The 55,016-nt window shown below is 47.5% G+C and carries 63 protein-coding genes and 1 pseudogene (2 of these 64 running past the window's edge); 36 read left to right on the top strand and 28 right to left on the bottom strand.

The window, feature by feature from the left end:
* The 3 genes from urtB to urtD all read left to right on the top strand — a co-directional run.
* Positions 1-1,416, top strand: partial view of an urea ABC transporter permease subunit UrtB gene (gene urtB / locus ACYQ1O_RS08755; protein WP_459991284.1) — the 3' portion only. The gene continues 231 nt to the left of window position 1, outside the view; only the last 1,416 of its 1,647 coding nucleotides appear in the window; its start codon lies off the left edge, out of view; it ends in the stop codon at positions 1,414-1,416.
* 219 nt (positions 1,417-1,635) lie between these two features.
* Complete coding sequence (gene urtC, locus ACYQ1O_RS08750; RefSeq protein ID WP_459991283.1) at positions 1,636-2,730, top strand: urea ABC transporter permease subunit UrtC; 1,095 nt, start codon at positions 1,636-1,638, stop codon at positions 2,728-2,730.
* Positions 2,727-3,551 carry an urea ABC transporter ATP-binding protein UrtD gene (urtD, locus tag ACYQ1O_RS08745; RefSeq protein ID WP_459991282.1) on the top strand — a complete coding sequence of 275 codons (825 nt, stop codon included), beginning with the start codon at positions 2,727-2,729 and terminating at the stop codon, positions 3,549-3,551. Before urtC ends, urtD begins: the two co-directional genes overlap by 4 nt.
* On the opposite strand, the gene ACYQ1O_RS08740 is transcribed toward urtD, so the two are convergent.
* Positions 3,548-4,042 (bottom strand): hypothetical protein, encoded by a 495-nt coding sequence (locus ACYQ1O_RS08740; RefSeq protein WP_459991281.1) that lies wholly within the window; start codon positions 4,040-4,042, stop codon positions 3,548-3,550. The genes urtD and ACYQ1O_RS08740 overlap by 4 nt on opposite strands.
* Before the next feature lie 141 nt (positions 4,043-4,183).
* Between ACYQ1O_RS08740 and ACYQ1O_RS08735 the strand changes: the two genes are divergently transcribed.
* The 20 genes from ACYQ1O_RS08735 to ACYQ1O_RS08640 all read left to right on the top strand — a co-directional run bounded on the left by ACYQ1O_RS08735 (position 4,184) and on the right by ACYQ1O_RS08640 (position 16,152).
* The gene (locus tag ACYQ1O_RS08735; protein ID WP_459991280.1) at positions 4,184-4,966 is read left to right on the top strand and encodes an ABC transporter ATP-binding protein; all 783 of its coding nucleotides are present in this window, start codon (positions 4,184-4,186) and stop codon (positions 4,964-4,966) included.
* 380 nt (positions 4,967-5,346) lie between these two features.
* A complete protein-coding gene (locus ACYQ1O_RS08730) occupies positions 5,347-5,928 on the top strand; it encodes a HupE/UreJ family protein (protein WP_459991279.1) in 582 nt (193 codons plus the stop codon).
* A 61-nt stretch (positions 5,929-5,989) separates the two neighbouring features.
* The gene (locus ACYQ1O_RS08725; RefSeq protein WP_459991278.1) at positions 5,990-6,214 is read left to right on the top strand and encodes a hypothetical protein; all 225 of its coding nucleotides are present in this window, start codon (positions 5,990-5,992) and stop codon (positions 6,212-6,214) included.
* Positions 6,204-6,620: a putative toxin-antitoxin system toxin component, PIN family gene (locus ACYQ1O_RS08720; protein ID WP_459991277.1), complete on the top strand. Its 417-nt coding sequence runs from the start codon at positions 6,204-6,206 to the stop codon at positions 6,618-6,620. Before ACYQ1O_RS08725 ends, ACYQ1O_RS08720 begins: the two co-directional genes overlap by 11 nt.
* Before the next feature lie 3 nt (positions 6,621-6,623).
* Entirely contained in the window at positions 6,624-7,427 is an 804-nt protein-coding gene (locus ACYQ1O_RS08715; protein ID WP_459991276.1) for an urease accessory protein UreD, read from the top strand.
* Positions 7,428-7,502: 75 nt separating this feature from the next.
* Positions 7,503-7,841 (top strand): GIY-YIG nuclease family protein, encoded by a 339-nt coding sequence (locus ACYQ1O_RS08710; protein ID WP_459991275.1) that lies wholly within the window; start codon positions 7,503-7,505, stop codon positions 7,839-7,841.
* Between the two features lie 47 nt (positions 7,842-7,888).
* Positions 7,889-8,191 carry an urease subunit gamma gene (ureA, locus tag ACYQ1O_RS08705; protein WP_459991274.1) on the top strand — a complete coding sequence of 101 codons (303 nt, stop codon included), beginning with the start codon at positions 7,889-7,891 and terminating at the stop codon, positions 8,189-8,191.
* On the top strand, positions 8,188-9,231 hold the full coding sequence (locus ACYQ1O_RS08700; RefSeq protein ID WP_459991273.1) for a transglutaminase domain-containing protein: 1,044 nt from the start codon (positions 8,188-8,190) through the stop codon (positions 9,229-9,231). The genes ureA and ACYQ1O_RS08700 overlap by 4 nt, the downstream gene beginning before the upstream one ends.
* Before the next feature lie 93 nt (positions 9,232-9,324).
* Positions 9,325-9,573: a type II toxin-antitoxin system HicA family toxin gene (locus tag ACYQ1O_RS08695; RefSeq protein WP_459991272.1), complete on the top strand. Its 249-nt coding sequence runs from the start codon at positions 9,325-9,327 to the stop codon at positions 9,571-9,573.
* Positions 9,570-9,908, top strand: coding sequence for a type II toxin-antitoxin system HicB family antitoxin (locus tag ACYQ1O_RS08690; RefSeq protein ID WP_459991271.1), 339 nt, complete (start codon positions 9,570-9,572; stop codon positions 9,906-9,908). Before ACYQ1O_RS08695 ends, ACYQ1O_RS08690 begins: the two co-directional genes overlap by 4 nt.
* A 154-nt stretch (positions 9,909-10,062) precedes the next feature.
* Complete coding sequence (locus tag ACYQ1O_RS08685) at positions 10,063-10,395, top strand: urease subunit beta (protein ID WP_459991270.1); 333 nt, start codon at positions 10,063-10,065, stop codon at positions 10,393-10,395.
* Positions 10,392-12,122, top strand: a complete 1,731-nt coding sequence (ureC, locus tag ACYQ1O_RS08680; RefSeq protein ID WP_459991269.1) for an urease subunit alpha — start codon at positions 10,392-10,394, stop codon at positions 12,120-12,122. Before ACYQ1O_RS08685 ends, ureC begins: the two co-directional genes overlap by 4 nt.
* Before the next feature lie 109 nt (positions 12,123-12,231).
* Positions 12,232-13,239: a hypothetical protein gene (locus ACYQ1O_RS08675; protein ID WP_459991268.1), complete on the top strand. Its 1,008-nt coding sequence runs from the start codon at positions 12,232-12,234 to the stop codon at positions 13,237-13,239.
* Between the two features lie 223 nt (positions 13,240-13,462).
* Entirely contained in the window at positions 13,463-13,732 is a 270-nt protein-coding gene (locus tag ACYQ1O_RS08670; protein WP_459991267.1) for a hypothetical protein, read from the top strand.
* Complete coding sequence (locus ACYQ1O_RS08665) at positions 13,717-14,007, top strand: type II toxin-antitoxin system RelE/ParE family toxin (RefSeq protein ID WP_459991266.1); 291 nt, start codon at positions 13,717-13,719, stop codon at positions 14,005-14,007. Before ACYQ1O_RS08670 ends, ACYQ1O_RS08665 begins: the two co-directional genes overlap by 16 nt.
* An 80-nt stretch (positions 14,008-14,087) precedes the next feature.
* Positions 14,088-14,354 carry a hypothetical protein gene (locus ACYQ1O_RS08660; RefSeq protein ID WP_459991265.1) on the top strand — a complete coding sequence of 89 codons (267 nt, stop codon included), beginning with the start codon at positions 14,088-14,090 and terminating at the stop codon, positions 14,352-14,354.
* Positions 14,351-14,716 (top strand): type II toxin-antitoxin system VapC family toxin, encoded by a 366-nt coding sequence (locus tag ACYQ1O_RS08655; protein ID WP_459991264.1) that lies wholly within the window; start codon positions 14,351-14,353, stop codon positions 14,714-14,716. Before ACYQ1O_RS08660 ends, ACYQ1O_RS08655 begins: the two co-directional genes overlap by 4 nt.
* Before the next feature lie 221 nt (positions 14,717-14,937).
* Positions 14,938-15,132 (top strand): type II toxin-antitoxin system HicA family toxin, encoded by a 195-nt coding sequence (locus ACYQ1O_RS08650; RefSeq protein ID WP_459991263.1) that lies wholly within the window; start codon positions 14,938-14,940, stop codon positions 15,130-15,132.
* Positions 15,129-15,368, top strand: coding sequence for a hypothetical protein (locus tag ACYQ1O_RS08645; protein ID WP_459991262.1), 240 nt, complete (start codon positions 15,129-15,131; stop codon positions 15,366-15,368). The genes ACYQ1O_RS08650 and ACYQ1O_RS08645 overlap by 4 nt, the downstream gene beginning before the upstream one ends.
* A gap of 133 nt (positions 15,369-15,501) precedes the next feature.
* Positions 15,502-16,152 (top strand): MarC family protein, encoded by a 651-nt coding sequence (locus ACYQ1O_RS08640; RefSeq protein ID WP_459991261.1) that lies wholly within the window; start codon positions 15,502-15,504, stop codon positions 16,150-16,152.
* A 111-nt stretch (positions 16,153-16,263) separates the two neighbouring features.
* Here the strand turns inward: ACYQ1O_RS08640 and ACYQ1O_RS08635 are convergent, their stop codons facing one another.
* On the bottom strand, positions 16,264-16,722 hold the full coding sequence (locus ACYQ1O_RS08635) for a hypothetical protein (RefSeq protein WP_459991260.1): 459 nt from the start codon (positions 16,720-16,722) through the stop codon (positions 16,264-16,266).
* Between the two features lie 236 nt (positions 16,723-16,958).
* Here ACYQ1O_RS08635 and ureE point away from each other — a divergent pair, with 236 nt between their 5' ends.
* The 9 genes from ureE to ACYQ1O_RS08590 all read left to right on the top strand — a co-directional run bounded on the left by ureE (position 16,959) and on the right by ACYQ1O_RS08590 (position 27,161).
* The gene (gene ureE / locus ACYQ1O_RS08630; protein ID WP_459991259.1) at positions 16,959-17,390 is read left to right on the top strand and encodes an urease accessory protein UreE; all 432 of its coding nucleotides are present in this window, start codon (positions 16,959-16,961) and stop codon (positions 17,388-17,390) included.
* On the top strand, positions 17,380-18,054 hold the full coding sequence (locus ACYQ1O_RS08625; RefSeq protein ID WP_459991452.1) for an urease accessory protein UreF: 675 nt from the start codon (positions 17,380-17,382) through the stop codon (positions 18,052-18,054). The genes ureE and ACYQ1O_RS08625 overlap by 11 nt, the downstream gene beginning before the upstream one ends.
* A gap of 88 nt (positions 18,055-18,142) precedes the next feature.
* Positions 18,143-18,757, top strand: a complete 615-nt coding sequence (ureG, locus tag ACYQ1O_RS08620; RefSeq protein WP_459991258.1) for an urease accessory protein UreG — start codon at positions 18,143-18,145, stop codon at positions 18,755-18,757.
* Between the two features lie 397 nt (positions 18,758-19,154).
* Positions 19,155-19,550: a peptide-methionine (R)-S-oxide reductase MsrB gene (gene msrB, locus ACYQ1O_RS08615; RefSeq protein WP_459991257.1), complete on the top strand. Its 396-nt coding sequence runs from the start codon at positions 19,155-19,157 to the stop codon at positions 19,548-19,550.
* Positions 19,547-20,851 carry a M18 family aminopeptidase gene (locus ACYQ1O_RS08610; RefSeq protein WP_459991256.1) on the top strand — a complete coding sequence of 435 codons (1,305 nt, stop codon included), beginning with the start codon at positions 19,547-19,549 and terminating at the stop codon, positions 20,849-20,851. Before msrB ends, ACYQ1O_RS08610 begins: the two co-directional genes overlap by 4 nt.
* Positions 20,852-20,957: 106 nt before the next feature.
* The gene (locus tag ACYQ1O_RS08605) at positions 20,958-21,479 is read left to right on the top strand and encodes a YfiR family protein (RefSeq protein WP_459991255.1); all 522 of its coding nucleotides are present in this window, start codon (positions 20,958-20,960) and stop codon (positions 21,477-21,479) included.
* Positions 21,472-23,877 carry an EAL domain-containing protein gene (locus ACYQ1O_RS08600; RefSeq protein WP_459991254.1) on the top strand — a complete coding sequence of 802 codons (2,406 nt, stop codon included), beginning with the start codon at positions 21,472-21,474 and terminating at the stop codon, positions 23,875-23,877. The genes ACYQ1O_RS08605 and ACYQ1O_RS08600 overlap by 8 nt, the downstream gene beginning before the upstream one ends.
* Complete coding sequence (locus tag ACYQ1O_RS08595) at positions 23,874-25,997, top strand: TonB-dependent receptor plug domain-containing protein (protein ID WP_459991253.1); 2,124 nt, start codon at positions 23,874-23,876, stop codon at positions 25,995-25,997. Before ACYQ1O_RS08600 ends, ACYQ1O_RS08595 begins: the two co-directional genes overlap by 4 nt.
* A gap of 147 nt (positions 25,998-26,144) precedes the next feature.
* The gene (locus ACYQ1O_RS08590) at positions 26,145-27,161 is read left to right on the top strand and encodes a glycosyltransferase family 4 protein (RefSeq protein ID WP_459991252.1); all 1,017 of its coding nucleotides are present in this window, start codon (positions 26,145-26,147) and stop codon (positions 27,159-27,161) included.
* A 15-nt stretch (positions 27,162-27,176) separates the two neighbouring features.
* Here the strand turns inward: ACYQ1O_RS08590 and ACYQ1O_RS08585 are convergent.
* From ACYQ1O_RS08585 to ACYQ1O_RS08500, 18 genes and pseudogenes are all read right to left on the bottom strand, one after another.
* Positions 27,177-27,718 (bottom strand): annotated as a pseudogene (locus tag ACYQ1O_RS08585) (DUF924 family protein).
* An 80-nt stretch (positions 27,719-27,798) separates the two neighbouring features.
* Positions 27,799-29,073 carry a phosphoribosylamine--glycine ligase gene (gene purD / locus ACYQ1O_RS08580; RefSeq protein ID WP_459991251.1) on the bottom strand — a complete coding sequence of 425 codons (1,275 nt, stop codon included), beginning with the start codon at positions 29,071-29,073 and terminating at the stop codon, positions 27,799-27,801.
* Between the two features lie 110 nt (positions 29,074-29,183).
* Complete coding sequence (locus ACYQ1O_RS08575) at positions 29,184-29,375, bottom strand: type II toxin-antitoxin system HicA family toxin (protein WP_459991250.1); 192 nt, start codon at positions 29,373-29,375, stop codon at positions 29,184-29,186.
* Positions 29,372-29,644: a DUF1902 domain-containing protein gene (locus tag ACYQ1O_RS08570; RefSeq protein ID WP_459991249.1), complete on the bottom strand. Its 273-nt coding sequence runs from the start codon at positions 29,642-29,644 to the stop codon at positions 29,372-29,374. Before ACYQ1O_RS08570 ends, ACYQ1O_RS08575 begins: the two co-directional genes overlap by 4 nt.
* A gap of 124 nt (positions 29,645-29,768) precedes the next feature.
* Positions 29,769-31,337: a hypothetical protein gene (locus ACYQ1O_RS08565; protein WP_459991248.1), complete on the bottom strand. Its 1,569-nt coding sequence runs from the start codon at positions 31,335-31,337 to the stop codon at positions 29,769-29,771.
* A 142-nt stretch (positions 31,338-31,479) separates the two neighbouring features.
* Positions 31,480-33,039, bottom strand: coding sequence for a bifunctional phosphoribosylaminoimidazolecarboxamide formyltransferase/IMP cyclohydrolase (purH, locus tag ACYQ1O_RS08560; protein ID WP_459991247.1), 1,560 nt, complete (start codon positions 33,037-33,039; stop codon positions 31,480-31,482).
* Positions 33,040-33,093: 54 nt separating this feature from the next.
* Complete coding sequence (locus ACYQ1O_RS08555) at positions 33,094-33,378, bottom strand: helix-turn-helix domain-containing protein (RefSeq protein ID WP_459991246.1); 285 nt, start codon at positions 33,376-33,378, stop codon at positions 33,094-33,096.
* On the bottom strand, positions 33,379-34,365 hold the full coding sequence (gene dusB, locus ACYQ1O_RS08550) for a tRNA dihydrouridine synthase DusB (RefSeq protein WP_459991245.1): 987 nt from the start codon (positions 34,363-34,365) through the stop codon (positions 33,379-33,381).
* Between the two features lie 75 nt (positions 34,366-34,440).
* Positions 34,441-34,989 carry a hypothetical protein gene (locus ACYQ1O_RS08545; protein ID WP_459991244.1) on the bottom strand — a complete coding sequence of 183 codons (549 nt, stop codon included), beginning with the start codon at positions 34,987-34,989 and terminating at the stop codon, positions 34,441-34,443.
* Complete coding sequence (locus ACYQ1O_RS08540) at positions 34,986-35,177, bottom strand: hypothetical protein (protein ID WP_459991243.1); 192 nt, start codon at positions 35,175-35,177, stop codon at positions 34,986-34,988. The genes ACYQ1O_RS08545 and ACYQ1O_RS08540 overlap by 4 nt, the downstream gene beginning before the upstream one ends.
* 15 nt (positions 35,178-35,192) lie before the next feature.
* On the bottom strand, positions 35,193-36,389 hold the full coding sequence (locus tag ACYQ1O_RS08535; RefSeq protein WP_459991242.1) for a class I SAM-dependent rRNA methyltransferase: 1,197 nt from the start codon (positions 36,387-36,389) through the stop codon (positions 35,193-35,195).
* A 1-nt stretch (position 36,390) separates the two neighbouring features.
* Positions 36,391-37,035 carry a zinc-ribbon and DUF3426 domain-containing protein gene (locus tag ACYQ1O_RS08530; RefSeq protein WP_459991241.1) on the bottom strand — a complete coding sequence of 215 codons (645 nt, stop codon included), beginning with the start codon at positions 37,033-37,035 and terminating at the stop codon, positions 36,391-36,393.
* A gap of 4 nt (positions 37,036-37,039) precedes the next feature.
* The gene (prmA, locus tag ACYQ1O_RS08525; RefSeq protein ID WP_459991240.1) at positions 37,040-37,921 is read right to left on the bottom strand and encodes a 50S ribosomal protein L11 methyltransferase; all 882 of its coding nucleotides are present in this window, start codon (positions 37,919-37,921) and stop codon (positions 37,040-37,042) included.
* A 162-nt stretch (positions 37,922-38,083) separates the two neighbouring features.
* Positions 38,084-39,427 (bottom strand): acetyl-CoA carboxylase biotin carboxylase subunit, encoded by a 1,344-nt coding sequence (accC, locus tag ACYQ1O_RS08520; RefSeq protein ID WP_459991239.1) that lies wholly within the window; start codon positions 39,425-39,427, stop codon positions 38,084-38,086.
* A gap of 18 nt (positions 39,428-39,445) precedes the next feature.
* Entirely contained in the window at positions 39,446-39,880 is a 435-nt protein-coding gene (gene accB, locus ACYQ1O_RS08515; RefSeq protein WP_459991451.1) for an acetyl-CoA carboxylase biotin carboxyl carrier protein, read from the bottom strand.
* Positions 39,870-40,328 carry a type II 3-dehydroquinate dehydratase gene (gene aroQ / locus ACYQ1O_RS08510; protein ID WP_459991238.1) on the bottom strand — a complete coding sequence of 153 codons (459 nt, stop codon included), beginning with the start codon at positions 40,326-40,328 and terminating at the stop codon, positions 39,870-39,872. The genes accB and aroQ overlap by 11 nt, the downstream gene beginning before the upstream one ends.
* 102 nt (positions 40,329-40,430) lie before the next feature.
* A complete protein-coding gene (locus ACYQ1O_RS08505; RefSeq protein ID WP_459991237.1) occupies positions 40,431-41,096 on the bottom strand; it encodes an ABC transporter ATP-binding protein in 666 nt (221 codons plus the stop codon).
* A complete protein-coding gene (locus ACYQ1O_RS08500) occupies positions 41,096-41,887 on the bottom strand; it encodes an ABC transporter permease (RefSeq protein ID WP_459991236.1) in 792 nt (263 codons plus the stop codon). The genes ACYQ1O_RS08505 and ACYQ1O_RS08500 overlap by 1 nt, the downstream gene beginning before the upstream one ends.
* A gap of 381 nt (positions 41,888-42,268) precedes the next feature.
* Here ACYQ1O_RS08500 and ACYQ1O_RS08495 point away from each other — a divergent pair, with 381 nt between their 5' ends.
* On the top strand, positions 42,269-43,075 hold the full coding sequence (locus ACYQ1O_RS08495) for an AIM24 family protein (protein ID WP_459991235.1): 807 nt from the start codon (positions 42,269-42,271) through the stop codon (positions 43,073-43,075).
* 12 nt (positions 43,076-43,087) lie between these two features.
* Positions 43,088-44,185: a M48 family metallopeptidase gene (locus ACYQ1O_RS08490; RefSeq protein WP_459991234.1), complete on the top strand. Its 1,098-nt coding sequence runs from the start codon at positions 43,088-43,090 to the stop codon at positions 44,183-44,185.
* A 50-nt stretch (positions 44,186-44,235) separates the two neighbouring features.
* On the opposite strand, the gene ACYQ1O_RS08485 is transcribed toward ACYQ1O_RS08490, so the two are convergent.
* Positions 44,236-44,562, bottom strand: a complete 327-nt coding sequence (locus ACYQ1O_RS08485) for a hypothetical protein (RefSeq protein WP_459991233.1) — start codon at positions 44,560-44,562, stop codon at positions 44,236-44,238.
* The gene (gene creD, locus ACYQ1O_RS08480; protein WP_459991232.1) at positions 44,559-45,932 is read right to left on the bottom strand and encodes a cell envelope integrity protein CreD; all 1,374 of its coding nucleotides are present in this window, start codon (positions 45,930-45,932) and stop codon (positions 44,559-44,561) included. The genes ACYQ1O_RS08485 and creD overlap by 4 nt, the downstream gene beginning before the upstream one ends.
* Before the next feature lie 232 nt (positions 45,933-46,164).
* On the opposite strand from creD, the gene ACYQ1O_RS08475 reads away from it, so the two are divergent.
* Positions 46,165-46,353 (top strand): DUF6726 family protein, encoded by a 189-nt coding sequence (locus tag ACYQ1O_RS08475; RefSeq protein ID WP_459991231.1) that lies wholly within the window; start codon positions 46,165-46,167, stop codon positions 46,351-46,353.
* A gap of 121 nt (positions 46,354-46,474) precedes the next feature.
* Complete coding sequence (locus ACYQ1O_RS08470) at positions 46,475-47,407, top strand: hypothetical protein (protein ID WP_459991230.1); 933 nt, start codon at positions 46,475-46,477, stop codon at positions 47,405-47,407.
* Between the two features lie 196 nt (positions 47,408-47,603).
* Here the strand turns inward: ACYQ1O_RS08470 and ACYQ1O_RS08465 are convergent, their stop codons facing one another.
* The 6 genes from ACYQ1O_RS08465 to zapE all read right to left on the bottom strand — a co-directional run.
* Entirely contained in the window at positions 47,604-48,044 is a 441-nt protein-coding gene (locus tag ACYQ1O_RS08465; RefSeq protein WP_459991229.1) for a hypothetical protein, read from the bottom strand.
* Positions 48,045-48,472: 428 nt separating this feature from the next.
* Positions 48,473-49,423: a hypothetical protein gene (locus ACYQ1O_RS08460; RefSeq protein ID WP_459991228.1), complete on the bottom strand. Its 951-nt coding sequence runs from the start codon at positions 49,421-49,423 to the stop codon at positions 48,473-48,475.
* A gap of 16 nt (positions 49,424-49,439) precedes the next feature.
* Positions 49,440-50,608 (bottom strand): IS3 family transposase gene (locus tag ACYQ1O_RS08455; protein ID WP_459990705.1). Its coding sequence is split into 2 segments (ribosomal slippage): positions 49,440-50,335 and positions 50,335-50,608, totalling 1,170 coding nucleotides; the frame shifts between segments, so codons are not numbered across the junction.
* 30 nt (positions 50,609-50,638) lie between these two features.
* Positions 50,639-50,797, bottom strand: a complete 159-nt coding sequence (locus ACYQ1O_RS08450) for an SEC-C metal-binding domain-containing protein (RefSeq protein ID WP_459991227.1) — start codon at positions 50,795-50,797, stop codon at positions 50,639-50,641.
* Positions 50,798-51,435: 638 nt separating this feature from the next.
* On the bottom strand, positions 51,436-54,930 hold the full coding sequence (dnaE, locus tag ACYQ1O_RS08445; protein ID WP_459991226.1) for a DNA polymerase III subunit alpha: 3,495 nt from the start codon (positions 54,928-54,930) through the stop codon (positions 51,436-51,438).
* A 67-nt stretch (positions 54,931-54,997) separates the two neighbouring features.
* A protein-coding gene (gene zapE / locus ACYQ1O_RS08440) for a cell division protein ZapE (RefSeq protein WP_459991225.1) crosses the window boundary here: on the bottom strand, positions 54,998-55,016 show its end. It continues 1,151 nt past the right edge of the window; the window shows 19 of its 1,170 coding nt (coding positions 1,152-1,170); the start codon falls outside the window, past its right edge — the gene reads right to left on this strand; the stop codon is at positions 54,998-55,000.

Genomic DNA, 55,016 nt, shown 5'->3' with positions numbered 1-55,016 from the left:
TTGGTAGTCAAAGACCAAGACAAATTGGTCATAGGCGATGCCATCGACCAGGATTACACCATTGTTGATGCCGTCAGCAACGAAAAACTCGGCATTATCAGCGCCGAACAAGTCGGCAAAATCAACCTCACCAACAAACTCCGCAGCAATCTACGCAAAATTATTGGCGAACTGGAATTAAATGCCGACGACGATGCCGTGCGTTTGGCTGCCGTTAAAGCGATGGACAAGGAAGTGGACGATAGATTGCTGGGCTTATTCAAACAACGCTTGGCTGTCGAGCAAAATGCTGATGTAAAAGAAGCCATCGAAAATATTTTATTGTTGCAGCAAATGGACAGTGCTGACAAAAACGAACGCATGGCGGCGATAGCACAATTAAAAAGCCACGACAGCTTGGACGTGGTCAACAAACTGAAAGCCATCACCGAAAAAGACGCGGAGGGCAATTATGCGGAAGCAGACAGCGACATCCGCAATATCGCCGGTGCCGCCTTAGCTGAAATCAATACCCGTTTGCAGTTTTACAGCTCCATAGAAACGGTGTTTTTTGGCCTGAGCTTAGGCGCGGTGTTGGTGTTGTCCGCCATCGGTTTGGCGATTACTTTCGGCGTGATGGGCGTCATCAATATGGCACATGGCGAGTTGATGATGATCGGCGCGTACACCACTTACGTCATCCAACAGCTGATGCCCAACCATTTGGGCTTGTCGATTTTGCTGGCGATTCCCGCTGCTTTCATGATTTCCGCATTGGTCGGTATCGCCATCGAACGCGGCATTATTCGTTTCTTGTACGGCAGACCGTTGGAGACCTTGCTGGCAACCTTTGGTGTTAGCCTGTTTTTGCAGCAAACCGTGCGTTCTATTTTTTCCCCGCTCAACCGCAGCGTAGCAACGCCGGAATGGATGAGCGGTTCGTGGCAAATCAACGACTTTCTGTCACTGACTTGGAACCGTTTTTACATCTTGATCTTCTGCTTAATCGTGTTCGTGTTGCTGATGCAAATCTTAAAACACACCAAACTGGGGCTAGAAGTACGCGCCGTGGCGCAAAACCGCCGCATGGCGAAAGCGATGGGTATTCCGACTGCACAAGTCGATGCTATGACTTTTGGTTTAGGTTCGGGTATTGCCGGCGTAGCGGGTGTGGCCTTAAGCCAAATCACCAATGTTGGCCCCAATTTAGGCCAGTCTTACATCGTCGATTCCTTCATGGTGGTGGTGTTTGGTGGTGTGGGCAATTTGTTAGGTACCTTGGTTGCTGGCTTTTCATTAGGTATCGCCAACAAGTTCTTAGAACCGTTTGCCGGTGCGGTGCTGGCGAAGATTTTAGTGCTGGTCTTTATCATCTTGTTTATCCAAAAACGCCCGCGCGGTTTGTTTCCGCAAAAGGGTAGGGCAGCGGATTCTTGATTTTTTTTGTCCACGAAAATCACGAAAGGCACGAAAAATATAAAAATGTGGAATGGGCAATCTTGATTTGGTTGTAGGTTAAATCTGTATTTCTGGTAGGTAACGTGGAGTGCAAACCTCGGTTTGCGCTTTTACAAGCCCAGGCTTGTACTCCAACCACCCGCATTTTTTCGTGCAGTTCCTGGGCATTCTCTAGTAGAAATTAACAAGGCTTTAAAAATGAAACTTTTAACTCTCGCAAGCCAAGACAAAACCCGCGCCACCGTGTTATCGGTGCTGGCGGCAATTACCATTATCATCCCTTTATGCAACGTGCTGACGCCTGTCGATTCGGCCTTGCACTTCTCTGCCTACACGGTTTCGGTTATCGGCAAATACCTGACCTTTGCCTTGCTGGGCTTATCTTTGGATTTGGTTTGGGGCTATTGCGGTATTCTCGCCTTAGGCCACGGGGCGTTTTTTGCGCTGGGCGGCTACGCGATGGGCATGTATCTGATGCGCCAAATTGGCACACGCGGTGTGTACGGCGATCCGCTGCTGCCGGATTTTATGGTGTTCCTCAATTGGAAAGAACTGCCGTGGTTTTGGTACGGCTTCGATAACTTTGCCTTTGCCATGCTGATGGTATTGCTGGTGCCAGGCACCTTGGCGTTTGTGTTCGGTTGGTTGGCGTTCCGCTCACGAGTGACGGGCGTGTACTTGTCGATTATCACTCAAGCGCTCACTTATGCCTTATTACTGGCGTTTTTCCGTAACGAAATGGGCTTTGGTGGCAACAACGGCCTGACCGATTTTAAAGACATCTTAGGCTTTAACATCCAATCCGAAGGCGTGCGCTCCATGCTGTTTTTCTTGTCTGGTGTGGCCTTGATTGGCGCATTTTTGCTATGCAGCTGGATTACCAGCACCAAACTAGGCCGCGTAGTTACCGCCATTCGCGATCAAGAATCACGTGTGCGATTTTTGGGCTACCGCGTAGAAATGTTCAAACTTTGGGTGTTCACCTTTGCGGCGATGTTGGCGGGCGTGGCTGGGGCGTTGTATGTGCCGCAAGTGGGCATCATCAACCCTAGCGAATTCTCGCCGCTCAATTCCTTAGAAATCGTCATCTGGGTAGCAATGGGTGGGCGCGGCACTTTATACGGCGCAATCATCGGCGCGGTGGTGGTCAACTACAGCAAAACGGTGTTGACAGGTTTGTTGCCGGATGCCTGGCTGTATATTCTGGGCGGCTTGTTCATCGTGGTCACGCTGCTGCTGCCGGATGGCATCGTCGGCCTGTTGCAACGTAAATTGAAGGAGCAAGCGGCATGAAGCAATTTGAAGAAGATTTGTTCAGCGAAAAAGACAAAATCGCCGCCAGTTCGCTGGTGGTGGAAGGCTCGGTGGACACCCGCCACGGGCCGATTTTGTACATGGAAGATGTCAGCGTCAGTTTTGACGGCTTTAAGGCGCTCAACCAATTGTCGCTGTACATTGATGCGGGCGAACTGCGCTGCATGATCGGCCCAAACGGTGCGGGTAAAACCACCATGATGGACGTGATTACCGGCAAAACTAAACCTGATATCGGTTCGGTATTTTTCGGGCAAACCATCGACTTGTTAAAAATGGACGAACCCGCCATCGCCCAAGCAGGCATCTGTCGGAAATTCCAAAAACCCAGCGTTTTCGATGCCTTAACGGTTTTTGAAAACTTGGAGCTGGCCTTAAAAGCCAACAAAAGCACTTGGAACACGCTGTTTTTCCGCTTAAACGGCGAACAACGCGACAAAATTGAAGAAGTGTTAGCCACCATCGGCCTGACCGACTGCATCCAGCAACGCGCGGGCATTCTCTCGCACGGGCAAAAACAATGGCTGGAAATCGGCATGTTGTTGATGCAAGAACCGAAAGTCATGTTGGTGGATGAGCCAATTGCCGGGATGACCCATCAAGAAGTCGAACGCACCGCCGAATTGCTGCTGTCGCTGCAAGGCAAGCATTCTATTGTCGTGGTTGAACATGATATGGAATTCGTCCGATCCATTGCCAGAAAAGTCACCGTACTGCACGAAGGCTCGGTGCTGACCGAAGGCACGATGGACGAAGTGCAAAATGACCCGCGTGTTATACAAGTTTATTTAGGCGGCTAGCTTGGAATAAGTTTTATAAGACTTTGGTAGCTTGTTTTTAGGTCATGTAAGAAATTTTCGGATAATTCTGAAAATTCTTTTGTATACATATCTTTGTACTTAATACGGAATAGTTTGTAACTAGGAATAGTTCCAGATTTACCTATATAAACTGAATCAAATGGTCTTTTGTTGATGATGGCTTTGTTTAATTCACTATCATTGATCGTGTTGTACTGGTCGGATGTTATATCTATTGCAATATCATTAATTTCGAGCCAGTAATGGGAGATGGTTTCTTCCTTATTTTTGTTTTTAGCAACGCCACAAACACCATAAATAGTAATGTCAGGGTAATCATTAAGAAAGTGATAAGCCAGCAACAGTGAAGCAAGCTTGCAGTGCATGATAGGGAAATTATCATTTATTAAACCAATAGATTCCCCTTTGTGTTTATCAAAAATTATTCGAAGTTTTCTCGCTTCATATTGGATTTTTTGTTGGGTTAACATTGTTTTATTACCAAGTTTTGAGATTTTAAAAAAATCGTTCCAGCTTTGGAACAATTAATTATATTCAGTCATTCCGGTAGGGATTGCCGGAATCCAGAACACATGGACGTGAGTTACGGTGGCCCAGTAAGGAGAAATTAGGTGCTAAAAATCAATTCATTAGACCAATACTACGGCGAAAGCCACACACTCTGGGATGTCAATCTCGACATCCCACAAGGCGGCTGCATTTGCCTGATGGGGCGTAACGGCGTGGGCAAAACCACCTTGCTGAAAACCATCATGGGCTTGATCCCCGCCAAAAGCGGCAGCATCCATTTTGACGGCGACCTGTTAGCCAACGGCAAAGCCGAGCAACGCGCCGCTTTAGGCATCGGTTATGTGCCGCAGGGCAGGGAGATTTTTCCGTTGATGACCGTGGAAGAAAACCTGAAAACAGGCTTACGCGCCGCCAACAAACACGGCATTAAAAAAGTGCCGGAGTCGATTTATGAAATTTTTCCGGTGTTAAAGCAAATGCTTAAACGCCGTGGCGGTGATTTGTCGGGCGGTCAGCAACAGCAATTAGCCATCGGCCGCGCCTTGGTGCTTAACCCACGTTTGCTGATCTTGGACGAACCCACCGAAGGTATCCAACCGAACATCGTCAGCGAAATTGGAGACGTTATCATCCGCTTAAACCGCTCGCGCGGCACGCCCTTAAATTTGCCGAAAGCCAATCCCAACGCCACTGGCGAAGTCCACGAAGCCATCCATAAAATTACCCGCGATTTAGGCGTTACCGTCTTGCTGGTCGAGCAAAAACTGCCGTTCGCCCGAAAAGTCGCCGACCATTTTTGCATTATGGACAGAGGCCGCATCGTCGCCACGGGCGCGATGGAAGGCTTAAGCGAAGGCATGATTAAACAGTATTTGACGGTTTAAGGGCAGTCGTAGGGTACGCTGTGCGTACCTTGCTTAGTAAGGAATGCGCCTAGCTTCAAGACCTTTCAGGTTTTTAAAACCTGAAAGGTCTGGCTTCAAGCACCAAAAATACTTTGCTAATAAATTAACTGGTTGCGCGGAAGAGGAGTCAAAAAACAAGTTTTTTGGTGTCATCTTTGAAAAAACATCAGCTTGATTTTTACCACCACCAAATATTTCATGCCCACTTTCAATTTCTCTGATTGATGGCAGACACGCCGCCCGTTACGACATCCTTGGCGATTTAAGAAAAATTCAACCAGTTCTTAGCCGTGATTTCGTGGTAAATTCCCACCATCAGCCAACCTACGTTAATCCAAATATTTTCAAGAGGACTCATCATGAAAACCCAATCATCGCTGTTATCCGTTCTGTTATTAAGCCTCGCCGCCTTGCCCGCCCACGCCCATACAGGTATCGGTACCGTCCACGGCTTGCTCGATGGTGTCATCCACCCCTTAATCGGTATCGACCACTTGCTGGTCATGCTCGCCGTCGGCTTATGGGCCGCCATGCGTGGCGGTAAATCTTTATGGCTATTACCGCTGGCTTTCGTTAGCTCCATGGGCGTGGGCGCAGGTTTATCGATGTCAGGCATCACCATCAACGCTGCCGAAACTTGGGTAGCAGCTTCCGTTGTCGCTGCGGGTGTATTAGTCTGGCGCAACAGTAAAATGTCATCCGTTTTAGCAGTGGCCTTGGTATCCGTTTTCGCCCTCGCCCACGGTTATGTCCACGCCTTAGAATTGACTGACAGCGCCAATGCTTTGGCGTATTCAGCAGGATTTTTATTGACCACAGCTGTTTTACATGGCTTAGGTTTGGCGATTGGCTTATTGGCGGCTGCTAGGATGAGAATGCTGGGTGCTGGGTTGGGATTGGTTTGTGGTTTAGTTGGATTGGGGTTGTTGGCTGGGGTTTGAAGATTAGAACCGATTGCAAACAACATTAGAATTCCAGCTTTAATTTGGAGCTACGTATTTTATGACTACCATTTCAATTGAAGTTGATACAGAGATTGCAAAAAACTACCAAACGGCATCGACAAGCGAAAAAAATAAATTGCAGTTGTTGCTGAATCTGCGTTTAAAAGAATTGCTGGCAAATCCTCATCGGCCTTTGCCGGACATACTGGATGAAATGGGGGCTTTTGCACAAAACCAAGGCATGACCCCGGCGCTTTTAGAATCATTGCTAAATGAAAAATAAGCTTAGGATTGTCATCGATACCAATGTTGTGGTTTCGGCAGTTTTATTACCCCATTCCATTTCGCGTAAAGCATTTGATTCAGCATTGCAAAAAGGGCAGTTGTTGCAATCCGAGGCCACGCTTGCCGAGTTAAATGAAGTTTTATCCCGTCCAAAATTTAGCAAATATATTGCAGAGGCCAAACGTTTGGAATTTTTTGACGCACTGGTTCATGAGGCGGAAATTATCCCTATCACACAAACAATAACCGAATGCCGCGACATAAAAGACAATCAGTTTTTAGAGTTGGCGATAGGTGGAAATGCAAGCTGCATTATTAGCGGCGATAACGATTTGCTGGTTTTAAATCCATTTCGTGAGATTGCCATTATGCCGCCTTCGGTTTTTCTGGTTATGGCGGGTTAATAGATGCAAGATTGGCAAGCCCAATTAGACCTAGGCTTCGAACACCAACACGGTAAAACCGTACTGGCGCACCGTCGCCATCTCGGCCCGTTAACCGTGCAACGCCCTTTTTACCCAGAAGGCGAGGTCTGCCATGTGTATGTCTTGCATCCGCCTGGCGGTGTAGTAGCGGGTGATCGGCTGGCGATTAACATCAACGCCGCCAGCCACAGTGCAGCTTTAGTAACCACCCCAGCGGCGGGTAAGTTTTACCGAAGTGAAGGCAAACAGGCGCGGCAAAGTGTGGCGTTAAATGTAGCGGCAAACGCATCATTAGAATGGTTGCCGCAAGAAACCATTGTTTACGAAGGTGCACAAGTCGCTTCTGAAGTGCGATTGGATTTGGTGGCAGGTGCGCGGTTTCTCGGTTGGGAAGTGTTGGCATTAGGCCGACCTGCCGCGCAAGAAGGTTTCACCGTAGGCGAAGTCGGCATGAATTGGCGCATTTTCCGCGCGGGCGAGTTGTTTTACCGCGAACGCTTGTTGATAGACGCACAAGCTTTTGCCGCCAACTGGGGCTTAAACGGACATTCCGCCTGCGGCACATTGTTCGCCTATCCCGCCAACGCCGCGCAATTGGCGGCTGTGCAGGCTTTGATTGGCGAAAATACAGGGCAGGGCGTGACTTTATTGGATGATTTGCTGATCTGCCGCGCTTTAGATGCTCGCGCCGACCGCTTACGGGATTTTTTCCAAGACGTTTGGCGGTTGTTACGGCCTGAGGTAATCGGGCGCGAAGCGTGTGCGCCACGTATTTGGGCGACTTGATTAATTTCTAAGTCGTCATTCCGGCAGGGATTGCCGGAATCCAGAATACAGGGATGTAAATATTCGAGAATGTAGATGTCCATCGAAAAACAACCTTGTGTTTATATACTGGCAAGTGGTGTCAACGGGACTCTTTACGTTGGTGTTACCTCCAATCTAATTGGGCGCGTTTATCAGCATCGTGAGAACTTAGTTGAAGGTTTCACCAGTCGTTACGGTGTCCATAATTTAGTTTGGTATGAAGTGCACGAGCAAATGGAAAGTGCAATTTTGCGGGAAAAACAGATAAAAAAGTGGTCTCGGGTGGCAAAAAAACGACTGATAGAGTTAGGCAATCCGACTTGGCAAGATTTGTGGAATAGTTTGACATCACCATCCTTGGCATCTGGATTCCGGCAATCCCTGCCGGAATGACGATCTAAAACTAAACGAAACTAGAGAATCTACGAGGAAATAACACCATGCAACTCACCGCACACGAAAAAGACAAACTCCTAATCTTCACCGCCGCCTTATTAGCAGAACGGCGCAAAGCCCGTGGCCTGAAGCTGAATTACCCCGAAGCTGTCGCCTATATCACCGCCGCCATTATGGAAGGCGCGCGCGATGGGCGCACGGTTGCCGAGCTGATGGAATACGGGCGCACCTTATTAAACCGCGATGACGTGATGGAAGGCATCAGCGAAATGTTGCCGGATGTGCAGATAGAAGCGACCTTTCCCGATGGCACCAAATTAGTCACCGTGCATAACCCGATAGATTGAACCCCACAAACGGCGCAGCCATGCTAAGCAACGGTTATCGCTATTATTACAGTCAGCTCGATGCGCCTATGCAAAGCGCATACGAGGCCATGCTGGCAGGGGTAAAAAATTATGCCGATACCATCTTGCTGAATCCCCATTTTACGCTGTACGAATCGGCAATCAGCGAATTGGTTCGCGCCGTCAAGCTAGATAATCCATCGGTTTTTTATCTGGCTTCACAATACCAATACAGCATTGACGGCAACGCGATTTGGTACAAACCGCAATATCTGTTCGACCGCGCTGCACTGCAAATGATGGAAGTCCAGTTGTTGGATACGGTGGATAACATCGTAAACAATGCGATTGGCTGGGGCATGAGTGATTATGACAAAGAGCTGGCTTTACATGATTATCTCATCCGAAACGTGGCGTATGCCGCCGACAGCCAGTGGCAACAAAACCCGCCGGAAATCATTTACACCGCTTACGGCGCATTGGTTAACAGGCAAGCGGTTTGCTCAGGTTTTGCTCATGCGCTGAAATTGCTGTTAGACCGTTGCGGTATTGATTGTTTGGTGGTGACGGGAAATTCATTCATGCCCGATAGTACGATTTTGATTTCCCACGCCTGGAATATCGTCAACATCAACCAGCATTTTTACCATGTCGATGCAACTTGGGATGCGCCGACCAACAAAAATCCGGCGGAATTGTTTCACCATTACTTTAACCTCACTGACCAAGAAATCGCCATTGACCATCAATGGCAACAGGACGTGCCCAGCTGTTATGCCACGGAATACAATTATTTTGTTCACCAAGGGCTGAATGTTGCCGATGAATCGACGTTGATGCAGTGGTTACAATATGCTATCGGCAATAGAAATCCGAGCTTGGTGTTTAAATATTCGGGTGGCAATTCCACGATGGATAACGAAAATCTCAACGCGATGATCGCCGATTCTTGGCAACAGTTTGGCTATAACTCGCTGAGCTGGAGTTTGTCGTTTAATGATCGGCAGAAGATATTTAATGTGGAGTTTAGTTATGGTTAAGTGTTGATTATGCCGTTTAGTGTTGACTTTTAAGACGCAATTTTTCGTTCCTTAATGATATATTTGCAACTAAATTTTAGTTGCCACTAAACTATGAGCCAATTAGAAAAACTGCTGGAACAATTTATCAACACCCCCTTCCCAAAATGGACGGAGGTAATAAGCTTGATGAAAAAATTAGGGTATAAAAAGCTTGAAGGCGATGGCTCCAGAATAAAATTTGTCAACTTGGAAAAGAACAGCATCATTAACTTACACCAGCCGCATCCACAGAATACGATCAAAGCCTACACCAAAAAAGACATTATTAAGGAATTGAAAGATAAGGGTTTTATAAAATGACACACTTCAATTACAAAAATTACCAAGGTAGCGTTAAAGTCAGTATCGAAGACCATTGTTTACATGGAAAAATTGAATTCATCAGCGATCTGGTCAATTACGAAGCCGACACCGTAGAACAATTGGAATTGGAATTTAGAAAAGCCGTAGACAGTTACCTTGAAACCTGCGAGCAAGTTGGCATAGAACCTAAGAAGCCATTTAAAGGTTCGTTTAACATCAGAATCGGTCAAGAACTGCACGAAAAAGCGGCAAAACGAGCCAACGATATTGGTAAATCGTTAAACGATTACATCAAAGAAATTGTAAAAAAAGATACCGAATCACATGTTTAAGCGCGGTGAGCTTCAGTCGATTCGCTAGTTCCCAAGCTCCAGCTTGGGAACTCAAGTCCGAGAAGCTCTAGCTTCGAGACCACAGGAAGCCAGAGCTTCCAAAACTGCATTCCCAAGCCAGAGCTTGGGAACTAGCTAACTTAAGGAGTCCCCCATGATCCCCGGAGAAATCATCCCCGCCGCTGGCGAGATTGAATTAAACGCTGGTTGCGAAACCCTCACGATAGTGGTCGCTAACAGCGGCGACCGCCCGATTCAAGTCGGCTCGCATTACCATTTTTATGAAACCAATCCCGCCTTGGAATTTGACCGCGAAGCCGCACGGGGTTTTCGTTTGGACATTCCCGCAGGCACGGCAGTGCGCTTCGAGCCAGGCCAACAACGGCAAATCCAGTTGGTGCCATTTGGTGGATTGCGCCGCGTATATGGCTTTCGCAATGCCGTCATGGGCGATTTGGATGCCACTTCAGTGGAGACAAAATTATGAGCAAAATCAGCAGACAAGCCTACGCCGACATGTTCGGCCCGACCACTGGCGATAAAGTCCGTTTGGGCGATAGCGAATTGTTTTTACAAGTCGAAGCCGACCGCACGATTTACGGCGAAGAAGTTAAATTCGGTGGCGGCAAAGTCATCCGCGACGGCATGGGGCAAAGCCAAGTCGATTCCAGAATCGCGATGGACATGGTGATTACCAACGCCTTGATTATCGACTATTGGGGCATCATCAAAGCCGATGTCGGCGTGAAAAACGGGCGCATCGCCGCGATAGGCAAAGCAGGCAACCCCGACATCCAATCCGGCGTAGACATGATTATCGGCCCTGGCACGGAAATCATCGCGGGCGAGGGTAATATCCTCACCGCAGGCGGCATCGACGCGCACATCCATTTCATCTGCCCACAACAAATCGAAGAAGCCTTAAATTCCGGCGTAACGACCATGATCGGCGGCGGCACAGGGCCAGCAACAGGTACCAACGCCACCACCTGCACCCCAGGCCCTTGGCATTTGCAACAAATGTTGCTGGCTTTGGACGGCTTCCCGATGAATTTTGGTTTGCTTGGTAAAGGCAACGCCAGCTTGCCGGGCGGTTTGGAAGAACAAATCCTGGCCGGAGCGATGGGGATGAAGCTCCACGAAGATTGGGGCACAACACCCGCCGCCATCGACTGCTGCCTAAGCGTTGCCGAAAAATACGATGTGCAAGTGGCGATCCACACCGACACGCTCAATGAATCCGGTTTTGTCGAAGACACCATCGCCGCCTTTCAAGGCCGCACCATCCACACTTATCACACCGAAGGCGCGGGCGGCGGTCATGCGCCGGACATCATCAAAGCCTGCGGCTTGCCGAATGTATTGCCGTCGTCTACCAACCCGACGCGGCCTTACACCATCAACACCGTGGACGAACATCTGGACATGCTGATGGTCTGCCACCACCTCGACCCTAGCATCCCCGAAGACGTCGCTTTCGCCGAATCACGCATCCGCCGCGAAACCATCGCCGCCGAGGACATCCTGCACGATTTGGGCGCGTTTTCGATGATCTCGTCTGACTCGCAAGCCATGGGCCGCGTCGGCGAAGTCATCCTTCGCACCTGGCAAACCGCGCATAAAATGAAAATCCAGCGCGGTCACCTACCATCCCCCTCCCCAGTGGGTGCTGGAAGTGTGGGCGATTCCGGCAACGACAACTTCCGCATCAAACGCTACATCGCCAAATACACCATCAACCCCGCCATCAGCCACGGCATCGCCCATGAAGTCGGCTCGATAGAAGTCGGCAAACTCGCCGATTTGGTGTTGTGGAATCCGGCGTTTTTCGGCGTAAAACCCAGCCTGATCTTAAAAGGCGGCCTCATTGCCGCCGCCGCGATGGGCGACCCCAACGCCTCCATCCCCACCCCGCAACCCGTGCATTACCGCCCCATGTTCGGCGCGTTCGGTGTCACCGCTGCAGCCACCTCCATGATCTTCCTGCCGCAAGCAGCGGTAGAAGGCGGCGTACCAGCCAATTTGGGTTTGCGTAAACGCATCGGCATAGTCAAAAACACCCGCAACATCGGCAAGAAAGATTTAATCCACAACGCCTACCAACCCGTGATGGAAGTTGACCCGCAAACCTATGCGGTACGGGCAGATGGGCAGTTGTTGACGTGTGAACCAGTGGCGGTGCTGCCGTTTGCTCAGCGGTATTTTTTGTTTTGAGTGATTGGGTACAATACAGTAGGAGTTTTGTCGGGTTACGCTTTCGTTAACCCGACCTACGAACTATTCCAACGACTAGATTTAACCCACTACCCCATTTTTAGCAGAGATGAGAATATCAAAGTTAACTGAATTCAATAGTGCCTACTGGTCTGCGCTTCGGGGGCAGGACACCGGGTTTCCGTTCAAGAATCTTCTCCCATGTTCTGGCGCAGTACTGGATCCTGTTTGGAACAAGAGGCTTCAGAATGCAAGAACAAAATTCGCGCAATTTGACTCAAAAACTGAGCATTTACTGTTGTTTTACGACTCATCTATGTTCCATAACGGGAATTTAGGATTTGTTCTCACTGATCACTTTCTTTATTGCGGCGAATGGGGTCTCTTCTCACCAGAATGCACGAAAATTTCGATTGATAATGTCTCAGAGATTGAATTCACCAACGGGGGGATGCAATATCAAGGGAATAAAATTCTTTCTATACCTCATCTCAGTGACTTCGATTCTAATTTATTAGAAAATCTAATATTACGAGATTACTTTGTAGCTATTCAAAGTCTAAAATTCGATCCATCCATACTTCGTGCCTTTATTGACCCGTCTTGTGGATCAGAGCTTATGAAGTTCGCCGAAAAAAAAGGAGCAAGCATGAATGTGATGATCGTTATCAACAATGATCAAATACAAAATGAAAGTGTCGTTAAATGCATTGATGATTTCATCGTAACTACTCACCGAATTATTAAGCTCCCTAACAGTCAAATTCGTCTAACAAAAGACACATGTTTGATAATTAAGAAGAAATTTTCTGAGCCACATCTCTTACATCATCATCCCTCTCATTCTCCTCAAGACCCATTAACTACGGCTGCAATTCTTGCGGCCAAAATCGTCTTCAATGAACTGTCAAAAGGTAATCATAAGAGAAAATTACTGCGTTACGAGGGGCAGTTTAAAAAGTACGATCCCGTATTTCCGAGAGAAGAAGAATTAGACTATTCCGTAAATCTCAGTTGGGTACCAAGTGATGAATCTAAGATGCTTCAGTTTGCTAAAGACTTTTCGTCTGCGGGTATTCAGGTGCTGTACGATGGAAGCCCTATTGAAACGCGATAAGATGCTCTAACCCGTAAAGTGGATTCGCGTTAGCAATCCACCATTTCGAAAGCTGATGGTTGCGTTGAATATGGCGGTTTGCTAACGCGAAACCACCCTACGAACTGTCGAGGACAAACGCGAATGATGCGCCTCCTGTCGTCGGCACATCCTATTTTGGTTTATTGCCAATCTCCGTTTTGGAACAAATAATAAAACCCCATTGATTTACCGGAGTAATCCCATGTCCATAATTAGCGAAGAAATCGCCCAAAACCTGCCCGATTTGCCGCTTGAAATGCAGCAAGAAACGCTGGATTTTGTCTTGTTTTTAAAAGCAAAGCTGGCAAGCCGAGCTGATAACTTGATAGAACCCTTTGAAACCCGCAACCAACAAGCTGATGCCGCGTGGGCTGACTATCAGCTTAGCGGCAAAAGTGTCGGTAACGAGGCGGTCATGGCTTGGCTGGACACTTGGGGGACAGACCAAGAAAGTTCATGTCCTCAAATCTGACGCTAATCTGGACAAGCACCGCGTTAGCGGATTTGCAACGCTTGCGGTCATTTATTGCACAACATAATCCTCATGCCGCCAGACGCGCCGCCCAAACCATTAAGCAAGCGGCAATCCGTTTACTTGACCATCCTGAACTCGGCAAACTTTTGGACGGGCGCGAAGACAGGGAATTATTCATCCCATTCGGTCAGCGCGGTTATGTGCTGCGTTATCGGTTACATGGCAATGCAATTATTGTCTTAAAATTGTGGCATGGTCTTGAGGATAGATGAGGCTGGTTTATCTGTTTTCCCGCCGGAACTTGGTATTGAGATAAAATAAAAATCCGTTTAAATCCATAAGGAGTTTTGCCATGTCTACCCTGACTGAAGAAATCATCCATGATTTGGCTGAGTTGCCGACTGAAATGCAAATGGAAGCGCTGGATTTTATTCGGTTTCTAAAAACTAAATGGGTAAACCAACATGTGTTGCAAACAGGGGCTGAAAATAATGGCGTTGGGCTTGCCGAGCTATTAGATAAGGTGGCAACAAGCGATTTGTTTGCAGATATTGCCGATCCTGTTGCTTGGCAACGCGAAATTCGCCAGGACCGTCCGTTATCGGGTAGGGAAGAATGATGCTGTTGGACAGCAATATCATTATTTACGCCCACCAGTCTGACTATCAGCACATCCGTGATTTTATCCGCAATAAATCCATTCATGTTTCGGCAATCAGCTATCTTGAAACTTTGGGATACCATCGGATTTCTCCTCAAGAAAAGCTGGCTTTGCAGAGTTTCTTTGCGATGATTACGCCGTTGCCGATTTCTCATCTCGTCATCCAAAAAGCCACCGAGTTACGTCAACAAAAGAAATTATCAGTCGGTGATGCTGTGATTGCGGCAACGGCATTGATTTACAATGAAACCTTAGTGACACGGAATGTTGTAGATTTTGATTGGATAACGGGTTTGGAATTGACCAACCCCTTTGAGTAATGACATTAACTAACGCGGTAAGTCGCATTCCGTAACCCGTAAGGAGGATTCGCGTTAGCAATCCACCATTTCCAAGGCTGGGTGTTGCGTTGAATATGGCGGTTTGCTAACGCGAAACCACCCTACGAACTAACAAAAGAGCAAAACTTAGAATCCATTTTCACAATTTCCCTGTACAAACGTGGGAGTGAAAACATAAAAGCCCGTTATTGGTTTTTAATATGCAACCAAAAATTAAAGAATTAATCCGCTCTTTGGAAGAGGCTGGTTTTGTCAACAGAGGCGGCAAAGGTATCCATAGAAATTTTGAGCATCCACAGGGTTGCCGTATTACCCTATCTGGGCAAGTCGGCGATGATGCCAAGCCTTATCAGGTGCGCGAAGCCAGGAAAAAAATTGAGGAATCAAAATCATGAAAGAGAGTGACCGCTACGTGAAAATTGTCGAATGGTCTGAGGAAGATGGCTGTTTCGTGGGCTTTTGCCCTGGTGTTATCGGCGCTTGTTGTCACGGCGACAATGAAGTCGAAGTGTATGCCGATCTGTGCCAGATTGTGGATGAATGGCTTACTACGCTGAAAAATGACGGCAAACCTTTACCTTTGCCTACCGTGGGCAAGGGTTTTGTCGATCAGATTTTGAATGTTGCTTAAGCCAACCCGTAAGGTGGATTCGCGTCAGCAATCCACCATTTCGAAGGCAGGGTGTTGCATTAATGATGGCGGTTTGCTATCGCGAAACCGCCCTACGTATAAACTTCATTCATTACCGAATATTCACCTTATCATGCAAGACATAATCAATTGGACAGAGCTTTTCAAAGATTTTATAGGTATTTTTGCCATACTGAATCCACTTGGCGCAATACCCGTTTATCTTGGTATGACGGCTAACAAATCACGTTCTGAAACCAAGCGTATAGCCATTAAAACCTCAATGGCGGTGGCTATCATTCTGGTGATTTCAATTTGGGCAGGCGGTGTCGTTTTACAATTTTTTGGTATCACCATGCCTGCTTTTCGCATTGCCAGCGGCTTATTGGTGTTGTTGGTCGCTATTTCCATGTTCCATGCCAAATCCAGCGGCGCAAGCCACACCGATCAAGAAACGCTGGAAGCTGCACAAAAAGACGATATTGCCATCGTGCCCTTAGCCATGCCTTTATTGGCGGGGCCGGGTGCAATCAGCTTGGTTATTGTCAATGCCAATCAAATGACGCAATGGTTCGAAAAAGTTTTCTTAAGCCTAAGCATCCTGATTATGGCGGTCGTTATTTGGTTTACATTGCATATCGCCAATAACCTGGGATCGTTAATGGGTACGGCGGGGATCAATACTGCAACGCGGGTGATGGGGTTACTGCTCGCTGCGATGGCGGTGCAATTTATGATTATGGGATTGGTAGAGGCGTTTCCGGGCTTGTCTTCTAAAAATTAACGCGGTAAAAACGGGATAGGGTGGGCAAGGCTGTTCTGCCCACCTTTGATAACGGCAAACGATAAAGCTGTTCATTCCCAAGCCAGTGCTTGGGAATGAGAAAAATTTATTTTATTGATTCCAATTTAAAGTATTGCTTTTAGTCTTGCCGGAAAGCGCCCGTTGGCAGGTTAAAATGGCATCGCGCCAATCTGAGCCGCTACTCACGCCGCTGTTAAAGCAAGCAACGGTTTTTTCTGCATCGCTGGTGCCAGAGCATAGGTTAATGATGTTTTTCCAATCCCAATCGGTGCTGCTGTTGGCGGTTCCCCATTTTACCCGCCCCGTCCTAACCATCGTAAAGCATTTGCCGGGTTCGGCGGGTTTTGCTGTGCCTTCGCAGAGTTGTTTGATATTTTCGGCATCCCAATTCATATTGCCCTCATCATTCCAGGGCGTTTTTGCTTGTATATCGTTAAAACATTGGGTTTCGTGATCGCTAGCGTATGCCGCTGAATTTATTAAAAATCCGGTAGTAGCTAATGACAGGATTAAAACGAGACGGCTGGCATTTTTTATTATGGTTTTCATGTTGACCTCTTGTGACTGAATTTAATTGACCGCAAGATTAATTTATCTGCGATTAGCAATTGCACAAGCCTAAATTTTTTGGCAATCATCGCCAAAGACGATAAAGTGCCTTACCGCAACAAAACCAGCAAAGCCCATAGGATTCTGTTATCTGACAGTGTTGCGATGGCAATCGCTGGATTATCAAAATTTACTTTCATAAACATCAACCGAGTGGCCTTTCAAATTCAAACACTATGCTAAAACTAACCGAACTAGCCCCCGCCGATACCCAAGCTGACGACAGCTTGACCTTACCCTTCGAATCCCGCCAAAAAAGCCGCTTACCCGCCCTGACCGATGGCGGCGTGAAAGTCGGTTTGTTTTTGCAGCGCGGCAATTATTTGCGCTCCGGCACGGTGCTGACGGGTAACGAAAAATTTCGAGTGCTGATAAAAGCCGCGCCGGAAACCTTGTCGATTGTCCGCACCGATGATCCTTTGCTGTTCGCCCGCGTCTGTTATCACCTCGGCAACCGCCACATCGCTTTGCAAATTTTGCCTGGCGAATTGCGGTTTTTGAGCGACCATGTCCTCGATCACATGGTCGAAGGCTTAGGTTTAAGCGTCAGCCATGAAGACTTGCCGTTCGAACCCGAAGCAGGGGCGTACCAACATCATGGTCACTGATCTTAGCCTTTTACGCTTGCTGCAATTGGTTAGCCCTGGCTTGCCGATTGGCATGTACAGCTATTCGCAAGGGCTGGAGCGGGCGGTGGACGATGGCTGGGTCAGCACGCCTGATACCGCCCGCGAATGGATAGGCGGCGTGTTGCAAACCAGCATGACCCGCGTGGATGTGCCTGTGTTGTTGCGTTTGTGTAGCGCATGGCAAAACCAAGACCACGCGGAGGTAACACACTGGAGCAAAACCCTAACCGCCTGCCGAGAAACCAGCGAACTCCGCGCCGAAGACCGCCAAACCGGACAAGCCTTGGCGAAATTGCTGATTAAATTGGATATGCCCGAAGCCGAAGCTTGGCAACGCCAATCGGAAGCAACCTTGGCAACCGTGTTCAGCCTAGCCGCCGTGCGTTGGGGTATTGATCCACGCCACGCCGCGATGGGCTATGTTTGGGGCTGGTTAGAAAACCAAGTCTTATGTGCCGTCAAACTCGTGCCGCTAGGACAAGTCGCCGGACAGCAATTATTACAAGCCTTGGCAGCGCAAATCCCCGAGCAGGTTGATGCAGCGGTTTTGTTGGATGATGAGGATATTGGCGGTAGTGCCTTTGGTTTGGCGTTGGCGAGTAGCCGTCATGAGATGCAGTATTCGAGGTTGTTTAGGTCTTAAAAAAGTTAATGGGCGTGCTGTTCTGCCTATCTTGTACATCACAAACGGTGGGCAGAACAGCGTACCCACCCTACAAAAGGAAAATACTATGAATGACAAACCTGTATTAAGAGTTGGTATCGGCGGCCCGGTTGGGTCAGGTAAAACCGCGTTGGTGGATGCGTTGTGCAAACGCATGCGTGACAATTTTGAAATCGCGGTGGTGACGAATGATATTTACACCCGCGAAGACCAGCAGTTTTTAATCCGTAGCCAAGCCTTGCCGGAGGAGCGGATTTTGGGCGTGGAAACGGGCGGTTGTCCGCATACCGCCATCCGCGAAGATGCGTCGATGAACCTCGCCGCTGTCGATGAGTTGATCGAGCGTTGGGATAATCTGGATTTCATCATGGTGGAAAGCGGTGGCGATAACCTGAGCGCGACGTTTAGCCCGGAATTGGCGGATTTGACCATTTACGTGATCGACGTATCGGCGGGTGACAAAATCCCACGCAAAGGCGGCCCTGGGATTACCCGTTCGGATTTGTTGGTGATTAATAAGATTGATCTTGCGCCTTATGTGGGCGCGTCTTTAGAAGTGATGGATCGGGATGCCAAGAAAATGCGCGGCGAGCGTCCGTTTGTGTTCAGTAATTTAAAAACGGGAACGGGGCTCGGTGATATTGAATCTTTTATCATCCAAGCAGGTATGTTGGACGCTTAGGTCAGCTTTTCTAATCTATTAAGCGGCTGTTGGGTTAGCTTGACAGCTGCTTCTTCGAAATTTTCCTGCCTTTTTAAAGCGGATGCTGTTTTCCGCTTTGCTTTTTCATGTCAAAACGCGTTGGTTTTTTAGGAACACTTAAGCTCAAGCGCGATCTTGTGTTTTTTTTGTTAAAAATTGTAAAGTTTTACCCGCAGTTTGAGTTAAAAAGCTGTTGGTTAGAGTAACTGTGCAATAAAATACCCCTCAAATGTGGTTTTTTGTGATTTACTTCACTCAAATTAAGCTCTAACAATTGCCAATTTAGATGGTTTTCATTTGTTGGGGGCTTTGTTTAAGCTATTCTTAAACACAGCCTATGGAAAAATAATTTTAATCTTCAGTGCAGTGAGCAACGATGTTTCAAGAAAATGCTAGCCCGATTGATCCTTCCGAAGAACAGTTAACACCCGAGCAGTATCATATTTGCCGGCTAAAAGGCACAGAGCCACCTTTTAGCGGCAAATATACCGATTGCAAATTGGAAGGCATTTACCATTGCGTGTGTTGTGGCAATGCTTTATTCGCTTCCGAAACGAAATACGACTCCGGCTCCGGCTGGCCCAGTTTTTTTGATGTTTTGTCAGAAGCCAGTGTTGCCGAACATGCGGATAGCAGCTTTGGTATGCGCCGTGTAGAAGTGACTTGCAAACATTGTGATGCCCATTTAGGTCATGTTTTCCCTGATGGTCCGGATCCTACTGGTTTGCGCTATTGCATTAATTCTTTAGCCTTGGAGTTGAAAACCCAATGACAGACGCGTTGCATCAAGCCCAACAGCTGCTCGATTTTATTGATGCCAGCCCCAGTCCTAGCCATGCTGTCAGCGTCATTGTTGAAAAGCTGCTCGCATTTCATTTCATTCCGTTAGATGAAAAGAGCAAATGGGACTTGCAGGCCGGTGGACGTTATTTTGTCGTGCGCGATGATTCGTCGATTGTAATCTTTGTTTTGGGTCATCAAGCCATTGCCGACAGCGGCTTTAAAATTATCGGTGCGCATACCGATTCGCCAGGCTTAAGGATTAAACCGAACATATCTGCTGGTGCAGATGGTTTTTTCCGATTGGGTGTGGAAGTTTACGGCAGCCCTATTTTAGCGACGTTTGCCGACCGTGATCTGAGCTTGGCCGGGCGGATAAGTTATCAGGACGCTGATGGTGGCGTGTCGAGATGTTTAGTTAACTTTGACAGGCCGTTATTGCGTTTGCCCAATCTTGCCATACATTTAAATCGTGGCGTTAATGATGACGGTTTAAAACTGCAAAAACAGATGGAATTACCGTTATTGCTGGCACGGGCCGTGGAGGGGCAATTGCCGCAGGATTATTTCTTGGCGTTATTGGAACAGCAAACAGGCATTGGCAAAGCGGCGATTTTGTCTTGGGAGCTAAATGCCTACGATACCCAAAAAGGGTCGCTTTGGGGGGCGAATAGTGAGTTTTTCAGTGATAGCCAGCTAGATAATCTGGCCTCTTGCGATGCCGCTTTGCAAGCCTTGTTGGATGAAAGTGTGTTGCAATCGGATGCGACCTTGGTGTGCGCGTTTTTTGATCACGAAGAAATTGGTAGCGAAAGCAAGAAAGGCGCAGATGGAAATTTTTTGCCCGATGTCTTGATGCGCATTGGTTATGCGCTTGAAGCGGAGCACGAGGATGTTTCCCGCGCTTTGGCCAATAGCTTTTTAATCAGTGCCGATATGGCGCATGCCTATCAACCTAATTTCCCGAACGCTTACGATGCCGACCACAAAGCCTTGGTCAATAATGGCCCCGTTATAAAAGTTAACGCCAGCCAACGCTACAGCACCGAAAGTTTGTCGGAGGCACAATTTGCCCAGTGGTGCGAATTGGAAAACGTGCCTTACCAAAAATATTCGCACCGTTGCGATTTGCCTTGTGGCACGACCATCGGCCCGATCACTTCGGCAAAATTGGGCATCCGTTCGGTCGATGTCGGCAATCCGCTTTGGGCGATGCACAGCATCCGTGAAAGCGCGGGTGTGTTGGACCATCATTACATGATTAAAGTCATGAGACGTTTTTTCACCAGCTAAAATGCTATGCCAAGTTGTCCTGTCAATCGCTGGTACGGGGTAATTTGCAAGTAAACTTATTTTTAACTTAAGCGTTTTAATGAAAATATTTCGAGCGCCGTGGATATTGCTTATTTTAGGGTGTTTAGGCTTTAGCCAGCAAAGTTACGCTGAGGATGCCAAAACAGTCGAATATAAAATAAAGGCCGCTTATATTTACAACTTTACCAAATTTATCACATGGTTAGACGATGGCTTGCCGGAGTTTAATTTGTGCGTTTTGGGGGTTGATCCGTTTGGTGAAACGATTGTTCCCATAGAGCAACGTACCGTTGCCGAACGTCCTATTCGTATACAAAGATACCCCAGCTTTACAAAATTTTTCAATTCAGGCACGAAAGCGCACTGCCATATTATTTTTATTAGCGCCGCTATTGGTAACCCTTTATTTATTAAAAATGTGGAAAACACGTTGGTGATTGGTGACAGCCCAAACTTTGCTGAAAAAGGCGGCATGATCGGTTTTGTTAAAAATAACAATAAAATTAAGCTGCAGATCAATCTTGATGCCGTAAAACGGGGTGGCCTGAAGGTGAGCGCAAAACTTTTGGAAGTGGCTGAAATCGTCAAGGATGACAATCATGATTAAGTTCTTTAAAAATCTCCCCATTCATCGAAAACTGTTTCTTGCTTTATTTGTTTCCAGCAGCATTTCATTATTTTTTGCCGGTATTTTTTTAGTTTTTTTACAAATTGCTGAGTTTCAAAAATCTACTAAAGAAGACTTTTCAGCACTGGCTACGTTGATTGGTAACCGCAGTACCGCCGCGTTAATGTTTCAAGATAAGGAGATGGCGGAAGAAAATCTTGCTGTCTTAAAAGCTATGCCAGGGGTTGAGAGGGCGTGCATCTATGATTTGGCTGGGGTGCTGTTTGTGCAGCAAGGCAACACTGATAGTTCGCAATGGCAATGCCCGGAAGCTTTACAAAACCAAGGTACACGTTATGAAGGCAACTATTTATATGTTGTTTCGCCCATTATGGTGGATGGCGAAAAACAAGGGGCTGTTTACATATTTGTCGATGTAAAAGCCGATTATGTGCGCGAATTCCAATACACGGCCATTTTGCTGTTTGTATTGGTGACAGTTTCTGTTTTGTCATTTTTTGTTTCTGCACCTTTGTTGAGATTAGTTGCCAAGCCCATTAACCAATTGGCAAATACGGTAAAAACCATTAGTGAAACGAAAGATTATTCGTTACGCGCCGAAAAAATGTTCAATGATGAATTAGGCGTGTTGGTGGATGTTTTTAATGGCTTAATTATTACCGTTGAATCGCAAAACTCAGCTTTAACCCGCGCTAAAGACCGCTATCAGGCTTTATACAATGACAACCCCAGCATGTTGTTCAATGTTTCTGAAAAAGGCCGGATTTATTCGATCAATATCACTGCTGCAGCCCAGTTAAATTTAGATGTCGATGACTTTCAGGGCAATAACATCCTGAACTTTATCCACAGCCAAGATTTGCAATCGATGCATAAATTATTGGCAAACTGCCACCAACAACCTTGGCTAACCCATAAGCAAGAGGTTCGGATGGTGTGTGGTGATGACCGTATATTGTGGGTGCGCATGAGCGGTCGATTGCTTGATAATGACCAAAATGACAACAGCATCCTTTTGGTGTGCGAGGATGTCACCGAAGCCAGGCATCTAGGCGAAAAAGTCGCTTATCAAGCCAGTCACGATGCGTTAACAGGCTTGGCTAACCGAAGTGCGTTTGACAGCTATATTTTAAAAGCAGTGGAATCGGCTCTGCATGAGCAAACCGAGCATGTGCTTTGTTATCTGGATTTGGATCAATTCAAGATAGTTAACGATACCTGCGGACATTTTGCCGGTGATGAATTGCTCAGGCAATTGAGTGATCTATTAAAAAAACTGGTCAGGCATAATGATTTCATCGCGCGCTTGGGTGGCGATGAATTTGGCATTTTGATGTACGACTGTACGTTAAGCCAAGCCTATGTCGGTTGTGAGCATATTCGTGATGTGATTAGGGATTTCCGCTTTGCTTGGGAAGATCGTAGCTTTGCAGTGGGTGTCAGTATTGGCATCACCTCCATTAATGCCCATAGCCGGAATGCTGCCACTATCTTAAAAGAAGCGGATGCCGCCTGTTATGCGGCTAAAGATAAAGGCCGTAACCGTGTCCATGTCTTCCGTCCTGATGACGAGGAACTGGCGTTGCGGCACGGTGAAATGCAATGGGTGACTAAATTGCAACAAGGCTTGGAACAAAACAGCTTTTGTCTGTATGGTCAGCGTATTGTCTCTCTCAATAAAAAAGATGAAGGCCTGCATTTTGAAACCCTGATCCGCTACCGGAACCATCTGGGTGCCATCGTGCCGCCGGGTGCTTTTTTGCCTGCTGCGGAACGGTATAATTTGGCATCCGAATTGGACCGTTGGGTGATTGCCCAATTGTTCTCATGGCTGGCTAACACACCTGGTTTTTTGGAAAAACTTTCGCTTTGCACCATTAACTTATCGGGCTTGTCGCTTTGTGATGAGACGATGTTCAGTTACATTTCCTCGCAATTTAGACGCTGGCATATTCCTACCCATAAAATTTGCTTTGAAATCACCGAAACGGCAGCCATTGCCAATTTGTCCCATGCTACCCGTTTTATCAACCAGTTACGGGATCAGGGATGTTTGTTTTCTTTAGATGATTTTGGCAGCGGACTTTCTTCTTTTGCTTATTTGAAAAATTTGCCGGTCGATTTCCTTAAAATAGACGGCCTGTTTGTTAAGGATATGCTGGTTGATGAGGTTGATATGGCAATGGTTAAGTCAATTAATGAAATCGGACAGATTATGGGCAAGAAAACCGTTGCCGAATTTGTTGAGAATGAAGCTATTTTAAGATTGCTCACCGATATGGGGGTCGATTATGCACAAGGTTATTGCGTTGGGAAGCCAATACCTTTAGATCTGCTCCTTTCAGAGAACAATACCTTTTCTACAAGTATGCAATGAAGAGCCATCTGATAACAGCCAGCCTTTGTTTGCTGACGATCATCTGCCAAAGCACGGTGGTTTTTGCCGATTACTCACGCCAAGACGATTTTTTCTCCATGTCACCCGCCCAGCTGGCAGAAATTTCGGTCACTATTGCTAGCCAATCCCCCAAAACTATCAATCAATCTGCCGCTGTGACCAGTGTTATTACTGCCGAGCAAATCAAGGCGATGGGGGCAACGGAACTGCATGAGATATTGGAGACAGTGCCTGGCATGCATGTCGGTACCCAAACGGGTAATGGCGATTATTATTACAGCTCGCGGGGCATTAATAATGGTGATAATTCGCAAATATTGTTGATGATGAATGGAACGCGAATCACCACGCCTTATCGCGGTTCGCTGATGACAGGTTTTCAGTTGCCGGTCGATGCCATCCAGCGTTTGGAAATTATCCGTGGTCCGGGGTCCGCTTTGTATGGAGCGGATGCTTTTGCCGGTGTGGTGAATATCATTACCAAAAAAGCGGGTGACATGGCTGGCGGCAAATTAGGGGTTAGGGCAGGTAACTGGGATAGCCAGAGCGCTTGGGCGCAACAAGGTGGACAGTGGTCTGGTTGGGATGTCGCGGGTAGTGTGCAGTATCAGCATAGCAATGGTGATACTGGGCAAGTTGTCATCAGCGATGCACAATCTGCATTTGATCAGAAATATGGCGACCACTCCTCTTTGGCTCCTGGTGCTTTGGCTAACCGTAACCAAACTATCAATGCCCATGTGAATATGCAACGTAAACACTGGCAGTTGGGCTTTTGGGGGATCGGTGGTGAAGGTGGTACAAAGGCTGGCTTGGCTGGAGCTTTAGACCCTACCGGCGTTATACAAAACCAACAGTTTTTGGGGGATGTGCGCTTTTCCAGTGAAGACTCTTTTCAAGCGTGGGAGTGGTTGGCGCATTTTAGTTACCTGTATAGCCACGTGGATACGAAGGCACAATTATTTCAGCCGAATTCGAGTTTGTTGGTTGATGGCAATGGTGACCTGATTAGCCGTTTAGATTTTATTCCAGGAAAAAGCTTATTTTTTAGTGCTGGCGCTATTAATCATTCTGGACAAACCGATCAAATCCCTTCGTTTGAATTAAGCTCAATTTATCGGGGCATGGATCAGCATGAAATGCTTTTTAATACAGCTGTTAGGGTTGAAGAAACAACGGTTACAGAGCTTAAAAATTACGGTGATGGGGTATCTTCTTCCGGCGATTTGGTTGATGTGACAGGTACACCCTATGTTTACTTGCCGAATGTCAGCCGGACTGTCACGTCGCTTGCCTTGCAAGATGAATGGAAATTGGCTGAACATTGGCAATTAACCAGTGGTGTACGTTACGACCATTACTCTGATTTTGGTTCTACCGTCAATCCAAGGCTCGCCTTAGTGTGGGACATCTCCACACAACTGACCACTAAAATGCTCTACGGAAGGGCTTTTAGGGCGCCTAATTTTATCGAACAGTATTTGCACCACAATCCTATCGTTATTGGCAATGACCAACTCCAGCCTGAAACAATCAACACCGTTGAATGGGCATTTGATTACCGTCCGAATACAACATTACGTACGGCTGTCAACATTTACTACTATCAAATCGACAACCTTATAGCGGTTGATACGGACGCATCTAAAACCTTTAAATACGAAAATAGTGGCAGCCAAGATGCTTACGGCACAGAGTTTGAGTGGAATTGGGAATTGTCGGAATCGGTGAATTTAGCCGGTAACTATGCTTGGCAGCATGCACGCAATAACTTAAATGGCAGTCGCATAGGTGGTGTGCCGGAACATCATATCTACACCTCATTGCAATGGCATTTTCTTCCGAAGTGGCATATCCAACCGCAGGTTAATTGGGTAGGCAGTCGTATTGACACTTACATACCCAGCAGGACCTTGCCCGATTACGAAACCGTTGATTTCACCCTACAAGGCAAAAAACTGTTTGGCAGGTTGAATGTGGCGGCTTCTTTGAAAAATGCATTCGATAGCCAGCGCCTTGAGTTAGCACCTTTGCAGCACGCCTTAAACCTACCCTTACCGGGCAGAAGCTTTTATTTTGAAGCCAGCGTGGACTTTTAAGGCGATCATTCAGGGGCGTGTTGCATTCACGAATACCCGTTATAGGCGGATAGATGAAAATTTCATCAACATTTCATATTGTAATTATTCGTTCACATTAAAGCTTTATCCTCCAAGCTTTACATAAGAGCATAACTTAATAATAAGATGACATTGAAAATTGCATTTATTACCGATGCCTGGAAACCACAAATCAATGGCGTGGTGACCACCATTGACAACACCTGTAAAGCCTTAAGGGAAGGCGGCGCAGAGGTGTTGATGATTACCCCTGAACAATTCAACACCATACCTTGCCCTAGTTACCCGTCGATCAAGCTGTCTATTTGGAGCTACCCCAAAGTCAAGCAACTGCTGCAAGACTTCTCGCCCGACCACATCCATATTTTCACCGAAGGCCCATTAGGCATGGCGGCACGTAAATATTGCCTAAAAAACCATCTGGCTTTCACCACATCATTCCACACCTTATTTGCCGAATACGTCAATTTGCGCTTTAAAATGCCCGTTGATTGGGGGTATGGCTTGTTGAAATGGTTTCATAAACCTGCCAGCCACATTATGGTAGCCACGCCTTCGGTAGAAGCCAATTTGGTGGCAAAAGGCTTTGAACCCCAAAAAATGAAGCGTTGGAGCCGGGGTGTTGATACCGACCGCTTCCGCCCACGTGACAAAAGCTTTTTGGATTTGCCAAGACCTGTTTCCATGTACGTGGGCAGGGTGGCGATAGAGAAAAATTTGGAAGATTTTCTGTCCTTAGACATCCCCGGCACTAAAGTGGTGGTCGGTGACGGCCCGTCTTTCGAAAAACTGAAGAAAACTTATCCTGATGCGGTGTTTGCTGGCTTTAAAACCGGCGAACCTTTGGCGGAATACATGGCGGCAGCTGATGTGTTTGTCTTCCCTAGCAAAACCGACACCTTCGGCATCGTGATGCTTGACGCTTTGGCGTGCGGTGTTCCGGTTGCCGCTTATCCGGTACAAGGGCCGCTGGACGTCTTAAAAGATAACATCACCGGCTGTATGCGCGAGAACTTGCAAGAAGCCATCATGGGGGCGTTAACGCTATCAACTGAAGGTTGCCGCAACCATGCTTTGGAATACTCATGGCAAAAAAGCTCGGCGCAGTTTAAAGGCAACTTAGTACCGGTTAGGAAAGGTTAATCGGCAGGGTAGGGTTTAAAATGCCGATCCGGGCTGTGTTAAAAAAACTTTTTCTTCTTCTGTAGATGTTCTGCCTAAGAACGGGTTACGGTGTGGGTAACGTCCAAACCGTTCAATAATAGCCTTGTGTTTCAACTCAAATTGCAAAGTCGCGACGTCCATATCCGCTTCAGCAAATAAAACCACCGCCTGTTCGTGAACCTGCAAGGATTCGCTGTGCATAAAAGGCATATACAAAAATGCCCGCATCGTTGGAAGCAATTGCCGATGTGCGCCGATGGCAATCGCTGCTTGGGCGAGAGTTAAGGCTTGAGCATCTTCAGCAAATGCTTGTGGGGAATCCCGATAAATATTGCGGGAAAATTGATCCAATACAATTACTTCCGCCAAACGCCCTAATGGGGTTTGACGCCAGCCAGCTCACCACGACTGGCAGCTTGATGGATATTGAGGAAACGGTTTTTGATGGCGTGGTCAAAAGTCGCATCTTTTTTCCACCAGTCTTCTGGCGAGATTTCCTTGAACCAGAAATCAATAATTGCCGCTTCATCTAGCATGGGTTTCTCATTTAAAGCGATTACGTTTGGACTAAAATAAAAAGGTGGGCAAAACAGCTCTGCCCACCCTACTTATGACTTTACTTAATGGCTTTAAAACCAATATCGGTCCGGCAATACATGCCGTTCCAGCTGATTTTGTCGACCAATTCATAAGCTTTACGTTGCGCGCTGGCGATGTCATCACCTAAGGCACAAGCACACAATACCCGCCCGCCCGACGTGACAATATCATCGCCGACAAGCGCCGTTCCGGCGTGGAAGATTTTGCAATCATCCGTGTCATCTGCCGCCAAACCGGAAATCACCGCGCCTTTTTGGTAAGCATCAGGATAACCGCCCGCCGCCAAGACCACACCCAACGCCGCGCGCTCATCCCAATCGCTAATGGTTTTATCCAATTCGCCTGCCAAGGCCGCCAAGCATAATTCCACTAAATCAGACTTTAAACGCATCATAATCGGCTGGGTTTCGGGGTCGCCGAAGCGGCAGTTGAATTCCAACACTTTAATCGCACCGTTTGGTGAGATCATCAAACCCGCGTACAAAAAGCCTGTGTACGGAATGCCATCCGCCGCCATGCCGTCCAGCGTAGGCATGATGACTTCGCGCATGGTGCGCTCGTGGACGTCGGGCGTCACCACAGGCGCAGGCGAATACGCACCCATGCCACCCGTGTTCGGGCCTTTGTCGCCATTGTCACGGGCTTTGTGGTCTTGCGAGGTTGCCATTGCCAAGGCATGTTTGCCATCGGCGATGACGATAAAACTGGCTTCTTCGCCGACTAAAAATTCTTCGACCACCACACGATGCCCCGCTTCGCCAAAAGCATTACCCGCGAGCATGTCTTCCACGGCATCAATGGCTTCTTGTTCAGTTTGCGCGACAATCACACCTTTGCCCGCCGCCAAACCGTCGGCTTTCACCACAATCGGTGCGCCTTGTTGTTTGATGTAAGCAATGGCTAAGTCTTTGTCGGTGAAGCTTTGGTAAGCGGCAGTCGGGATACCGTGGCGGCTTAAGAAATCCTTGCAAAACGACTTCGAGCCTTCCAATTGCGCCGCCTGTGCGGTCGGGCCAAAGCACTTCAAACCAGCGGCTTGAAATTGGTCAACAATGCCCAACACCAACGGCACTTCGGGGCCAACGATGGTTAAGGCGATGCCGTTGTCTTGGGCGAACACCAGCAACGCCGGAATGTTATCGACCGCAATGGCGACGTTTTCAATGCCCGACTCAGAAGCCGTGCCGGGGTTGCCGGGTGCGACAAAGACTTTAGTGACATTAGGGGATTGGTTGGCTTTCCAAGCAAGGGCATGTTCGCGCCCGCCGCTGCCGACGATGAGGATGTTCATGGATTTAGTTCTCGGGGTTTTATGGGATACGTTTGTGTTTTATGGAGTAAAAAACATGTTTTTAACTCCGCAGATTGAAGGATTGGCTGACATATGAAGCCAATCTTACATTAAAATCGATGTGGAATACCCGCTGCTTTTAAGATGCTATTAGCCGTATGCCTTGATTTACAAGTATGGTTTACCGTTACAGAGACACCCTTTTCTGATGCCCAGATTTCGTGTGAACCTTTGCCAGTGCGGACTAATTTATAACCATGCTTAAGCAAAAGTTCTTTAACCAGTTTTTCGTAACCATTCATACCGCAACAGGTGGTTGAAAAAACGACACATGCGTTCCGGCTTTGGCGTGTAACTTGGGCAGATTCAGCGTAAGCAATTCCGGCACTAAATCCCGCACTTCTTTTTCTAACTCGTCCAAAGTTTCCGCTTCTACCACCAAACCTTTTAAATCAGGGCTGGTGGCGACGTAAACATTGGCTTCGTCGTCATGGATGATTTCAACTTTGATTAACAGCGACAATCCCAAACCTGCAAAGAATGCCGCACAAGGCCAACTTAAACGGTACATGCTGTTCTCCTGAATAATGAAGTTTGAGCATAAATATAAATTTTTTAGGATGGGCTGACGTAAGGAAGCCCATCATTTACAGGATATTTTGATGGGCTTCCCTTCGTGCAGCCCATCCTACAATCTACTTTACGATAACAGCAGTCAGTAATACATTTTCATTCACTTTATTCAACTGTCCTTTGTTTTGTAGTCTGCGCCTTACATCAATAAAACGGGCATCGTTAAAACCAGCTATTTCTTCTCTTACCTGTTTTATGACTATATTGGGCATAACTGGATGGTCATTTTTCCATGTCTCGCGTTTTTTCATATTTTGAAGAATTTCCATAATAGTTTTGTAAACTATTTTTTCTTCATCAATTTTTCGCTTTTCATTTTCTTTTCGTCGTTGTTCTTCAATATTCCTTCGGCTTTCCTCAGCAATTTCTTGTGCAAGTGCTTCCTGTCGTCGCTGTTCTTCCAATTCTTTTGCTTGCATTTCCTGAAGAGCCTTAAATTCTTGAGCTTGTTTCTCCAAAAATGCTTGATGTATTTTTTGCTTTTTTTCTTCTTCTAAAAGCCTTATTGATTCATTCTGTAAAACCAATTCCTCTAAGCCATTACATAATTTACGGCTCGCTTCGTAGAAAATTTTCGCTATTACAAAATAACCAAATTCCTTATTAGTTGTTTGATATTGAATTGAAGCAAATATGTCTAATTCTAAAAAATCACATTCGACTTGATAACCATTTCCGACTGCATATATCAAAACAGATTCAAGTCCGTCAATTTTGTGTTCGATAAAGATTGAATCTTTTCTAGAATAGAAATTTATAGAGTTTCTATATTTTGATTTTACAAACTGCTCAATTCTTTGAAATAGATCACCTTTGAAATGTTGATTTAGTACAAGATCATTTATTTCATTACTAAATTTTGATCTAAAAATTTCGTTTCGCTTTTTCTGTAATTCAATTTCTCTAGCTTCTTCTTTTTTCGCAAGAATTGCTGCTCTCTTTGCCTTTTCTTGTTCCATATTTAAAGCTTCTTGGTGGTATTGCTCATGTTTGACATGGTATAGCCACTTTACGGATTTTTCTTTTAGATACAGCCTTTGCGTGAAATATTTTTCCAAATCGTCTGCAGTTGCCGTTCTGGAAAATTTGGATAAATCTATTTCAATTGCTGAAACATTATGTTTTTTTAGGCTTTCAATTTTTTCCTTCTCAGATGGATGGGAAACAGCAATTTCAATAAATAGGCGATGGTTTCCAAAATAAGCAATTAAATCAGGCTTTATATCTCCATGTCCTTGGCTTGTGTTTGTAACGTTTTCGTTATGAATAGAATCGAATGTAATGAAACGCTGTTTTTTAATAGTGTGGGTTCTTATACCTTTGCCATTATGCTTTATGACGTTCACTTCATAAGCTGGCAACACAATCGATTTCAATTTTTCGATAATATCTTTTGCATGAAAATGAATGGCAGTTTCTTCAGATGCTTTACAAGCTAAAATTTCTCTATCATTTTTGATGCTGTGATGCCTGAAATGAGGTCTGTATTTATTACCCTCTTTTTTAATTGCTTGCAAAGATGATTTGCAATCCAAGCAAATACAATTACATGCCAGACCGTTAGCAACATCAATATCTGTCACTCTAACGACCTTTCCATCTTTTAAACCGTGACCTAATTTAATGCCCATTTGATTTGATGGGTGATAAGTTTCTGAAATTTCCTTGAGTTTTTACATCCGCCGATTTATGGAGTCAAAAATATATTTTTTGACTCCGTGTCAATTTACTTAGTGGTTGAAATACTTAAATTCGGAAAAATTACGTTATTTATCAATGCCTAAAATGCCGCATCCCAGTAAACACCATCGCAATCCCATGCTCATCCGCCGCCGCAATCACTTCCGCATCGCGCATTGATCCGCCTGGATGAATAATAGCGGTCACGCCCGCAGCGGCGGCAGCATCTATGCCATCACGGAAAGGGAAGAAGGCATCGGAGGCTAACGCAGAACCTTGCACGACCAAGCCTTCATCAGCGGCTTTAATGCCCGCGATTTTTGCCGAATACACGCGGCTCATTTGGCCTGCGCCGACACCGATGGTTTGCCCGTTTTTGCAGTAAACAATGGCGTTGGATTTGACGAATTTGCCGACTTTCCACGCGAATAGCATATCCGCCAGTTCTTGTTCGGTTGGGGCGCGTTGGCTGACGATTTTTAAATCGGCGGCGGTAATTTTGCCTTGGTCTTTGTCTTGCACCAGCAGGCCGCCTGCGACGCGTTTGAAATCTAAAGATGCGGCTTCGTGTTCTGCCCACACACCGCATTCCAAAACGCGGATATTTTGTTTGGCAGCGAGTACGGTTTTGGCGGCTTCGCTAACAACTGGTGCGATGATGACTTCGACAAATTGCCGTCCGATAATTTCGGCGGCAGTGGTTTCGTCCAGTTCGCGGTTGAAGGCGATAATGCCACCGAATGCGGAAGTCGGGTCGGTTTGGTAAGCCAAGTTGTACGCGCCTAAGTTGTCATCGGCTTGCGCAACACCACACGGGTTGGCATGTTTGACGATGACGCAGGTGGGTTTGGCGGTGAAAGCTTTCACGCATTCCAAGGCCGCGTCGGCATCGGCGATGTTGTTGTACGATAACTCTTTACCTTGCAATTGTTTGGCGGCGGCAATGGTGCCGGACGCGGGGGCTTTTTCGCGGTAGAAGGCGGCGTTTTGGTGCGGATTTTCGCCGTAACGCAAGGCTTGGTGGTGTTCAAATTGCAGGTTTAAGGTGTCGGGGAATTGCACGCCGTTGAGACCGCTTAAGTAGGCCGCGATTTGGGTGTCGTAGCTGGCGGTGTGGGCGAAGCATTTTACCGCTAAGTTAAATCGGGTTGCGCCGCTCAGTTGGCTGTCGCTGCCGTGTAATTCGGAGAGGATAAAACCGTAATCGTCTGGGTTGACGACCACGGCAACGTCGGCGTGGTTTTTGGCGGCGGCGCGGAGCATGGTCGGGCCGCCGATGTCGATGTTTTCAATCGCTGTTTCAAAATCGCAATCCGGTTTGGCGATGGTGGCGGCAAACGGGTACAAATTCACAACCACCATATCAATGGGTTTAATGCCGTTATCTGCCATGATGGCATCGTCTATACCGCGACGGCCTAAGATACCGCCATGCACTTTTGGGTGCAGGGTTTTCACGCGCCCGTCCATCATTTCTGGGAAGTCGGTGTAGTCGGAGACTTCGGTGGCGGGAATGTGGTTTTCCGTCAGGGTTTTGTAAGTGCCGCCTGTGGATAGGATTTCGATGTTTAAGTCAGTTAATGCGCGGCAAAAATCGACAATACCGGATTTATCGGAAACGCTGATGAGCGCACGGGTGATTTTTTTGTTCATGCTTGTGATTAATAATTGGAAAGATGAAGGCTCAGTCAATGCGGACTCTAACGTTTAAGATAGTCCGTACTGTTCGAGTTTTTTGCGAAGCGTGCTGCGGCTTAGCCCCAAGGCTTTGGCGACTTTGGTTTGGTTATGTCCATAGTGGGCCAGTGCCGCTTCCAATAAAGGCTTTTCGACGGCACTGATAATCATGGCGTGCAAGCCAGTGGTGTCATGACCGTTCAGTTGTAAAAAATAAGCGTCAACGGTCTGCTTAACAAATGCCGATAAAGGCACTGCGTCGTCCGAGTGGCTTATTTTGATAGGTTCAGCGTTGGGGGTCTGATGCGTATCCATTTATGATCCAGAAAAGCCATTTGTTAAAAAATAAAATACCGCACCGACCCGTGCAATTTGCTGGGATGGTGTGGAGGCTTGGTTGATTCGGTCTTTGTCGTCCTGGCGGGCGGGGGGTGATTGCTTTAGGTACCAGGCAATGTGCTTCCTGGCTATTCTAACACCGCTGGTGTCGCCGTAAAAGCGGTATAGGTTTTCTAAGTGGCCGGTTAAGGTTTGCTGGATTTCCGTGATGGATGGGCCAGGCAAGTGTTCGCCCGTACTTAAAAAATGCAGGATTTGCCCGAACAGCCAAGGGTTACCTTGGGCGGCGCGACCGATCATGATGGCATCGGCGTCGGTGTTTTGCAAAACCTGCAAGGCTTTGGCTGGCGAGTCTATATCGCCATTGGCTATCACTGGAATGTTGACCGATTGCTTAACGGCTTTGATGGTGTCGTATTCGGCTTGCCCTTCAAATTTGCAGGCACGGGTGCGTCCGTGGATGGTGAGTGCGGCAATGCCGCTGGCTTCGGCAATTTGTGCAATGGTGACAGCATTGCGGTGTTGGGTATCCCAACCGGTGCGGATTTTTAAGGTGACTGGGACGTCCACGGCGTTGACGACAGCCTCCAAAATACGCTTTACCAAGTCCTCGTCTTTTAATAGGGCGGAACCTGCCGCAACGGAGCAGACTTTTTTGGCTGGGCAACCCATATTGATGTCGATGATTTGCGCGCCGCGTTGGGCGTTGAGTTTTGCCGCTGCCGCCATTTCGCTGGGGTCAGTGCCTAGAATTTGTACCGAACGTAAGCCTGTTTCACCGTTATGGTCAGTTCTTTGCAGGGATTTTTTGTGGTGCAGCAGGGCAGGGTTGGAGGCGACCATTTCCGAGACCGCCAAACCGGCACCGTTGCGGATGCAGATTTCCCGAAAGGGTCGGTCGCTGACCCCAGCCATCGGGGCGAGTATCAAGGGATTGGGGAGTTGATGTGGGCCAATTTGCATTGCTGTTTACGTTTGAAAAAGGCACACATCATATCAAAAAAACGACTGGCGACCCAGTCGGGAGCGAGCTGATAATTAGTTTTTAGGCTCTTGATTTTCGGTGTTTTCGTTCCAAATCGGGTTGTTAAAGTCATCGGGATGCATTTGGGCGGCATCATGCGGGTAGATATGCCAGAACGATTGGTCAATTTTGGCGTCGCTGTAATTTTCTTTCTTCTCGTGACCAAACGGACACCACCAGTTTTCCACCAATTTCACCAAGTAGGTATGCCATTCAAACAGGGCGACGCTATAAGGGCAGTACCATGTGCAGTTTAGTAGCCAGAAGACTTTTGATTGCGATACGGCTGGCTGGAAGGTGGGGGTCATCGTGATTTGGCTTTTGAGGTCATAGCGGTGGCTGGCGCGGTCAGGGATAAAGTCTTGGTATTTTTTGAGGTTGGTCGCGCCGCTCATGCGCAAATGGAAGTAGGTGAGGTAAGCGCTGGCAAAAACAAACGGTAGGGTCAGAATAGGCAAGTAAATTAACAACATACCGCCATTGCGGACTAAGAACGGCATTTGTTCGTAGTTTTTGCCAATATCCACTCGATGGGCACTGGCGCAGGTTTCACAGGCTTTCATTTAGGGTTCTCCTCGTTTTGTTTTAGTTGTTGGTTTTGGGGTGAATCAGGATAAAGCAATTGGAATATGCTTAGGCAACCGCCGCAGCAAAAATGATGTACGCCACTATTGCCGACCAAGCTAAAGCCTTTAATTTCAACTTTTTGGCTACATAGGGCGCAAAGTTCGATGTGGACATCTGTGGACATAACACGGCTGCTGATTTATAGGCTTGATGTTACCGAGCAAAAATAGGTTTTCAAGTATTCCGTTTCGGGGGCGGCAGGATCAATTGGGTGGTCTGGCCCTTGTCCGCCGCTGGCAAAAAACACCAAGTGACGGTCGATGTGTTTGCCGGAAGACCGTAATATCTCATGTAGGTTTTCCTTGCTTAAATGGTGCGAGCAAGATGCAGACACCAAGATACCATTTTTTGCCAAAACTTGCAGGGCAAGATGGTTAAGCCTGCGGTAGGCTTCGTAACCTTGTTTGAAGTCTTTTTTGCGTTTGATGAGTGCGGGCGGGTCGAGGATGATGATGTCAAACTGTTGATTGTCAAGGCGTGCATCCTTTAAATAATCAAAAACATCGCTACGGATGAATTGCATGCTGCCGCTGACTTGGTTAAGCGCGGCGTTTTCTTGCGCCAAGGCCAGCGCCGATTCTGAGGCATCGACGCAGACGACTTCAGCTGCACCAGCCATGGCTGCGGGCATGGCCCATGCACCGGTATAGCAAAACAAATCCAGTACCCGCAGGCCTTTTGCAAAGCTTGCCAATTGGGCGCGGCTGCTGCGGTGGTCGTAGAACCAGCCGGTTTTTTGCCCGTTGAGAATGTCGATTTTAAATTGGGCACCATTTTCTTCAATGATGAGCGTTTCTGGCAGTTGCCCGTAGGCGACTTCCGATTCTTGCCCTAAGCCTTCTTGTTGCCGCTGCCCGCTGTCGTTTTTGAGGACGATAGCCGTGGGTTCAAACAGTTCGACCAGCGCGTCTATCAATATTTGTTTGCGTTGTTCGATACCAGCGGTGGTGATTTGTACCGAAAACACATCGCCAAAGCGGTCAATGACCAAACCAGGCAGACCATCGCTTTCGCCGAACACCAGCCGGTAATAGGTTTTGTCGAACAGCTTTTCGCGTAATGTTAAAGCTGTGCTGATGCGCTCCTTAAAGAAATTGCTGCCGCATTTTAGGTTGGCTTTTCTGGAGAGCAGACGCGCGCAAATCAGCGCTTGCGGGTTGATGTAGGCGGTACCTAAGGCTTTGCCATCATTGCCGCACACTTGTACCAAATCACCGGCATTGAAGCTTTCCAACGGCGAGCGTTGGGTGTCGACTTCGTTGCTGAATACCCAGCAATGGCCTTTGCGTAGGCGTTTGTCTTCGTTTTTCTTTAGGTAGAGCTGTGGGTATGCCATGTTAGTAGGTCAGTTCAAGGTTGTAGCCGCCAATTGGGGCTTGCGTGGCGGCGATATCCAAATGGATGGTCAGGCTAGTGTCAGGGGCTATGGGTTTTTGATGAATGCCCGGAAAATAGTCTTGTGGGGTAAATTGCCGGTAGCTAAAGGCTTGTCCGGTGTAGTCCAGTAACGTCAGGATGATTTTTGGGTTGGCTTGTTCAAAAGCCGCACGGTTGCTGATGACAGTGTTCAGTTGGTAATGCTGTTCTCCAGCTGGTGTCAGCGAACCTGCCAAGACGACCAGTTCGTTAATATTTTGGTAGGCCGGAAGCTTGCACGCCAGTTTTTTGCAGGCACTTAACAGGATGGGGCGGAATTTAGGATGTTGAGTTAGCCCATAGCCTTCAAAGTACAAAAACTGGCTTATCAATAGTAAACCGCTAAGTAATGCGCCGATTTGCCAAAGTGCTTGGGGTGGTTTCGATACGGGGGGGTGTTCCCAGGGCAGTTCGGTGTTTTCATCGGTCGCTGTCGTTTCGCTGAGCAATTCTAAGGCATCAAAGCGAATGGCGCAGTAAGGGCAATAGGCAATCGCCCGGTTTAGCCGCAGTTGTTCCACGGTGATGGTTTGGCTGGCACGGCAATTCGGGCAGGCGGTGTACATGGCGCTAACGCATGTTGCCGTCCAGCCTAATCCAGTCTTCTTGTTGCGTGGGGCTGGTAAATGCGATGCTGGTTTGGTAGCTGCTGATGACGGCATCGGCTTGTTCAGCCAAAATGCCGGATAACACCAGCTGTCCATCTTCCCCAACCAAACTGATAATGTTGGATGACAGATCAATGAGCGGTTTGGCTAAAATGTTGGCGAGAACAACATCGGCTTTTCGGGGCGTAAATTGTTCAGGAAGATAACAATGGATTTTATCGGTGACGTTGTTTTTTAACGCGTTATCTTGGGTGGCGGTTAGTGCTTGTGGATCGATGTCGATGGCATGGGCTTCTTTTGCGCCCAGCAAAACCGCTGCAATCGCCAAAATGCCGGATCCACAGCCGAAATCAATCACGGTTTTGCCCGCCAAATCATGGCTCGCCAACCATTCCAAACATAATGCGGTGGTCGGGTGCGTACCTGTGCCAAAAGCCAAGCCAGGGTCTAAGGTAAGGCAGACGGTATGGTCTTCCTGTTGTTCTTGACCGGTTGGGCAAACCCAAAGTTTGTCGGCAAACTTCATCGGTTGGTAATATTCCATCCACGCCCGCTCCCAGACTTGATCTTCTACCGGTTCATAATGCCAAGTTTGCAAAAGCGAGTGGTCAAAACGGGCGTAGACTTGCGTTTTGACTTGCTCGGGATCCGCCGCGTCCAGCTCAAATAAGGCGATGACTTGGGTGTTGCTCCAGATGACGGTTTGGCCTATTGCTGGCTCATAAACCGGCTCGTCTTCGGCATCCATGTAGGTGACGGAAACGGCGCCTAAGTCGCTGAAAAAATCAGCCAGCAACGGGGCGGTGTCTTCATTGGTGATAACGGAAAATTGATGCCAAGCCATAAGAGGTTGCTACAAGGGGGTGGATTGGCGCTTGGTGTTAAGAACGCCAAGAGCAGGGCTAATGTGAACAGATTTTAAGGCAAAGGGCTTGCCATTAGGTGCTTGTTGGAAAACAACGGTCAGTTTGGATGGCTGAGAAAAATCCAAACTGACCGTATGGCATTAGTAAATGCCTAGTTTTTTCTCCAAATAATGGATGTTTTGCCCGCCAGCGGCAAAAGCCGTGTCATTCATGATGTCTTGCTGCAACGGGATATTGGTTTTGATGCCGTCGATGATGATTTCACTGAGTGCGGTGTTCATACGGGCAATCGCGCTTTTGCGGTCTTCTCCGTGGGCAATCAGTTTACCGATCATGGAATCATAATAAGGCGGTACTTTGTAGCCGTTGTAAATATGCGTTTCGCAACGGATACCTGGGCCACCCGGCATATGGAACTGGTCAATTTTGCCAGGGCAGGGCATGAAGGTTTTAGGGTCTTCAGCATTCAATCGGCATTCGATGGCATGACCGGTCATTTTGACTTGATCTTGGGTGATCGACAAACGCTCGCCAGCGGCAATTCGCAGCTGCTCTTTGACGATGTCAAACCCCGTAACCATTTCCGTAACAGGATGCTCAACCTGAACACGGGTGTTCATTTCAATGAAGTAGAACTCGCCTTTTTCGTACAAGAATTCGAATGTACCCGCACCTAAATAACCAATATCAACACAGGCTTTGGCGCAACGCTCGCCAATAAACTTACGTTGTTCTTCGGTGATGCCGGGTGCTGGCGCTTCTTCCACCACTTTTTGGTGACGGCGTTGCATAGAGCAATCACGCTCGCCCAAATGGATGGCGTTGCCGTGGCTGTCAGCCATGACTTGAAACTCGATGTGACGAGGGTCTTCCAAAAACTTTTCCATGTATACGGTCGGGTTGCCAAACGCGCTGTTGGCTTCCGCTTTGGTCATGGCAATGGCGTTGATTAAGGCCGCTTCGGTATGTACGGTACGCATGCCGCGTCCACCACCACCGCCCGCTGCTTTGATGATGACCGGATAACCGATTTCCTGCGCCAATTTTAAGTTGGCTTTGGGGTCGTCAGAGAGCGGGTCGTTATTGCCGGGTACACAAGGGATGCCGGCTGCGATCATAGCGTTTTTAGCGGAGATTTTGTCGCCCATCATGCGGATGGTGTCAGCGTTAGGGCCAATAAAAACAAAACCGCTTTTTTTGACTTTTTCAGCAAAATCAGCATTTTCTGACAAGAAACCATAGCCGGGGTGAATGGCTTCGGCATCAGTCACTTCTGCTGCGCTGATAATGGCAGGGATGTTCAGGTAGCTATCTACAGAAGCTGCAGGGCCAATACAGACGGACTCGTCAGCTAAGCGCACGTGTTTTAAGTCACGGTCAGCTTCGGAATGCACAGCAACGACTTTAACGCCTAATTCACGGCAAGCACGCAGAATACGTAAGGCAATTTCGCCACGGTTGGCGATGACTATTTTCTCGAACATGGGCTTTCCGTTTGCGTGTTATTCAATGACGAATAATGGCTGTCCATATTCGACAGGATCTGAGTTCTCAACCAAAATTTTTGTCACCACACCGCTTTTGTCGGCTTCGATTTGGTTAAGAATTTTCATGGCTTCGATAATGCACAAGGTTTCACCGGCTTGAATGGACTGGCCTACCTCAACAAATGATTTTGAACCAGGTGATGCTGAGCGGTAGAACGTGCCTACCATTGGCGATTTGACGATATGGCCTGAGATGGGGGCGTCACTTGCTGGTGTTGTTGCTGCTGGCGCGACAGCGGCAGGGGCTGGCATCGATGGCGGTGCATAAGCTGCAGGGGCAGCGGAATAGCGGCTAATGCGGATGGCCTCTTCACCTTCTTTTATCTCGATTTCGGCAATGCCGGATTCTTCAATGATTTCGATGAGTTTTTTTATTTTTCTAATATCCATTGTCATTTCTCTTGCCTAATATCTGATGAGCCGCTTGTAGTGCCAGCTCGTAGCCTGTTGCGCCTAGTCCGCAGATGACGCCTTTGGCTACATCTGAAAAATAGGAATGTTTCCGAAAAGGTTCACGTGCATGAACGTTTGATAAGTGAACTTCAATAAAAGGTATTTGCGTTGCCAGCAGTGCATCGCGGATGGCGACACTGGTATGGGTGAAAGCTGCCGGATTGATGATAATAAAATCAACTTTATTAAAATAAGCTTGGTGGATTAGTTCGACAAGTTCATGTTCCGCATTGCTTTGGTGGAAATCAAGCTGATGGTTGAATGCAGCCGATTGTGTCAATAAAGCTTGCTTGATACCGTCTAAAGTTTGCGTGCCGTATAGGCCTGGTTCACGGACGCCCAGCAAATTCAGATTCGGTCCATTCAATACGGAGATATACGCCATTACCTTGTTCGCCCAATTCGTCTACAAGCATTTTAGCCGACAATTTTGCCTAAATTGTCGAATTTTGTCCAGATATTATGCGTTTTTATAAACCAACCCTTTTTATTTTGGAAGACTGTCCCGGTAAGCTTTTAACGCGTCGTTAATGTCATCAAACCAATGGGCTTTACCGTTGTTTAACCATATGCCGGCTTCGCAAAACTGCCTAAGTGTTCCTTCCCCATGCGAAACCATAATAATGCTGGCTTTTTCGGAAAGATTTTTAAATGCCTTGTTGGCTTTTTCTTTAAATGCGGCATCACCGGCTGCGGTTACTTCGTCTGAAATGTAAACATCGAAATCAAAGGCCAGCGATAAGCCAAATTGCAGACGTGAACGCATACCTGAAGAATAGGTTTTAACAGGCCTATCAAACGCTTCACCTATTTCGGCAAAGTCTTGGATAAAGGCTAGGCGGTCCTCAATGTCATCTTCACGACCATGAATACGGCAGACAAATTTGGCATTTTGGCGACCTGTTAAACCCGCTTGAAGGCCACCACCAAAACCCATGGGCCAAGAAACCCTACAGTATCTTTGAATAGTGCCTTTGCTAGGATTGTCAACACCACCAATTAAACGTAACAAAGTTGATTTGCCGGCCCCATTACGACCCACTAAGCCGACACTCAGATTGTTTGGAATGGTAAACGAGACGCCTTTTAAAACCCATTGACCGGGGCCGTGTTCGGTTTGGTAACGTTTATGGACATCATCAACAATAATCATTATTTGCCTATCAGGTATTCAAAACGCCTATGCAGTGCCAAACCAATAAAAATGGTCACCAAATCGGCACTATATAGGTAGTTTAAGTCGAGTTCTGGAATGGTGTGGTAATAGGTTGACATGGCTTGCCGCGCCGTCTCAATACCGTGGACGATGGGGTTGTAAGACAAGTAATGCCGATAAGGTTCAGGCACGTTTGAAATGGGGATAATAACGCCTGATAGCATGTAAGCCGGTGTCATCAGAAGGTTGATGATATGGTCCGAGTCGGGCGCCAACTGAATGCAAACGGAAGTGATTAAGCCAAAGCCGAGGCCAAACAACCATATGCCAAAAAAAGCCAGTATTAGGCTTAAAAAGTCATTGGGCATAAAATCGACACCAAACAACGAGGCGGCGGCAACCACAATAAAACCGATGATAGTCATTAAAAAAGCTTCTAAACAAGCCCTGCTAATAACCGTGTCTATGGGTTTGACTTGGCGATAGGTGAACAGCTGTTTATTAGGGGTAATGCCGTTTTTGGTTTGTGTGGCGGTTCTTTTAAAGGTAAAAAAGAAAATCAAACCAACCAGCAACCAAACCACTATATTAATGCCACCCACTGTGCGCATGCGCATAACGGTGAAAATAAAAAGCAAAAATGACATGTGGAAGATCGGCTCAAATAACAGCCACAGCCAAGCAATGCGGCTACCGGTCAGGCGGCTTAATGCTTCCCTTAAAAAAAGGGCTTTCCATGTTGATAGGGTGATTTGCAGCGGTGTGCGATTTAAATACGAGTTTTGCATGATTTAAGCCAGCAATTAGAAGCGTTAAACAACAATGGAGCTTTGCATTACCGGACACTCCGATTCGTCAATGCCATTTTGAATATGCAAGCAAATGCACGGTAAATTGATAGAAATACACTTTTAAAGTGAATTATTGGTTAAATCATTGTCCAGCCAACAAAATCATACTATCACGACTAGGGAATTGACGGCAAACCGGGCGGCAGTCAAAAGCAGAAGAATTGATGGGTTAGCGGTAAGGTCAAAATATTGGCGCTTTATCCTTAAGTCTTGATAAAAAAAAACAATAGCTGACTATACTCTGTGCGCCCCAAGACGGGCGAAGGGGTGTATTTTATCAATAGACTTTGCCAATTTAAGCTATAGGAAAAACTCAATATGACGAACATCACCTACACCATTGAAGGCTCTGATATGCAATATGTGGAAGTCATATTGCCTGCTTACGCATCGATTGTTGGCGAACAAGGGGCAATGATGTATATGGACGACACCATTCAAGTGACAGCTGTTTTGGGTGATGGCTCGCCCTCCCGTTACGGTGCGCTGGGGCGTTTTTTCAAAGCTTTTAAACGCTCATTGACAGGCGAATCCTTATTTAGCAGCCGCTATTTCAACAGTGGCCTGAAGCCGCAGCGGGTCGCCTTTGCCGGCTCCAGCATCAGCAAAATTGTCGCGATTGATTTGGACGAAGTCGGCGGCGAACTCATTTGCCAAAAAGGCGCGTACTTGGCGGGGCAGGAAGGCATTGAGATTAAATTGGCCTTCCAAAAGCGCCTTCGGGTGGGTTTCTTTGGTGGTGAAGGTTTTATCATGCAGCGCATCACCGGCAAAGGCCTGGTCTTTATCAACGCCAGCGGCGCATTGAAGGAAATGGTGCTGGCGCCTGCGCAAAACTTGCAGGTCGATAGCGGGTGTCTGGTGGCATTAAGCCCGACAGTCACTTACGAAATCAAATACGCAGGCAAAATTAAAACGGCCTTATTTGGCGGCGAAGGTTTGTTTTACGCCAATTTGGTCGGCCCCGGAAAAGTGTGGATGCAATCCTTGCCGGAACGCCGCTTGAGCATCGAGCTGATGAAAATGGCAACTTTGGGTTCAACCAAAGGCATAACGGGGAAAGTCTATCTGTTGGTGGTGATTGCCATCGCCATCATTTCATTTTTAGCGGAAATCAAAAAATAACGGATAAGCCTTATGCAGACATTCCAAGCCATTTTATACGGCGGTGATTTGCCCTTGGCAGGGCAGGCGGTGACCGCCAATTTTATCGGCGAATTATTATTGGTTAAAGCCCATTCGATCAGTGTCAATGGCAGCCAAATTGTCATGGGCGTGGGGGGCTTTGAGCATAACGAGTTTTACCTGCACTGGCAGACGCCCGACGGCGTGGCGATGAGCCTTAAATTGCACAGCAAAAATGACATCGCGATTGTGATGGCTGACGCGCCTGCCAGCCTAAGCCAGCAGTTTGGCAAATGGCAACAACGCCAGCGCAGCATCAAAATGGTTTGGGGCAGTTTGGCAAGTTTAGCGATTGCCGTCGTGTTCGGCGTTTTGTTGCTATGGTCCAATTACGATAACGCCTTAGGTTGGATGGCGAGGCAAGTTTCCGTGCCACAGGAAGAGCAGTTGGGCAAATCGGTATTGGCGCAGATTGAAAGCCAAGGCGGCACGATTAAGAAAGGTGTCGCCTTCAATGCTGTTAAAAGTGTCGGCGAGCGCTTAACTGAAAACTCCCGCTACCATTACCAATGGCTGATAAAAAAAGACAAGACCGTCAACGCTTTTGCTTTGCCTGGCGGCATTATCATTGTCCATTCCGGCCTGATTGCCAAGGCCGAAAATGCTGACGAATTGGCGGCAGTGTTGGCGCACGAGGTACAACACGTCGAACGCCAGCACGCGCTCAAAAACATGATTAACAGCTTAGGTTGGGCGGCGGCGTTAATGGTGCTGCTGGGCGATGTCAATACCGCCACCGCTGTGATTGTCCATCAATTGGGCAACTTGGTTTTCAGCCGCGACAGTGAAGACGAGGCCGACCGTCTAGGCTTGCAGGCTTTAATCCATGCCAAAATCAAACCCGATGGTATGGTCAGCTTACTGCAAAAACTGGCTAAAGAACCTGGTGCCGATGTGCCAGAATGGTTATCTTCGCACCCCGATATTCAGGCGCGCATTGCCACCGTGCAACAAATGCTCAAGCAACAAGCCTGTCCGACCTGCCTGCCACTGGCTTTGGATTGGCAGAAGGTGCAGGCAGACCAGGCATTGTTAAAAGGTGATTCTTAAAGTGTCACGCTAAAGGCGCAACCGCTATTTTGGTCAATGGGGCGGTGTATTTAAGCCCGAAATTCCTGGCTTGGGTCAAGATAGAACAACAGGTTCCAAGCTTGCGGCGCATCGGCACGGTATTGCTGCCAAATGGGCAATAAGCTGCGGATGGCAAAGTGCAAATGCGGTGCTTTGCCTTGCGCGTTGCCGGATCTGGCGAAAATATCGATACCTTTATGCGTACCGGAACGGCCCCACGGGTGATACCAAAAGGATTGGGGATGCCAATCGGCGGCTGTTGCACCTTCCACGGGTATGATCGCCTGGGTAGACGGCAAACAACCTAAGACAAATACAGCCAACACGATCAACAAGCTGAAACGGAACGAGTTCATAGCGGCACCCCGTCGTCTTTGGGGCGGCTGGTTTGGTTAGTCAGGGCATACCAATCGAAACGGCGTGTGCTTAGCATTAGTGCGGCGAGTACTGCAAACACCAACAAACTGCCCATCAGCAACGCGCTTTCTTCCGCTTGCAAGATGACATACAGCGCACCGTACAAACCCGACAAGCCCGCGCCCAATAGCCAAGCCAATTTGCTGCCACCCAGAATGCCGCCAAAATACCCCGTCAACAATGCCGTGCTGGCGGTAGCGGCAATGGCGTAGGCCACAGCAAATGCCAGATGTTCGGACAGCGAAATCAGCAGCAGGTAAAACATCAGCAAAGCCATGCCCACCAAGGTGTACTGGATGGGATGGATGCGCACTTTTTTCAGCAGCTCAAACAAAATCAAGGCCATAAACGTCAGCAAAATGAACAGTTCGGCGTATTTGATGCTGCGCTCCGATTGCTGGTAAACATCGACCGGTTGGATCATATCCAAGCCAATGGTTTGCTGCAGCAAATTGGGGCATTCGCTAAGGCGGCAATTTTTAAGCAAGTGGTTGACGTTATAAGAAAATGACGAAGCCCGCCATAGGGCGCTAAAGCCTTGCTCGGAGACTTCCCGTTGTTCGGGCAGCAAAATGCCAGTAAAGCTGGGATGCGGCCAATTGCCCGCCAACTGCAAGCGGGTATCTTCGGCAAGCAAGGCAAATTTGACTGAACGCATGCCGCGTACTTCCAAATCGATGCTAAAGCGATGGTTTTTGGCTTGGCTTGCATCAAAATTCGGCAAGGCGACATGAATGCCCGCTTCGGTTTTGGGTAAGGCCGAACCGGGCTGGAAGGTGATTTTCTGACCATCCCAATCCAATGTTGGCGGCGCGATAACGCCACGCTGATCGCTCAGCAAAATCGACAACTCCGGTTTACCAAAGCTGATTTTGCCATTTTTATTGGCATTGATGATTTCCAACAAAGCCGCATCGCTAAACTCGCCTTGCATTTGGGTGCGGCTGCCAAACACCGGCACGCCGTAAATGCCGCGATAACGCAAACTGCTATCGACTTGGCTGTTGATTTTTAACTGTTTGGGAATGATATACAGCAGTTCATTAGCGGTCACCTCACGGTTAACCTGAACCTCTCCCTCTGGACCGCGTTCGGTTTCGGTAATTTGATAAGTCAGCTGGTAAGGCACGGTAATTACCGGTCCGCCTAATGTTTGTGGCCCAGGCCAGCTTTGTTCAATGCTGGAAAAAGATTGGCGCAGCCAGTTTTGCCGTTCATAAATCAGCCCGTGCATAAACGCTTTGGGCAGCATCAGGGCCATTATCAGAAAAAAAATGACGCCGAGCTTAAGGTAAAAATTTTGTTTCATTGCATATCTCCTGTTTTGGGGTTTGCACTTACAGTACAAGGAGGCTATGCAGATAAAGTGCTGGAGATAAGGAAATTGCCTGCAGCAAATGTGCAGATTTTGTGGCATTGTTGGGAGTGGCAAACGACAAGGCAGAATATATTTCCTGATAGCCGCCGCTTCAGTGATAATGCGGGGGCAAGGAAGCAAGCCTAACGGATGGAAAACAGACTGCAAAAATTGAGAGGCATTTATGAAAGCTAAAAAGATTATCTTGTGTGTCGTGATGGCCGGCGCTTTGTCAGGCTGTGTTTTTACAAAAGTCGTCAGCGTACCGATGCGGGTTGGGGCGGCGGTGGTTTCTGTCATACCGGGCGTGGGCAATAAAACGCACGATGCCATCGATGGCGCTGCCGAAACGGTAGACGATATTCCTATTTAATTGCGGCTTTAGTCAACGGACGCCACGGATGATGGGTTTGGCTTGTCATCCGTGGCTGCGTATCCTACGGACACTGATCTGAAATTTGTCCAACCCAATGAAAAATCCAGCCACTTATTGAATGAAAAACACCCTCTTCACCTTTGAACAAATCCACATTGAAGTGGCACGTAATGCTTCTGACGATTTCAACTTATTCCACGACAAACACAAATGGCTGGAGATCACCCACAACCCCTTCAAAGGGCCGATTGTTTTGGGTTTTCAGCTAAATACCTTAATCGAATACCAAATGCGCCTGTACCGCGAAGCCCATCACGAAGAGCGCATCATTGCCGAAAAAGGTTTGCGGTTCAGTAATTACCAAGTGATTTTTGTCAATGCCTTAAGGCCGCGCCAAGAAATCTCGCTGGACATTAAAAAAACCCTCATCAACACCATCCCCAACCTGACCTTAACCAACCGCATCACCATCAAATCGCAAGGCAAAACCATTTTGCTGGGCTACAAAAAAGAAACCCAAACACCGCTGTTCCTTGCCGATACCGATTTAAGCACCTTGCCGGATTTGAACAAACTGCCCGACAAAAGCGTGGTGCCAGAAACCGATTTTTTCCTGAAGCGCAAATGGATGCACAACGGCAACGTCAAAAATTTCTTGTCCGGCTCGCTAGCCGAGCAGTCCGATTATTTTGACGAACTGACCCACTACGCCCATTATCCGGAAGTATTTCCCTGCAGCCTGACATCGGGCGCCTTGTTGGATAAGGCGCAATTGGAAAACCACGACTTCAAAGCCAACCCGATGGTTTACACCTCGCACGACATCAGCGTGGACAGGCTTTTGGCAAGCCAAGTCAAAAACAACGACAAACTGCATATTTTGGTCAAACAATTACCGGAATCAAAAAGCAACACCTTAAACAACACCGATATTCAGCTGCGTTCTTACGAGTGTTATGGCTTGCTGGAAAATCAGGAAATTTTGTTTAGGATCCGTTTAAATCTGGTGCCGTTGGAAGAGATTATTAAAAATTTGCGGAGTAAAAATTAGTTGGCCTAAATCCGCCAAAAACCCAGCCTGCCACCGTAGGTCGGGGTGATGTCAGGAACCCCAACAATTGATGTGTACGGATGTGTTGGGGTTCGTACCTCACCCCAACCTACGGGCTGGCTTTATTTTGTTAGGAATCTATTAAGAATACATAAAAAAGTTAAATACCAGAAAAATACTTAGGAAAAGTAATTTTTCAGACTCTCCACAAATTCAAAAGCCAGTCTCTCATTTTTATATGAATTCGCGGTTTATCAGGAAGGCATTCTAATTTTGGGCTAATCAAAATAACGCCCCCACCTTCTTCAATTGTTTTTAAATGTAAAGGAAAATCTCTTTTTTTCAGGCTCTTGACAAATTCTAAAAGCCAGTCTCTCATTTTTATATGAATTCTCGGTTTATCAGGAAGGTATTTTAATTCTAGGCGAATCAAAATAACGTCCCTACCTTCTTTAATTATTTTTAAATGTAAAGGAAAGTCTATTTTTTTCAGACTCTTGACAGATTCTAAAAGCCTGTCGCTCATTTTTATATAAATTCGCGGTTTATCAGGAAGACATTCTCTTCTCTCTAATTTTACACCAAGTAAATAAACATTCTCTCTTTCTGAGAGAAAATCAAATTTTATTTCTTTCATAATATTTTATTAAATTATAATTTATTTAGTAACCGTTCACCCGTGGGTTGATTGAAATGGGCGGACATCCAGGCGGGTCATGTATTACATCACGGTTTACGATAGCCAATATTTCGGGTGATGAGGGTTCTCAATATACTTATTACCAAGCCCTACCGCGCTAATAACAGTGACATATAAGATGGCTCAAAGCCACCGTTACGGGTATCAAGCGAGAGAGTATGTTTGCCGACCGTTATTGGCTTTGGATTTTTGATAATCATGCAAAAGAACTTTGGTTGCGACTGCCCAACGTTACGGTAAGGGGCGCGCCGCTAACGAAAGCGAAACGAAGCCGCCGAACCTTGATAAAGACCAAAACTTCAAAACCGCCAACGGGCGGCGAGTCCCTTTGACTGACTTGTTGGGCTAAATTGCAACCACTCAACTTAGACTAACGATATTATTTCACAGAAACTGCTTAGACTTCCAAGTTCGAGAAAAACGGGTTCAAGTGCCATTATTGCCTTTGGCGGAAGCCAAATAATTCGATATTCTTTTTGGTAAGAATATCGAAAATGTTTTGAGAAAAAAACATCCAAATTGGCTGATTTTGCATTCAGTGGATCAAAATAATGAACTGATTCAGAAGAGGCCGAAAAATCTGGGTATTTTTTGTAAAACTCTAACATTAAGAGTTCTACAAACTGACAAGGATTCTTGATAATTAAACAACAATCCGCTTCAAAATCGCCAAAAAGTCTAGGTGAATATGCTGATGCTAAACAATAAGCATAATAATTTGTTGACGATTGTCTGGTGTATTTAATATTACCTATTGGTTCAATGAGAACTTTTGACTCTCCTGTTTTTCCGCAGATAGCTTCAATTTTAGTTTCTGAAGGAAGCCCAAAAATTGATACTTCTAGTTCAGAATCTCTTATAGCTGAATTTAGAGAAGGGTCATCATAATAAGAAGCTGGCATGATGCGGACTAAGCCAGTATCCAAAGTGGGACGTAAATATTCATATTTACCGAATTTTACAAGGAAGCTTCCCTCTTTCAAGTTCATAAGTTTGAAAGCTTGTTGAGCTTTTTGCAAACCCGGCCACTTGTGTTTCGGTATTTGAGAATCGCTCAATTTATAGGCAAAAGGAGCAGGATACTCGTATTCCCTTAAAACACATTCTTCCAAAATGTGAGTTCCCAATTCTGCCCAATATCCTCCTCCTTCTGTAATTGGCTGAAGCCCTATTTTGAACATATCATCCGCTTCGGTTAGCGCTGTAATATTGGCAAGTAAATCCTTAAATCTTTTAACCAACTCATCTTCATTTAGATGTTCAAGATAACGGCGAGTCCGGTATTGCATACGCCAGAACTCTAAGGTACTCCCCATTGTCTAGACCAAAATCTCATAAAATTAAGATAGAAGCCGGTTGATAAAAATGGGTTGTTTCATCCTTCTCATAACACTTCCCTAAATACACGTCGGCGGGTGTCCGATAGCCCAACGATTGGTGTAGACGATGATGGTTGTAGAAATGAAAGAAATCCTTCAATCCTAGCCAGGTTTCCTGGACGGTGTGCCTATCCTGCAAGTACACATGCTCATACTTGACTGTGCGCCACAACCGCTCAACAAAAATATTGTCCAATGCCCGGCCACGCCCGTCCATACTGATTTTGATGCCTTTGTCCAGCAGCGGCTGGGTAAAGCGGGGCGTGGTGAACTGCGAACCCTGGTCGGTGTTGAAGATTTCGCATTGCTGGCGTTCGGTTATAGTGCCGATGGCTTCAATGCAGAAATCCGCATCCAAGGTGGTGCTCAACGCCCAGCCCAGAATGTATCGGCTGTACCAGTCAATCACCGCCATCAGGTAGACAAAGCCTGATGCCAGCCGGATATAGGTGATGTCGGTGCTCCACACTTGGTCGCAACGGTCAATCACCAGCCCGCGCAACAGGTAGGGGTAGACCTGATGTTCCGGATTCCGCTGGCTGGTGTTGGGTTTCTGGTACACCGCCTCCAGCCCCATCTTCCGCAGCAAACGCCTGACCCGCTTGGCGTTCACCTCATGCCCCAGGTTGCGCAAATGCGCCACCATTTTCAATACCCCATAACAGGGTGTCCGCGTGTATTGTTCGTCCAGAAGCCGCATCAGGGCTAGGTTTTCCTCGCTTTCACCCGCAGGCTGGTAGTACAGGGATGAACGGTTCAGCCCCAGCAGGCCGCATTGTTGCCGAACACTGAACTGTGGGTCTTGCGGGTCAATCCCTAGTTGCCTTGTCGCTAATGGCTGGCCGAGGACTTTTTTTTGAGCCAGTCCCGTTCGGCGATGAGCTGGCCTATCTGGCGGTGCAGCTCGTCAATGTCCTGTTGCTGATTGTCCCGTGCCTTTTCCTTTTTCCCGCTGAAGGCTTCCGGGATCACCGCCAACGCCTGCTTTTTCCAGAGGTTGATCTGGGTCGCGTGGACACCGTATTCGCTGGTCAGTTCGTTAACCGTTTTTTGTTGGCGGATCGCCTCGACGGCCACTTGGGTTTTAAATTCCATTGTGTGGTTCTTGCGTACATTGGCCATAGTTTAGTTTGCCTTTTTGGGTAAGGCTTTCTATCTTAACTGCTGGTCTAAAATATGGGGAGTATCATACTCATGGCGACGCATTGTAGTGTTCGTTTTTGATTTTGATGTGTCATGAAGTGAGCCGCAACACTTTTTATATTTTTCTCCACTCCCACAAGGACAAGGCTCATTTCTTCTGGTTTCCATTGTTTTTCCTAACCGAATACTAAAACCAAAAAATGACTACGAATACTAAAAGTTGATAAACGTAAAGCGAAATCTGGCCTAGATTGCCCAACGTAAAGTAGACATCCTAATTGACGTAAAAAAACACGTCAAAAGGATGCCCATTAATTTTAAAAATATTAAAACACATTTATTTTCATTTGTTTGCTAACATTTAGCATTTCCTAAAAAAGCTGCATTACACTTCAGGCGAATAAATCAAACAACAACTTTTTTGCTTTTTTAGGACAGCCAAGATAATGCCCCATTCTTTAAGCCGTGTAAACGGAGTCCTTTATAAAAAAGTAGTTAGTTTCATCACTTAGGTTCGGTTCGTTCAAGCGCTAGTTCTTCTGTGCCGGAACGGCTTTGTAAGGCCGTAAGGCGCAATAACCAACCGGCATTGCGCCGCCTGTTGGAAATCAATCATCCGGTGCAATAGGCTATCGAGGCTGTGAAAGTATTCCAAATTATTGACTTTTATTCCAATATATAGTGCTTTGTAGCTAGATCATATACAATATATTGTGCTTTAAATTTCAAAAACCGAATACTTTCACAGCCTCTATCGCTATTGGTTTCTACGAGTTCTAGCGACCAAGAGGGTCGCGCTCCTTTCATTAACCATATCTAACCAAAACCGCCGCATCCCCCAGCCAAACCCGAAGGCGGTGCAGTAGTTCGTCGCTGGGGTAAACCCGCCAGTCGTCGCCCAGTTGCACCAAGGCTTGTGCTTCGGGCGAGGTGTAGCGGATGCTGAGGGTGCTGGAGCCGCGTTTGAACGGCACTAAGGTGCTGCCCAGTTTGCTGATGAAGGTTTTTTTATCGTTGTCGCCATCGACGATCCAGTCGATTTGCAAGCCCCGCGAGAAGGCTTCGCGGGCTTGTTCCATGTTGTAGATTTTTTCTGCCGTTAGGCGCAACGTGCCGGAGAAGCTGTCGATGCCCAAGCTGCCTTCCACCACGATCAGTTGGTCGCGCACCAGCAGGTCGCGGTAGTTATCGTAGATTTCGGCAAAGGCGGCGCATTCCAAACGGTCGGTGCGGTCGTCCAATTGGATAAAGCCCATGGTTTTGCCGCTTTTGTTTTGGCGGGTGCGGACATCCATGACCAAACCGGCGACGCGCGCGTTTAAGCTGCCGCGCGAGCGTTCCACCGTGGCTTGCAGATTGGCGATGACACCGTGGGTGAAGTTTTTTAGCTCGGCTTCGTATTCGTCGATAGGGTGTCCGGTCAGGAACAAGCCTAAGATGGCTTTTTCCGCCGCCAGCTTTTCTTTTTGCGTCCACGGCGGTACGCGGGTGGTGTAGGTTTCGCCTTGTTCGGGTGTGCTTTCGTCATCGCCGCCGAGTCCGAACAAATCGTTTTGTCCGGTTTGTTGCATCAGGCCGTGTTGCTCGGCGACTTGCAGGGCGGTCGGCAGTTCTGCCAAATGGCTGGCGCGGCAGGGGTTAAAGCTGTCGAACGCACCGGCTTTAATGAGGGCTTCCAAAACCCGCTTGTTCACTTTGCGGGTATCGACGCGTTTGCACAAATCGTACAAACCGGTGAAATCGCCGTGGGCTTTGCGTTCTTCGATGATGACATCTTCCACCGCCGCTTCGCCCACGCCTTTGATTGCGCCCAAGCCGTAGACGATTTGCCCGTGGCGGTTGACGGTAAATTTGTGTTCCGACATGTTGAGGTCGGGCGGGCAAATGGTCAGCTTCATTTGCCGGCATTCTTCAATCAGCACCACGACTTTGTCGGTGTTGTCCATATCCGACGACAGCACAGCCGCCATAAATTCGGCGGGGTAATGTTCTTTGAGCCAAGCGGTTTGGTAGGCGACCAATGCGTAAGCTGCCGAGTGCGATTTGTTAAAACCGTAACCGGCGAACTTTTCCATCAAGTCGAAAATATAGGTGGCGATTTTTTCATCGACCTGATTTTGTACCGCACCGACAGTAAATTTCTCGCGTTCTTTCGCCATTTCTTCGGGCTTCTTCTTGCCCATCGCACGGCGCAGCATGTCCGCACCGCCCAGCGTGTAGCTAGCCAGTTCGCGGGCAATTTGCATCACCTGTTCCTGGTATAAAATAACGCCGTTGGTGGGTTTTAAGATCGGCTCCAACAGCGTGTGTGCGTATTCGGCCTTGGCACCGTGCTTGACGTTGATGTAGTCATCGACCATGCCCGATTCCAACGGGCCGGGCCGGAACAAGGCCACCAAGGCGATGATGTCGTCGAAACAATCGGGCTTGAGCTTTTTAATCAGTTCTTTCATGCCGCGCGATTCCAACTGGAACACGGCGGTGGTTTGTCCTTTTTTCAGCAATTCGTAAGTCGGCAAATCGTCGCGCGGAATCACGTTAATATCGACCAACGCTTCGCCTTGCGTGGCTTTTTTGGCGTTGATGGTTTGCAAGGCCCAGTCGATGATGGTCAGCGTGCGTAGACCTAAAAAGTCGAACTTGACCAAGCCGACCGCTTCGACATCGTCTTTGTCGAATTGCGTGACCAAGTTGCCGCCGCCTTGTTCGCAATACAGTGGGGTAAAATCGGTCAGTTTGGTGGGCGAGATGACCACGCCACCGGCGTGTTTACCGGCATTCCGTGCTGTGCCTTCCAGCGACAAGGACATATCAATCAGCGCTTTAACTTCTTCTTCGCTGTCATACAGCTGCTTTAGCTCGGTGCTTTCTTGCAAGGCTTTGGTCAGCGTCATGCCGATTTCAAACGGGATCAGCTTTGCCAAGCGATCCACAAATCCGTAGGAAAAACCCAGCACCCGCCCGACATCGCGGATGACCGCTTTTGCCGCCATCGAACCGTAGGTGATGATTTGCGCGACATGGTCTCGACCATAATGGCGTGCCACGTAGTCGATGACTTCGTCGCGCCGGTCCATGCAAAAGTCGATGTCGAAGTCGGGCATGGAAATCCGTTCGGGGTTTAAGAAACGCTCGAACAGTAAATCGAATTCGATGGGGTCCAAATCGGTGATTTTCAGCGCGTAAGCCACTAACGAACCAGCACCGGAACCCCTGCCAGGCCCAACCGGAATGTGTTGGTTTTTCGCCCATTGGATAAAGTCGGCAACAATCATGAAGTAGCCGGGGAAGCCCATGTTGGCGATCACTTTCAGTTCGGTTTCCAAGCGTTGGTAGTAGACTTGGCGGTTTTCTTGGTCTGAGCCTTTGCCGATGGCGGGGTATTGCTGCAAGCGTTCGTCCAAGCCTTTTTGCGCTTCTGCTGCCATCAGGCCGTCTAAGGTCATGCCTTCGGGTACAGGAAAATCCGGCAAAAAGTTTTTGCCCAGCGTCAGCGTCAGGTTGCAGCGTTTGGCGATTTCGACGCTGTTGGCAAGGGCTTCCGGCAAGTCGGCAAACAGTTCTTGCATTTCTTCAACGCTGCGCAGGTATTGTTGCGGCGTGTAATCTTTGGGGCGGCGGCTGTCATCCAAGACGCGGCTTTGGTTGATGCAAACCCGCACTTCGTGGGCGGCAAAATCGTCTTCGTGCAGAAAGCGCACGTCGTTGGTGGCGACTACCGGCAAGTCGGTGGCGACCGCCAGTTGTACGGCGGCGTTCAAATAGCGTTCTTCATCGGGTTTGCCGACGCGTTGCAGTTCCAGATAAAAACTGTCGGGAAACAACGCTTGCCATTGTTGTGCCAGTTGCGTTGCCAAATCGGTATTGTCTGCCAATAAGGCTTTGCCAATGTCACCTTCCATTGCGCCGGACAGGGCAATCAGGCCATCGTGGTTGGCAACCAGCCAGTTGCGCTGCAACATGGGCACGCCTTGGTGCTGGCCTTCTTGGTAGGCTTTGGAGATCAGTTCGGTGAGCGTGGTGTAGCCCAGCTGGTTTTTGACCAATAAGGTCATCCGAAACGGCGTGACCGGATCATCAGGGTTGACCACCAAGACATCCGCACCGGCGATGGGTTTGATGCCTTGGCTAGAGGCGGTTTTATAAAATTTGACCAAGGCAAACAGGTTGACGTGGTCGGTGATCGCCACGGCGGGCATTTTCAGTTCCAGCAGGCGTTTGGCGAGCGGTTTGATTTTAACAATGCCGTCTACCAGCGAAAATTCGCTGTGCAGTCTAAGGTGAACGAAAGCCGGTTGCATCTTTGTTGGAATTGATAGGGTAGGGGGAAAGCTTAACCGCTTGTGCGGGACAAGGGTGTGGCGAAGGTTAGAGGGATTTTACAGGA

Source organism: Methylosoma difficile (assembly GCF_054657615.1).
The sequence above is the reverse complement of the archived record's forward strand: the minus strand, read 5'-3'. Positions and strand labels throughout refer to the sequence as shown.

Excerpts from the sequence above, each read along its gene's own strand:
- ACYQ1O_RS08670 (WP_459991267.1), top strand. The coding sequence starts at position 13,463 with ATGTCCATAATTAGCGAAGAAATCGCCCAAAACCTGCCCGATTTGCCG.
- ACYQ1O_RS08470 (WP_459991230.1), top strand. The coding sequence starts at position 46,475 with ATGAAAAACACCCTCTTCACCTTTGAACAAATCCACATTGAAGTGGCA.
- purH (WP_459991247.1), bottom strand. The coding sequence starts at position 33,039 with ATGAACAAAAAAATCACCCGTGCGCTCATCAGCGTTTCCGATAAATCC.
- ACYQ1O_RS08495 (WP_459991235.1), top strand. The coding sequence starts at position 42,269 with ATGACGAACATCACCTACACCATTGAAGGCTCTGATATGCAATATGTG.
- ureE (WP_459991259.1), top strand. The coding sequence starts at position 16,959 with ATGCTAAAACTAACCGAACTAGCCCCCGCCGATACCCAAGCTGACGAC.
- ACYQ1O_RS08590 (WP_459991252.1), top strand. The coding sequence starts at position 26,145 with ATGACATTGAAAATTGCATTTATTACCGATGCCTGGAAACCACAAATC.
- ACYQ1O_RS08715 (WP_459991276.1), top strand. The coding sequence starts at position 6,624 with ATGCAAGATTGGCAAGCCCAATTAGACCTAGGCTTCGAACACCAACAC.
- creD (WP_459991232.1), bottom strand. The coding sequence starts at position 45,932 with ATGAAACAAAATTTTTACCTTAAGCTCGGCGTCATTTTTTTTCTGATA.
- ACYQ1O_RS08655 (WP_459991264.1), top strand. The coding sequence starts at position 14,351 with ATGATGCTGTTGGACAGCAATATCATTATTTACGCCCACCAGTCTGAC.
- ACYQ1O_RS08555 (WP_459991246.1), bottom strand. The coding sequence starts at position 33,378 with ATGGATACGCATCAGACCCCCAACGCTGAACCTATCAAAATAAGCCAC.
- ACYQ1O_RS08505 (WP_459991237.1), bottom strand. The coding sequence starts at position 41,096 with ATGATTATTGTTGATGATGTCCATAAACGTTACCAAACCGAACACGGC.
- ACYQ1O_RS08710 (WP_459991275.1), top strand. The coding sequence starts at position 7,503 with ATGTCCATCGAAAAACAACCTTGTGTTTATATACTGGCAAGTGGTGTC.
- ACYQ1O_RS08490 (WP_459991234.1), top strand. The coding sequence starts at position 43,088 with ATGCAGACATTCCAAGCCATTTTATACGGCGGTGATTTGCCCTTGGCA.
- ACYQ1O_RS08600 (WP_459991254.1), top strand. The coding sequence starts at position 21,472 with ATGATTAAGTTCTTTAAAAATCTCCCCATTCATCGAAAACTGTTTCTT.
- ACYQ1O_RS08575 (WP_459991250.1), bottom strand. The coding sequence starts at position 29,375 with ATGAATGGTTACGAAAAACTGGTTAAAGAACTTTTGCTTAAGCATGGT.
- ureC (WP_459991269.1), top strand. The coding sequence starts at position 10,392 with ATGAGCAAAATCAGCAGACAAGCCTACGCCGACATGTTCGGCCCGACC.
- aroQ (WP_459991238.1), bottom strand. The coding sequence starts at position 40,328 with ATGGCGTATATCTCCGTATTGAATGGACCGAATCTGAATTTGCTGGGC.
- ACYQ1O_RS08675 (WP_459991268.1), top strand. The coding sequence starts at position 12,232 with ATGAGAATATCAAAGTTAACTGAATTCAATAGTGCCTACTGGTCTGCG.
- ACYQ1O_RS08695 (WP_459991272.1), top strand. The coding sequence starts at position 9,325 with ATGAGCCAATTAGAAAAACTGCTGGAACAATTTATCAACACCCCCTTC.
- ACYQ1O_RS08500 (WP_459991236.1), bottom strand. The coding sequence starts at position 41,887 with ATGCAAAACTCGTATTTAAATCGCACACCGCTGCAAATCACCCTATCA.
- ACYQ1O_RS08540 (WP_459991243.1), bottom strand. The coding sequence starts at position 35,177 with ATGTCCACAGATGTCCACATCGAACTTTGCGCCCTATGTAGCCAAAAA.
- ACYQ1O_RS08475 (WP_459991231.1), top strand. The coding sequence starts at position 46,165 with ATGAAAGCTAAAAAGATTATCTTGTGTGTCGTGATGGCCGGCGCTTTG.
- ACYQ1O_RS08730 (WP_459991279.1), top strand. The coding sequence starts at position 5,347 with ATGAAAACCCAATCATCGCTGTTATCCGTTCTGTTATTAAGCCTCGCC.
- ACYQ1O_RS08595 (WP_459991253.1), top strand. The coding sequence starts at position 23,874 with ATGAAGAGCCATCTGATAACAGCCAGCCTTTGTTTGCTGACGATCATC.
- ACYQ1O_RS08460 (WP_459991228.1), bottom strand. The coding sequence starts at position 49,423 with ATGGGGAGTACCTTAGAGTTCTGGCGTATGCAATACCGGACTCGCCGT.
- ACYQ1O_RS08685 (WP_459991270.1), top strand. The coding sequence starts at position 10,063 with ATGATCCCCGGAGAAATCATCCCCGCCGCTGGCGAGATTGAATTAAAC.
- ACYQ1O_RS08625 (WP_459991452.1), top strand. The coding sequence starts at position 17,380 with ATGGTCACTGATCTTAGCCTTTTACGCTTGCTGCAATTGGTTAGCCCT.
- ACYQ1O_RS08545 (WP_459991244.1), bottom strand. The coding sequence starts at position 34,989 with ATGAAAGCCTGTGAAACCTGCGCCAGTGCCCATCGAGTGGATATTGGC.
- ACYQ1O_RS08635 (WP_459991260.1), bottom strand. The coding sequence starts at position 16,722 with ATGAAAACCATAATAAAAAATGCCAGCCGTCTCGTTTTAATCCTGTCA.
- ACYQ1O_RS08740 (WP_459991281.1), bottom strand. The coding sequence starts at position 4,042 with ATGTTAACCCAACAAAAAATCCAATATGAAGCGAGAAAACTTCGAATA.
- ACYQ1O_RS08570 (WP_459991249.1), bottom strand. The coding sequence starts at position 29,644 with ATGTACCGTTTAAGTTGGCCTTGTGCGGCATTCTTTGCAGGTTTGGGA.
- ACYQ1O_RS08725 (WP_459991278.1), top strand. The coding sequence starts at position 5,990 with ATGACTACCATTTCAATTGAAGTTGATACAGAGATTGCAAAAAACTAC.
- ACYQ1O_RS08485 (WP_459991233.1), bottom strand. The coding sequence starts at position 44,562 with ATGAACTCGTTCCGTTTCAGCTTGTTGATCGTGTTGGCTGTATTTGTC.
- ACYQ1O_RS08450 (WP_459991227.1), bottom strand. The coding sequence starts at position 50,797 with ATGGAAACCAGAAGAAATGAGCCTTGTCCTTGTGGGAGTGGAGAAAAA.
- ACYQ1O_RS08645 (WP_459991262.1), top strand. The coding sequence starts at position 15,129 with ATGAAAGAGAGTGACCGCTACGTGAAAATTGTCGAATGGTCTGAGGAA.
- ACYQ1O_RS08465 (WP_459991229.1), bottom strand. The coding sequence starts at position 48,044 with ATGAAAGAAATAAAATTTGATTTTCTCTCAGAAAGAGAGAATGTTTAT.
- ACYQ1O_RS08610 (WP_459991256.1), top strand. The coding sequence starts at position 19,547 with ATGACAGACGCGTTGCATCAAGCCCAACAGCTGCTCGATTTTATTGAT.
- msrB (WP_459991257.1), top strand. The coding sequence starts at position 19,155 with ATGTTTCAAGAAAATGCTAGCCCGATTGATCCTTCCGAAGAACAGTTA.
- ACYQ1O_RS08690 (WP_459991271.1), top strand. The coding sequence starts at position 9,570 with ATGACACACTTCAATTACAAAAATTACCAAGGTAGCGTTAAAGTCAGT.
- prmA (WP_459991240.1), bottom strand. The coding sequence starts at position 37,921 with ATGGCTTGGCATCAATTTTCCGTTATCACCAATGAAGACACCGCCCCG.
- ACYQ1O_RS08720 (WP_459991277.1), top strand. The coding sequence starts at position 6,204 with ATGAAAAATAAGCTTAGGATTGTCATCGATACCAATGTTGTGGTTTCG.
- ACYQ1O_RS08640 (WP_459991261.1), top strand. The coding sequence starts at position 15,502 with ATGCAAGACATAATCAATTGGACAGAGCTTTTCAAAGATTTTATAGGT.
- purD (WP_459991251.1), bottom strand. The coding sequence starts at position 29,073 with ATGAACATCCTCATCGTCGGCAGCGGCGGGCGCGAACATGCCCTTGCT.
- ureG (WP_459991258.1), top strand. The coding sequence starts at position 18,143 with ATGAATGACAAACCTGTATTAAGAGTTGGTATCGGCGGCCCGGTTGGG.
- ACYQ1O_RS08565 (WP_459991248.1), bottom strand. The coding sequence starts at position 31,337 with ATGGGCATTAAATTAGGTCACGGTTTAAAAGATGGAAAGGTCGTTAGA.
- accB (WP_459991451.1), bottom strand. The coding sequence starts at position 39,880 with ATGGATATTAGAAAAATAAAAAAACTCATCGAAATCATTGAAGAATCC.
- dusB (WP_459991245.1), bottom strand. The coding sequence starts at position 34,365 with ATGCAAATTGGCCCACATCAACTCCCCAATCCCTTGATACTCGCCCCG.
- accC (WP_459991239.1), bottom strand. The coding sequence starts at position 39,427 with ATGTTCGAGAAAATAGTCATCGCCAACCGTGGCGAAATTGCCTTACGT.
- urtC (WP_459991283.1), top strand. The coding sequence starts at position 1,636 with ATGAAACTTTTAACTCTCGCAAGCCAAGACAAAACCCGCGCCACCGTG.
- ACYQ1O_RS08660 (WP_459991265.1), top strand. The coding sequence starts at position 14,088 with ATGTCTACCCTGACTGAAGAAATCATCCATGATTTGGCTGAGTTGCCG.
- ACYQ1O_RS08665 (WP_459991266.1), top strand. The coding sequence starts at position 13,717 with ATGTCCTCAAATCTGACGCTAATCTGGACAAGCACCGCGTTAGCGGAT.
- urtD (WP_459991282.1), top strand. The coding sequence starts at position 2,727 with ATGAAGCAATTTGAAGAAGATTTGTTCAGCGAAAAAGACAAAATCGCC.
- ACYQ1O_RS08650 (WP_459991263.1), top strand. The coding sequence starts at position 14,938 with ATGCAACCAAAAATTAAAGAATTAATCCGCTCTTTGGAAGAGGCTGGT.
- ACYQ1O_RS08535 (WP_459991242.1), bottom strand. The coding sequence starts at position 36,389 with ATGGCATACCCACAGCTCTACCTAAAGAAAAACGAAGACAAACGCCTA.
- ureA (WP_459991274.1), top strand. The coding sequence starts at position 7,889 with ATGCAACTCACCGCACACGAAAAAGACAAACTCCTAATCTTCACCGCC.
- dnaE (WP_459991226.1), bottom strand. The coding sequence starts at position 54,930 with ATGCAACCGGCTTTCGTTCACCTTAGACTGCACAGCGAATTTTCGCTG.
- ACYQ1O_RS08530 (WP_459991241.1), bottom strand. The coding sequence starts at position 37,035 with ATGTACACCGCCTGCCCGAATTGCCGTGCCAGCCAAACCATCACCGTG.